Raw genomic sequence first — 57,671 nt, forward strand, 5'->3', positions numbered from 1 at the left:
TATTTGGAGCGGGTAGAGGGAATCGAACCCTCGTAATTAGCTTGGAAGGCTAACACTCTACCATTGAGTTATACCCGCATATTGTAATATAGTAAAATGGTCGGGGTGACAGGGATTGAACCTGCGACCTCATGGTCCCAAACCACGCGCGCTCCCAGCTGCGCTACACCCCGATATACATTAAACATTTATAAAAAAAAATTTTTAATGCCCTAAATTTACTGCATTGCCATAATGATTTAAATTAATGATTTTTTATGACGACATGGATTATTTTACACCATATACATTAATACGTCAACACTTTTTCTAACTTTTCTTTTTTAATATTTAAATAAATTTTACCAAGGTATTTTCTTCTGTCTTAACATAGGTTTAAACTCTAGTTAAAAATTAAAACCTTATCAAATTTGGATCTATGGATTCTCCATTGATATCTATAATGGCAAAACTTGGCGCTCCATCCCTTGGCTCTGCAGCACTACCAGGGTTTATATACCATATTCCTTCTTCATAATCTATTTTTGCAATATGAGTGTGCCCATATAAAACTATATCAGCCCCTGTTTCTAATGCCTTATATTTCAATTTAAATATGCCCTCTTTTACACTATATCTGTGTCCATGAGTTAAAAAAAATTTTTTTCCGCAAATTTCTTCCAATCTATCATTAGGTGTACCTGCAGAAAAATCGCAATTACCTTTCACATTAATTATTCTTCCCTTGTAATACTTCTTTATGACCGCTACGTCATCTACATTATCACCTAAGTGAATCAGAACATCTAATGTCTTTATTTTGCCCGCTAGCACATCTATGCTGCTAGCATGTCTATGCGTATCACTAATAACACCTATGCGCATTTTAAATCACCTCTTCATTAATATAATAATTATGTTTGCTATATTAGTTTTTCAAGTTCACCTTTTAATTTATCTAGCGCCCTTCCCCTATGACTAATTACATTTTTCTCCTTATTACTCATCTGGGCAAACGTTTTGTTGTATTCCGGAAGATAAAATAGTGGATCATATCCAAAACCTTTTTCTCCTCTAAACTCAGCTGTGATTATCCCCTCAACTTCACCTTGCACTTTTACTATTTCATCTTCATTAACTATAAGTACCATGGCGCAAATAAATTTAGCTTTTCGATTCTCTTCTTTTTCACCATCTAAAAGATATAATAATTTTTCGTTATTTGCACTAGTATCTCCATGAACACCTGCAAATCTAGCTGAAAAAACACCTGGAGCGCCATCTAAGAATTCCACCGATAATCCTGAGTCATCTGCAAGTACCATGTCTCCATTGGCTATTTTAAAAATTTCATTAGCCTTTATGTCTGCATTATCCATAAACGTACTTCCTGTTTCCTCTACGTCAATATTAAGACTGGCTTCTTTCAAAGATAAAACTTCAAAAGGAAATTGTGATAGCATTTCCTTTATTTCTTTAATTTTATGATCATTATTACTAGCAACTATTAATTTTTTCATTTTTATCCCCCTCTTTGATTCACTTCTATAATTATATACTAAATAGCTCATCCCTAGTCGGTGGTAAAACATCCTTTTTGATTCCATCTATTACTAGTATACCCCTATCTGTAGTTATCTTTCCTATTACTGTAGCTTCTATTCCTTTACTAATTAATTTTTCTACTAACTTTTCCCCATCAGTGGCCGTTATTAACATACTACCTGAGGATATAAATTTCAAAGGATCAATATTAAGTTTTTCACAAATTTTAATTGTAATTTCACTAATTGGCATTTTATCATAATATACCTCAAATCCTAAATTACTAGCCTGAGCAACCTCCCATAATGCTCCAAGCACTCCCCCTTCAGTTATATCATGCATTGAATTGACCCCAAACTCACCAGCTATACGGCCCTCTAGAGCCACGCTAATGCCATTTACATAGTCTTTAGCTACTTCTATCTCATCATGGGTTAAAACATCTCTTACCCTATCTAAATAATCGTTTACTACAATTGAAGTCCCTTCCATACATAAAAGTTTGGTAACAACAATTTCATCTCCAATTTTTGCTCCTGAAGTTGCCACTGCACTGCCTGCTTTTCCTTTACCTATAGCTGTACAGGAAACCACTATTCTATTAACAGCGGTGGTAACCTCAGTGTGTCCTCCTAATATCTCCACGTTTAGTTTTTTTGTCTCTTCATCAATTTCTTCCATAATCTTTTTTATATCTTCTATTGTACCTGTTGGTGGCACAAGAATTGTAACTAAAATGCCCACAGGCTCAACCCCACAGGAAGCTATATCATTACAGTTTATATTAACTGCTAATTTACCTATATTTTTATCTGCTCCAGTTATTGGGTCTGTAGAAACGACGCACTCATATTCGCCAAAGTTTATGACACTACAGTCTTCTCCTATTCCACTTCTAATTCTGACATCATTCCGAACAACACTTTTATTGTTGTCAATTATTTGTTTTAAATCATCCCAATTTAGTTTTCCAACTTTCATATAAATTCTTCCTTTCTATTTTCATAAAACTAGCACATTTTAACAATTCGAATCATATTATTTATATAAGGATTAATATATGGTGGTGATATTTTGAAATTTATAGGACCTTTTTTAAGAATCAATACGTTAAACCGAAATAACATAAAAAATCAATTCTTCTACTTATCAAAAGAATCATTAAAAGATATAGTTTTTGACTCTAAATGCGGAATATATATTCCCTTAAAAGATTTAAAATCTAAATCTTTTTCTAAGATTGATATTAACACAACTAATTTAAATTCTCCACTTTTATGTGTTTACAAAAAAGCAGACGCTAAATTAAAATCGAAAGAAGGTACACTAACTTGGAATGAGAACAAGGTGAAAAAAGAAATAACCATTAATAGTAATGCTTTCATGACTTTATCCCTATTAGAGCTAGTCGACTATTATAGTAGCTTTAAGAACCTTGATGATTCTAAATATGCACTAAGCTCTTTATATCTTAAGCTATGCAAGGAACAGTTAGAATTTTATGCTTCTTATTTTCGAAATAAAGATGGTCTGTTTGTTGATAAGGTAGATTTAACTGATCCTATGAACCAAGAATTTAACTTTGAAAATAAAAATAACAAATTTAAATTCTCTGATCAAGCACTCATGATGTCTGCTTATTACAAATATTCCTCTTATAATGAGGAAAAACACGAACATGAATATGAAAAGTTCGCACTAGATATCTTAAATATGTTTACTCAATATAAAGAAGAAATTTATAATGTTTCTTTTGAGGAACTAAATAAGATTTGCCTCGCCTTAAATGTTTTTTATAAGTATTCTGGCTTAGATGAATGCAAAAATTTATTGCTAGATTTTTCAGATTTACTTATAGAACAATATAACACTAAACCATCTGTAATCATTAATGCTAAATTAGATTACTCATGTATGCTTTTTATAAATTCTACACTTTTATATGAAAAAACCGGCATGCACAAATTTAAAAGTACAAGTGAGGATTTATATGAAAAGCTTATAACATTATATCAAAGTGATAAAGGCATTTTATTAAAAGAAACTACAGATAAAGAGATAAACTATACTTGTGATGAGCTCATACTATATATGTATAGCCAAATTTTATATTCTGATTTTAATAAGATAGAAGATGACTCTTACATGCTTCAAGATATTTTTAAACATCAAATAATAGACTCTGGTATAGTTTTAAGTTGGCCTGATTCCCCTTCATTAGATAATTCAGAGCATTACAGAGGCTTCTCTCTAAAATCAGAAGACTTGCTCCAAGAAGAAGATTTTAGGATGCCTACTATAGGAACACCAGAAAATAATGAACTAGCTTCTATATTCATTAAAAATGTGACTTACAATAAACGAAAAGAAAGCTTTAAACAAACAAAATCATCCTTCGATAGCAGCAAAAATATGTTTATATTCTTCTTAACAATATTCTTTAGGAATAAATAATATAATGATTTATAATTTTTCTTGGATTATGCTGTAACGCAAAGTATATATTGCTGGAATGCTCTCACTTTGCCAAGTAATTCAAAAATTTATTTTATCTTCAGTTGCTAAAAAATGCAAACTCGCTATCGCTCAAACATTCATTTTCCTTACGCAGCTGCAAATAAAATAAATTTGAATTACTAAGGCTTGTTCGAATGCATTCTACGCAATATATACTTTTGTTAGCATAATCTAAGAAAAAAAGTTTATGTACACTCAATTAATTAAAACACACTCTAAGTTTACTTTAACTTTTAGGCTGTGTTTTTATATATTTATAAATCACTTAGTCCACTTGTTGCCATTATTTTTTTATAGCATGAGTAGGGACGTCCACTTTATTAAATTTAGTGATAACCCAATTATTTTTAACTTTATTTAAAGTAAGTTGACCCAGAACTTCTTCTTCTTTTTCTACCTTTGTATCTACATATGTAAGTTTTAATTTTGCGTTATAAGAATATAGTGTTGAACCATCGGTTTCACTAGTCTGTTTATCTATAGTTATAGATGTTATTTTTGAATTTATATGAAGAGCACATAAATAGTCAATATATATAAGTTTAGTTCTATCTACGATAATTTCTTCCAAGGCACCTTCAGTGGCTATTGTCTTAATTTCGTTGGTATATTGATCTTTAGGATATTCCAAATTAACTTTTTTCATATCTACCGCTTTATAATCTTCCAGTGTATACATCTTAGTTGCAAATTCTTTTACTACAGCCTCGGTGGCAGCTTCCTTATTACTGCTACATCCTACTAATAATAAAGTTGTTACTACAATACATAATAAAAAGTATATACCTTTTCTCATAAAATCACCTTCCTAAATATAATATACTTCAGTTTACTACATTATTATAATCATTAAATATAGTTATATTTATAAAAATACATAAATCCACACAAATAATGGTATAATTTTTACATACCCATCCATAATTCCATAAAAATACGAATCAAATTAGGGGGCATAAAAAATGAATACTGTAGTGATATACAAATCTAAAACAGGTTTTGCAAAGAAATATGCAGAATGGATTGCTAAAGATTTGTCAGCTGATATTTTCGATATTTCAAAGATCACTATAAATAAGCTAAATAAATACGATACTATAATTTATGGTGGAAGTTTATATGCTGTAGGCATAAACGGAGTGAAATTAATAACTAATAATATGGACAAACTTAAAGATAAAAAGGTAATTGTTTTTTCAACAGGGGTATCACCGTTAACTGAAGATGGGCTTAACGATGTTAGAAATAAAAACTTTACTGCAGACCAACAAAAACATATTAAATTCTTTTATTTACGTGGAGGATTTAATTATAGTAAACTTACTCCTTTTGATAAAGTGCTTATGACCCTACTAAAATGGAAAATTAAAATTAAAAAAGAAAAACAATTAACAACTGATGAAAAAGGTATGCTCGCCTTATACCAACATCCAGTTGATTTCACAAAGAAGAAGAATATTGATGAAATAATTAATTATGTCACTTCATAATATTTGTATTTAATATAATATTTCAATAAGGCATTTAAAAATAACACTTAAAGAGGTGACTTTCACATGGATCCTTCAGCATATATCGCTATATACATACCAATATTCATATTGTTTTTTATTATTTTGCCACAACAAAATCAAATACAAAAATTAATAATTCTAAAAAGGAAGAAGAGGAAGGGGTTAATAAAAATGACTAATGAGGTAATCAAAAAATATATAGGAAAAAATTGCAGAATATCCACAGGATCATTTGGTACAAATGTCATAGGAAAAATAATTGATGTAAATGAAAATTGGATTGAAATTCAAACTAAAAAAGGCAACGAGCTTATAAATGCTGAATTTGTACAAAGTATTAAAATAGATCCAAGTAAATAGTGAATACATTTCTAAATAATATTAAATTTGGTACACTATAATAGGGCTTCTTATATTCTGCTAACAAAAGTATATATTGCCCAGAATGCATTTGAACAAGCGTTAATAATTCAAATTTATTTTATTTATAGCTGCGCGAAAAAAAATATATGTTTGAGCATAGCGAGTTTATATTTTTTAGCAGCTAGAAATAAAATAAGTTTAGAATTACTCAGCGCAGTGAATGCATTCCAGCAATATATACTTTTCGTTATAGCAGAATATAAGAAGCCCCGCGTAGCTCCTAATTGAAATCATTTTACTACAATAGTATTGTCTTTATAAGCATAATCAAATATTAAATTGCCCCCCTTAGTGGTATAAATATCTTTAACATTTTCTTTCTTGCAAATAACTGTATTGAGAATGTATATAGGTATGCAAGGCAAGTCTTTTGCTAATATGTCTTGGGCCTCATTATATATTATTATTTTCTTTTTATTATCACTTTCCATAAGTGCCCTTTGGATAGTTTTATCATATTCTAAATTCTTATATCCATAAATATTATAACTTGAATTTGATGTCCATCTTGAAAAAAATTTATACATATCCCCATACTCTTCATCAATTTTTGAATATAGCATATCATAATTACCCTGCTTTAATACCTCTTTGAGCTCATCTTTTTCATAACCCTTACAAACTACCTTTACATTTAAATAATCCACATCATCGAAGTGGCCCTTAATATTTTTAGCTATTTCGTCTAAGTTTTCTTTAATACTTTTAGCTATTTCTTTTACTATTCTATCATCAAGATTTCTGTTTTCATATACTATAATTAATTCTTGTTTTTTTTCATAGCTATTGAGCTTTAAGTATTCTTTTAGATATTTTGTACCTTTATCCTTACTACCAAACACATCAAAGATTACTTTACCACCCTCCCCATTAACCGCATTAGTGGTTGTGTAACTTATTGCTGGTACAGCCAAATCTTTCGAAATACTTTGTATAATAAATTCTTTAGATATTGTTGCACTAATTGCATTTCTAAAATTATTGTTTTTTACTGATGCTTTAGCATTTAAATTGAACGTTAGATAATACATACTTTGTGATGGTACAGCTATAGTTTTCTTCTCCATACTAAGGGAAATCCCCTCGCTTATTGGTGGGCTTACAAATACATCAATTTTTGATGTATTATTAGACTCAGTAGTTTCAAAATCTGCTAGTGTTTTCTCTTCATCCTTTATTGTTGTAAAAAGCATTTCAATGCTAACAATTTCTTTCGCTCTCCAATACTTTTCATTCTTTATTAAATATATTTCGCCCTCCTCATTTATATCTTTTATAATAAATGGTCCACTATATTGAATTTTATCGTAACTTTCTTTCCAGTTTTTCATATTCATACTTGTTTCCCTTAAAGTGAAAACTGGATTACTAAGAATATTTTTAAAATATTCATTTGCACTATTTAGCCTTATCTCTAAAGTTAAATCATCCTTTGCTACAATAGCCACTTTATCAAAACTTACTTTACCTAGGCTAAAATCCTTAGCTCCAAAAATACAATATAATTCCTTAGCATATATATTATCTTTTTCCAATAAAATATTGTGAAAAAGCCTTACAAAATCTATGGCTTTTATAATGGTCCCATCACTATAATGAATATCCGATCTTAATTTAAAGGTATACCCAATCTTATCCGCTGAGACATCATACTTTTCTGCCATAGCAGGCACTATTTGTCCATATTTGTCTTCTCGCAATAATCCTTCAAATAAAACTAGTAACAAATCTTTTTGCCTCACATTATCATCTTTTAACATTAGTAAATCTGATGGTAATTGTCCCAAATTATAAACTAGATATTTTCTAGAATTTGAATGTTTTACTTTTTTTTCAATACATCCACTAGTTAACATCATCATAAATATTAATATTATACATAATAGCTTTTTCATATTTCACCTCCACCATGAGTCTTATTGAAAGTATTAACCTATCATGTGTGAAGTAATCAAATTTATTGTAAAAATATTAAAATCTCATTTTGATTCATGAACTTAAGGTCTGCTACTATAAAAATAATAGTCATTTATAAATTTAATATTTTTTCTTAGATTATGCTAACAAAAGTTTATATTGCATAGAATGCATTTGAATGAGCCTTAGTAATTCTTAACTGATTTTAGTATCTTACAATAATACTTAACGCCACTAACTCATGACTGAAGTCACGAGAGTGCGTGGCGAAATCTTCAATAAAATTAGTTTAGAATTACTTGGCGAAGTGAAAGCATTCCAGCAATACATACTTTTCGGTATAGCATAATCCAAGAAAAAACTCTTAATGAAAATTCTAATTTTTATACTTCCTCAATGTGTTAACTTTTTGTACTATAATTATGCTATAATCTATTTATATGTTTACATTATTTACGTATTTAAAAGGTATATAGGAGGAATTCTTTATGTTAACCTTAACCATTAAAATAATCGCTGTATTTGCCATGATAACTTTTATGTTTATAGGGATATGGGGCTTCATTTTATTAATTAAGATATTTGATCAGTTAAGATATAAAAATTATTTAATGGAAAAACTTGTAGAAAACACCTGCAGATTAAATTTAAATAATGAAACCAAGGAATATAAAAAAGATGATGTTAACCTTGACGAAACCAAAAGCTCTACTGAAAAAGGAATATTAGAACACAACATAAAAAAAGACGCCATTTGACGTCTTTTTCTTTATCCTATATTTAATTGTTATTTATTTTAGCATATTTACTAATTCCTCTTCAGATATAACTTTAATTCCGAGTCCCTCTGCTTTTATAAGCTTACTTCCGGCATTCTCTCCTGCAAGCAGATAATTGGTTTTACTGGAAACAGAGCCCGAAACTTTCCCTCCATGCTTCTCTATCATCACTGTAGCTTCATCTCGCCCCATAGAAGTCAGTGTTCCAGTTACAACGAAAGTTAGTCCATCAAACGCATTATCGGTGTCACCAGAGTTCTCTACGGTCATATTAACACCACACTCTTTTAATCTATCAATTATTTCACGGTTCTTATTATCTTCAAAAAATTTCAATACACATATGGCACTTATTTCACCTATATCAGAAACGTTTTGTAAATCTTCCAAAGATGTATTTTTCAAATCTTCAATAGATTTGTAATGCCTCATTATGCTTTTTGCTGCTACCTTACCAATATTAGGAATTCCAAGTCCCGTCAGAAGCCTTTGCGCTTCATTTTTTTTTGACTTGTCTATAGCCTCTAATAACTTATCTGTATTCTTTTCTTTTCCTATTATGCCTTGCTCTATTAATTCCTCTCGATAATTAAACAGTGAATATACATCCGCAATATCTTTTATATATCCAGTGCGAATAAGTTCCTTAACATATGCACTGCCGAAACCTTTTATGTCCATAGCATTACGACCAACAAAATTAATAATGTGTCGTTCAAGTTGTGCCAAGCAATTAGGATTTATACACTTGATGTCGGCTGTGTCTTTTTCACGTACAGTAGGTGTTCCGCATACTGGGCAAAAGCCTGGAATCTTGAATCTGCTCAATTCGCATGCACGTTTTTCTTTCACTACGGACCTAACCTTTGGAATAATCTCGCCTGACTTGTATACAACAATTATATCTCCAATCCTTATGTCTAAATCATCTATAAAATCTTGGTTGTGAAGGATTGCTCTAGATACAGATGTTCCGCATAACCGAATGGGCTCAAATATTGCTGTAGGAGTAATTCTACCAGTTCTTCCCACCGATACTTCAATATCTATTAACTTTGTTTCTTTTTCTTCTGGGGGAAATTTATAAGCTATAGCCCATTTCGGAACTTTTGAAGTATTTCCAAGTTCTTTTCTATCTTCCAAATTATTAATTTTAATAACAACTCCGTCAATATCGTATTCTAAGTTGCCTCTTTCCTCGGAGATATCCTGCACCGCATTCCACACTTCATCAGCTGTTTTACATTTTACATAATTTTCAATAACTTTTACACCTTGTTTTTTTAACCACTCATAACTTTGTGTATGTGTTTCAAATTCAATTCCTTTGATATCTTGAACATTAAAAATAAATAGAGATAGTTCCCTTTCCTTTGTTATTTTACTATCTAACTGTCTCAGTGTTCCTGCAGCGCAGTTCCTTGGATTGGCAAATATCTTTTTCTCTAATAGTTCTTGCCTCTCATTAACCTTGTCAAAGGCAACAGTTGACATATATACTTCACCACGAATCTCTAGGTACGGAATTGGATCTTTTAGTTTCCGTACTACATCCCTAATTACTTTGGCATTTTCAGTTACATCCTCACCTTGAATGATTCCATCACCTCTAGTAACTGCCACTGTTAAAATACCATCTACATAACGTAGGGACATTGACAATCCATCTATTTTGAGTTCAACAACAAATGTTGGATCATCAAGGTCTTCAATCATTTTATTTACATAAGTATAGACATCTTCTTTTGTAAATACGTCTTGCAAACTGAGCATTGGGACATTATGTTTTACGAGTACTCCAGCTTTTCTTTTTGCATTTCCACCTACTGTTTGAGTTGGGGAATCTAAGGTGATAAGTTCTGGATGTTCACTCTCTATTTCTTTAAGTGTAAGCATTAATTGATCATATTCATAATCTGATATTTCTGCGTTATCTTCATTGTAATATCTATCGCTATGGTATTTAATAATCTTTTTTATTTCGTTAATTCTATCCTCTACATTCACCATAACATTATCCTGGTTTCTTAAATCTAAACATATCTGCCCATTTAAATTTAAAAACCATTATTCACCTCACTTTTTATTTTTAGAATTAATCCCGCAATATATAAACTTTACTTATAAATACCAAATAAAATAACTAGCAAATTCACTAGTTATTTTAAACAATATATTCTATAGCATTTCTAAAGGTGCTTTATCTAATACTAATTTTTTTATTCCCATATTATCAAAGGCTATTGATATCAAGGTGTCCTTATCAGAATTTGAAACTGATACAATTGTACCTACTCCAAATTTACTGTGCCTAACCTTTCTGCCCACTGTAGCCTCACTCTTCATAGTTTGCTGAGCTAAGCCACTTTCCTGCGCCGTAATTGACACGAAATCTTGCGTGGTAGCACTACCTTCTGCACCATTTGAGCTCATCAACCCATGAGGATTATACCTTTGTGGCGCCTTAGTGTGATTTCTTCTAAGTACCTGAACAGTCCTATTCTTATCTCCTCCTATAAGTTCTTTTAAGTCAGGAGATATTTCGCTTATAAAATCAGAAGGTGCATACCCAACAGTTCTTCCAAATATCATTCTACTCTCAGCAGAAGTTATATAAAGTTTCTCTTCTGCTCTTGTTATAGCAACATAGCATAAACGCCTTGATTCTTCCATTTCAGTAGGGTCGCTTAAAGAAGACATCCCTGGGAATATCCCATTTTCCATACCCACCATAAATACTACTGGAAATTCTAATCCTTTTGCACTATGTACCGTCATCATAGCTGATGTATCTATAATTTCTAGTGGATCCTCAGCATTCTCAGTACTTGAACCTAAACTTACTCCTTCGAGGAAGGCCAAAAGTGATTTATCTTCTGAAGTTTTTTCGAATTCTACAGCATCTGATACTAATTCCTTAATATTTTCTACCCTACTCTCATCCTCTGGTTCCTTAGATGTTTCTAATTGCTTCAAATAGCCTGTGTCACTTAAAATAGCCTTAATTAGTTCTGCCACAGTGATCTCTTCTTTTTTAGCCATAAAATTATTCATAAGACTAACAAACTTATTTATGGATGAGGTATTTCTAGTTGTAAGTGATGGTATAAACTCTACATCTAGAATAGCACTATACAAACATTGATCTATACTCGTTGCAAATTCTTGAATCTTTTGAATAGTTGCGTCGCCTATATTTCTTTTAGGCACATTTATAATTCTTTTTAGTGCTATATCATCAAGAGGATTATTCATAAGCTTTAAATATGCCATTATATCCTTTATTTCTTTTCTATCATAGAACTTTAATCCTCCTACTATTTTGTAGGGAATTAAATTTTTTCTAAAGCTTTCCTCAAAAATACGAGATTGAGAATTCATCCTATATAAAATTGCAAAATCCTTATAGCTCTTATTTTCATCTTTCATAATTGTCTTAATCTGATTTGCTACAAAATTAGCCTCATCTCTATCTGAAAACGCTCTGTATAAATTAATTTTATCTCCTAAGTCTTTTTCAGTCCTAAGTGCCTTATCTTTTCTTTGAGAATTGTTTTTTATCACATCATTAGCTGCAGCCAATATATTCCCGTAAGATCTGTAATTTTGCTCAAGCTTAACTACCTTTGCCTTAGGATAATCACTTTCAAAATCTAATATATTTGTAACATCAGCGCCTCTCCAGGCATAAATGCACTGGTCATCATCTCCAACTACGCATATGTTTTCCCTTTCATTTACCAAAAGTTTTACAAGCATATACTGTGCCTTATTAGTATCTTGATACTCATCTACCATAATGTATTTAAACTTATTATGATAAAAATCTAAAACTTCCTTATTATTTTTTAATAGGTCCACAGCTTTAAAAATCAAATCATCAAAATCTAATGCATTATTTGCTTTTAGCTTTTTTTGATAAAGAACATATATATCAGCAACTTTATTCATTCTAAAATCATGTTCATTTTCTTTTTTATACTTTTCTGGGGTAATGAGCTCATTTTTAGCGCCGGATATTTTATTTAAAATTTCTGAATCAGTTAAATCTTTATCATTTATATCAAGTTCCTTCATACACTGTTTTATTAAACTCTTTTGATCATAACTATCATAAATAGTAAAATTTTTATTATATCCCAACTTATCTATTTCCCGACGAAGTATCCTAACACAACTAGAGTGGAATGTAGAAATCCACATATTATCTGCTATATCACCTACAAGCGCACGCACTCTGTCCTTCATTTCACCAGCAGCTTTATTAGTGAAAGTTATAGCTAAAATTTGTGAGGGGTATATATTTAAATCTTGAATCATATGTGCAATCCTATAAGTTAAAACTCTTGTTTTTCCAGAGCCCGCCCCAGCCAATATGAGCAGTGGGCCATCCACTGTTATTGCCGCTTCGCATTGTTCCTCATTTAGTAAATTTTCTAAATCCATAAAAACACTCCTTATATATTATATTAATACTAGTTACATCTAGCATTACTTATATTTCACTTAAGACATCTTTAAACAAATAACAAATCCAAATGCTATTCATTTAACTCTAACAAACATACCTATAATTATATCACAATGTATGCAAACTTAAACAGCTTTAAAAATAGAGACGGTTAATTTATGTTCACTCTTTTAATGTTAGTTAAATTGAGTAAACATATGTTAACCGTCCCTCTGTATCTCACTATATTGTATCTCAATCTATAAGGCACCTAAAAGTAAATATACTTATTCCTTTAATTTCAAACGTCCTAATATAAGTTTATATCCATCACTACCATAATTTAATGCTCTATTTATTCTACTTATTGTGGCAGTACTTGCCCCTGTAGTACTAGCTATATCCAAATATGTCCTTTTTTCTGCTAACATTTTTGCTACTTGAAGTCTTTGTTCAAATGCTTGAATTTCATTTATAGTGCATATATCCTCAAAAAATCTATAGCATTCTTCTCTTGTTTTCAGACTTAACACACCATCAAAAAGAAAATCCATATCTTTACTTTCTAATTTAGAACTATATTCACTCATCATCCTTCACCTCTAATAATCATAGATTACTTTAGACAATTTTATCATTTATAATACATTTATACTATGGAATTTTTGAAAATTATGAAAATTTGTATAATAACACAGGTGTTTTTACTTTATCTATGTAATTTAGTAGTTTTTTAGGAAATAAAAAAATGCAGTTTATTAAATTTTTTTAAATAAACTGCTGCTACAAGATAAAAATATTTATTTCAATATGCCTAATCATCATTTAGATAATATATTATTTAACTATGTTTAACATAACTGTAGATAAAATAAAGCAAACTGCTGAGAATGCTGTAATTCGTGCTAATACTGATTCTGCAGTTTTTGTTTTGTTTTTTGCAAAAAAAGTGTCAGAACTTCCTGATATAAGACCACTTAATCCATTTGATTTACTAGGTTGCATCATAACTGAAACAATTATAATAATTGAAGTTATAACCTGTAAAACTATTAATAAACTATGCATGTGAACACCCCCTATTCATGGAATACATTATTATATTAGCATACTCTAGGGCAGCTTGCAATAAATTATAATTAAACTAAAATATAAGAGTATAGCCTCTAAAGACTATACCCCTATTTAAAACTAATTACCTTTTTATATTATAAAATGCTTTTAAGCCTCTGTACTCAGCCATATCTTCTAATTCTTCTTCTATTCTTAATAACTGATTGTATTTTGCAACTCTTTCAGTTCTTGCTGGTGCACCAGTCTTAATTTGTCCTGCATTCACAGCTACAACAAGATCTGCTATTGATGTATCTTCAGTTTCTCCTGATCTATGAGAAACTACTGCAGTAAATCCTGCTCTTTCAGCCATTTCTATAGCATTTAATGTTTCAGTAAGTGTTCCTATTTGATTTAATTTTATAAGAATTGAATTTGCAACTTTTTTCTCAATTCCCATTTTTAATCTATCAGTGTTAGTTACAAATAAGTCGTCTCCAACTAATTGAACTCTATCTCCTATTTTATCAGTTAAGTATTTCCAGCCTGCCCAATCTTCTTCAGCCATTCCATCTTCAATAGATATAATTGGATATTTGTTAACGAGTTCTACATAATAATCAGCCATTTGCTCTGGAGTTAATATTCTTCCTTCTGATGCTAAATTATATGTTCCATCTTCAAAGAATTCAGAAGCTGCTGGGTCAAGAGCTATATATATATCTTTACCTGGAACATATCCAGCTTTTTCTATAGCTTCAATTATAATTTTTATAGCTTCCTCGTTTGATGATAGATCTGGAGCAAATCCACCCTCATCACCAACACCAGTAGCTAGACCTTTAGATTTTAGTAATGCTTTTAATGAATGATAAACTTCTGCACTCATTCTTAGTGCTTCGCTAAAAGTAGTTGCTCCAACTGGCATAATCATAAACTCTTGCAGATCTACATTATTGTCGGCATGGCTTCCACCATTTATTATGTTCATCATTGGAACTGGTAAAACTTTAGCATTTACTCCACCAATATATTGATATAATCCTAGTCCTAATGACTCAGCAGCAGCTCGTGCACAAGCTAGGGATACTCCAAGTGTTGCATTAGCGCCAAGTTTGCTCTTATTATGTGTTCCATCAAGAGCTATCATTGTATTGTCTATAGCTATTTGGTCATATACATTCATTCCAATTAGCTCTTCAGCTATTAGATTATTTACATTGTCAACGGCTTTTAAAACACCTTTTCCGTTGTATATGTCTTTGTCTCCATCTCTAAGTTCTACAGCTTCGAACATACCAGTAGAAGCACCTGATGGTACTGCAGCTCTTGCTACTGTTCCATCTTCCAGTGTTACTTCAACTTCAACTGTTGGAAATGCTCTTGAATCTAAAATCTGTCTTGCATAAACGTCAATAATTTCAATAAAGTTCTTCATATCTTCTTACCTCCAAAATTTTTTTCTATATTATTGTTTCCTAAGTAAATTATATAATCCTATTTTTATAGAAAATTAATTTATCTCAGATAATATAGTAATTCCACTTAGTTTTATATTAATTAAACCATAATTATAGTTTTATAAATTTAAAGTGTGATTAATGATTTCCCAGTCATTTCCTTAGGTGCAGTAAGACCCATAACTTGGAGCATAGTAGGTGCTATGTCTGCCAATATACCACTGTCTCTTAACTCATTACGATGATTTGAAACGCAAGTAAATGGAACTAAGTTTGTAGTATGTGCTGTCATAGGCTTTCCTGTAGAGTAGTCAATCATTTGCTCGGAATTTCCATGGTCTGCAGTTATAAATATTGTACCATCAAGATCCAGAACACTTTTAACAACTTTACCAAGACATTCATCCACTGCCTCTATAGCCTTTTTAGCAGCTTCAAAATCACCTGTATGTCCTACCATATCTGGATTAGCAAAGTTAAGGATAATCATATCATATTCATCCATTTCAAGTCTTTTTAATAATTCCTCGGTAACCTCATAAGCACTCATTTCCGGTTTTAAATCATAAGTAGCTACTTTAGGTGATGGAATTAATGCTCTATCTTCACCTGTATTTGGAGCTTCCATTCCACCATTGAAGAAGAATGTAACATGAGCATATTTTTCAGTTTCAGCTATTCTTAACTGCTTTTTACCCATTTTACTAACATATTCTCCCAAGGTATTACTATAACTTTCTGGTGTATATGCCACATCAACGTTTTGCAGTGATATATCATATTGAGTAGTACATACATAGTTTAAGTCTAGTGTTTCTCTTTCAAATCCAAGGAATTCCTTGTCATTTATTGCTCTAGTAATTTCACGAGCTCTGTCTGGTCTAAAATTAAAGAATATTACACTATCCTTATTTTTTATAGCAGCTACTGGCTTATTATTCTCCATTATAACAGTTGGAAGGACAAACTCATCTGTCTTGTTATCATGAAAAGCACGTTTAACTGCCTCTATTGCTGAAGTATTTTCTTCACCCCTAGACAAAACCATTGCATTATATGAAAGCTTAACTCTTTCCCATCTAGTGTCTCTATCCATAGCATAATATCTACCACTTACAGTAGCTATTTTTCCTACACCAATTTCCTTCATATAATCTTCAATCTCTGCTATATAATCTAGTGCTGAACCTGGTTGAACATCCCTACCATCTAAAAAAGCATGAACGTAAACTTTTTTAGCACCTTTATCTCTCGCAAGCTTTAATAATGCTTTTAAATGATCAATATGGGAATGAACTCCTCCATCAGACAATAATCCTAAAAGATGTAGCGAAGAATTATTCTCAATAGCTTTATCTATAGCACTATTAAAAGCAGGATTTTTAAAGAAGTTTCCTTCTTTAATTTCCTTTGTTATTCTTGTAAGTTCCTGATATATAATTCTACCAGCACCTATATTTAAATGACCTACTTCTGAATTTCCCATTTGGCCCTCTGGTAGTCCTACGTAAGGTCCACATGCATTTAATTTTGTACCAGGATATTTCTTTATAATCCTATCATAGTTTGGTTTATTTGCTGATAATACTGCATTCCCATCTATATGATTTGTTAATCCAAATCCATCTAAAATCATCAGCATTACTGGTTTCTTTGACATTTTTGTTCCTCCCACCCGTTGTTTCTAAAAATGAATACATATAGCCTTCTATATATTTACATATTTATATTTTAATAGTTTACTATTCCTGCAAAATCTTCTGCTTTAAGACTAGCTCCACCGATTAATCCACCATCTATATCCGATTTACCCATTTGTTCGCTTATAGTTGATGGCTTAACTGAACCACCATATTGAATTCTAAGTTTTTCTGAAACATCTGATCCAAACATAGCGGAAACAGTCTTTCTTATAAATCCAATTGTTTCATTAGCTTCATCTGCAGTTGCAGTTTTGCCTGTACCTATAGCCCATATTGGTTCATAAGCTATAACTAATTTTTCCACTTGTGCTTTTGTAAGTCCTTGCATGCCTAATTTTATTTGATTATCTAAAACTTTTTCTGTAATATTCGATTCTCTTTGTTCAAGAGTTTCTCCCATACATAGTATAGGTAAAATATTATGATCATAAGCAGCTTTAAGCTTCTTATTAACAGTTTCATCTGTCTCATTGAAATACTGTCTTCTCTCACTATGACCAATTATAACATAATCAATCCCTATATCTTTTAACATGCTTGGTGAAACTTCACCTGTAAACGCACCCTTTTCTTCATAATGCATGTTTTGTGCTCCTACTTTTATATTTGATCCCTTAACTCCTTTTATTACTGCATCTAAACATAAAAATGTAGGGCAAACTACAACTTCACATTGTGCATCTTTAACTAATGGCTTTATTTTCTCGATTAAATTTACTGCTTCAGCTACCGTTATATTCATTTTCCAATTTCCTGCAATTATACCTTTTCTCATAAAAAAAAACCCTCCTAATATTACTTTGTGATAAATTTCAACCGTCAATTGTTATCTTCCTCATATGTTTCAAAAAAACATTGTTTGGAAGATAACAACTAATATTTATTAGTAAATTGACAACAAACAATTTCATTCAACTATTTGTCTGTAAGAGCTTCAATTCCTGGTAACAACTTACCCTCTAAAAATTCAAGTGATGCTCCACCACCTGTAGATATGTGAGTCATTTTATCTCCGAATCCTAATTGGTTAACTGCTGCTGCACTATCTCCACCACCTATTACGGTAGTTCCATCCACGTCTGACATTGCTTTCGCAACTGCTATAGTTCCCTTTGCAAAATTTGCAAATTCGAATACTCCCATTGGTCCGTTCCAAATTATAGTTTTACCTATACTTATAGCTGCACTATACATAGCTGCAGTCTTAGGTCCAATATCAAGTCCCATATATCCATCTGGAATATTTTGATTTTCAGTAACTACAGGTTCTGCATCAGCTGAAAATTTATCTGCTACAATATGATCCACTGGTAATAAGAATTTAACTCCTTTAGCCTGTGCTCTTTGCATCATATCCTTAGCATATTCTACCTTATCTTCTTCAACTAGTGAACTTCCAATAGAATAACCACCAGCTTTTAAGAATGTATAAGCCATTCCTCCACCTATTATAAGTGTGTCTACTTTTTCAAGTAAATTAGCAATAACATCTATTTTGTCTGTTACCTTAGCTCCACCTAAAATTGCAACAAAAGGTCTAACTGGATTTTCTACTGCTTCTCCTAGGAATTTTAATTCCTTTTGAATTAAATATCCACATACAGAAGTCTCAAGGAACTGTGTAACTCCAACTGTAGAGCAATGAGCTCTATGAGCTGTTCCAAAGGCATCATTTACAAATATGTCTGCAAGAGATGCTAATTCTTTTGAAAAGTTCTCACTGTTTTTAGTTTCTTCTTTTCTATACCTTGTATTTTCTAATAGAATAATATCTCCGTTTTGCATTTCTGATACGGCTAATCTTACTTTATCACTAACTACGTTTGGATCCGCTGCAAAAACTACTACTTCCCCCAGCATCTCACTTAATTTCTTAGCAACAGGTGCCAGTGACAGTTCAGGTTTTGCTTCTCCACTTGGTTTTCCAAGATGTGAGCATAAAATAACCTTTGCTCCTTTTTTAACCAAATAATTTATTGTTGGCATTGCACCAGAAAGCCTATTTGTATCTGTAATTTCTCCATCTTTTAATGGTACGTTAAAATCACATCTTACTAAAACTTTTTTACCTTTAACCTCAATATCTTCTACGGTTTTTTTATTAAATTTCATACACATTCTCCTCCCATATTGTTTATTATACAAAACTCTTTTAACTTGTAGTAATTGTACTAAAATCAATTACAACTAGCGCCAAATTTTAGCGTGTTATACTTATATCTTAAAAATTGTATTAATAAAAAGGCTTGATTTCATAGATTAACTATAAAACCAAACCTTAATATTATGCACACTGCATGCCTACAGTTAGCTTACAGTTAGTTTATAGTTTTATTGTAAACTTATTTTTATAATTTGTCTGCAACAAATTTAGTTAAGTCTGCGAGTCTATTTGAATATCCTGCTTCATTATCATACCAAGAAACGACTTTAACCATGTTTCCTTCGATAACCATTGTTGACATTGCATCAACTATTGAAGATCTTTCGTCACCTTTGAAATCAATTGAAACTAGTGGTTCTTCGCAGAATCCAAGAATTCCCTTCATTTCATTTTCAGATGCTTTTTTGAATGCTGCATTTACTTCTTCTACAGTAACATCTCTAGAAACTTCACATACTAAATCTGTACATGAAACTGTTGGAGTTGGAACTCTTAAAGAGAAACCATTTAATTTTCCTTTTAATTGTGGTAAAACGAGTGCTACTGCTTTAGCAGCTCCTGTTGTAGTTGGAATCATTGATAGTGTAGCAGCTCTTGCACGTCTCATATCACTATGTGGAGCATCTAATAATCTTTGATCTCCAGTGTATGAATGAATTGTAGTCATTAAACCTTTAACTATTGTAAATTCTGCATCTAAAATTTTAGCAAATGGTGCTAAACAGTTTGTTGTACAAGATGCATTTGATATTATGTTATGTTTTTTAGCATCATATTTTTCTTCGTTAACTCCCATAACTATTGTTATATCTTCATTTTTAGCTGGTGCAGATATAAGAACTTTTTTAACTGATCCACCTAAATGAGCATTTGCTTTAGTAGCATCTGTAAAGAATCCTGTAGATTCTAGTATTATTTCTGCTCCGAGTGAATTCCAATCTATATTCTTTGGTTCTCTTTCTGCAAATATTTTAATTTCTTTTCCGTTAACAACTATTGAATTTTCTTTAGCTTCAACAGTTCCGTTAAATTTTCCGTAAAGTGAATCATATTTTAAAAGATGAGCAAGTGTTGCAGCATCTGTTAAATCATTGATTCCTACTACTTCTAATTCTGATGAATAATTTTTAACTAGTGCATTAAATACATTTCTTCCTATTCTTCCAAATCCATTAATTCCTACTTTTATCATTTTGACAAAACCTCCTAAATTTTTAAAACTAATTATATGTAAATACATAATCCTTCTTTTAATAAAAGCATTATATAGTTTACTCTTTTTTCTCTATAATATTTACAATTTCTTTTGCAGCTGCTTCATCAATTATTAAAACAGTGCTTGAACGGTTAATTTCGGTAGCTATGATAGCCCTAGCTTTATTTTTTCCAGCTGCTACTGCAATTAATGTTTTAATATTTATAACATCTTCATTTTTCACCCCAATAGTAGGTGTAGAATGAACTATTTTTCCGGATTCATTGTAGTAATGACCAAAAGTCTCTCCTACCGCACCAAGGCTCTGTAAGTTCTTTATCTCATCATCAGTTAGTCCTCTTTTCTTAGCCATATCACTGGCGATACCTATTCCATAAATAAGAACTTCTGCTCTTCTAATTTTATCGATTATATTTTTTATCTCTTTTTCATTTAATATAGTTTCCAAAGCCACATCACTTAAATTATCAGGTGCATGAAGTAATTCATAATCTCCACCAATTTTCTCTGCAAGTCTAGAAACTAAGGTATTAGCTTGAATATCTACATTTCTCGCCATACCACCTCTAGCAGGAAGTATTAAAATATTATTATATTTTTTGCTTCTAGGAAAACCTTCTACAACCTCTTTAACTGTTGATCCACCTGTTAGCGCTATTATACTATTATCTTTAATAATATCCATAGCATAACTCGCAGCTATCTTACCAAGTTCTTTAAGTACGCTTTTATCTATGTCAACATCTCCAGGAACAACTATTACTTGCTGAAGCTTCAAATGTTTCTCAATAGACTTCTCAATTTTTGATAACCCTTTAATTTCATGAATATATTCTTTTAATCTATTCACGATTTCTTCTCCATCATTTGTTATAAACATACCTGATGCATTTACCTCAATTAAATTCTGAGATTTCAAGAAATTTATTTCATTTCTTACTATTCTCTCACTTATGCACATATCATTTGCTAGTATTCTTCGTCCTATAGGCCCATTATAATATATTATCCTTAGTATATCATATCTCTTTTGGAGAAGTTCAATTAACTCAGGCACTATCTTTTGTTGTAATTTCAATATATTCTGCACTTGAACACCTCTCTGGACTTCTAAAGTCCCAGCATATATTTTTTGCTCCCACTAACATTATAGATTAAATACTAACATTTTTAAAGTTAGTATTTGAGAAATATTGTTAACATTTTGTTAACAGCAAGATTTAAAGTAATAATAACCTTAAAACCTTTTTCGTTTACTTGAACTTTTAATTTGTAGGTCTTCTCTATATTTTGCTACAGTTCTTCTAGAAATATTCATCCCTTCGATATTTAATCGGTTACAAATAATTTGGTCAGACAGTGGCTTCTTTTGCTCTTCATTATCTACCATTTCTTTGATAGCTTTTTTAATATTAATTGTAGATATATCCTCTCCACCTACAACTGAAGCAATGCCGTTAGTAAATAAATCTTTTATTTTAATGACTTTCCCATTATTCACACTAACATATTTTTCTCTAATTGCACGGCTTATAGTAGATTCATGCATTTCTAAGTTAATAGCAATCTTTTTAAGTGTCATTGGTTTTAAATATTGGGGGCCATTATCAAAATATTCTCTTTGAACTACCAAAATATCTTCTAAAACTCTATACACAGTATTCTTTCTTTGTTCAATACTTCTAATAAGAAACATGGCACTATTAATTTTTTCTTTTACATATTCTACTGCTTCTTCGTCTTTTCCATTATTAATGATTTCCTTATACAATGAATTTATATTCAATTTTGGAAGTACATCTTCATTCATGGAAATAAAATATTGATTTTGAATTTTATTAATATAAGCATCTGGAACTATAAATTTAACAGTCTCCCCAGTAAAAAATCCTCTTGATGGCTTAGGCTCTAAATTCTTTATTATATCTACATATCTTTGAACCTCAGAAATTGTAAGTTTTAATTCTTTAGCTATTACATTATATTTATTTTCTGCTAATACTTCTAAATATTCATCAATGATTTTATAGATGTTATCATCATCTAGTGCAAGATTATATAATTGAATCTTTAAGCATTCTTTTAAATCTCTAGCACCAATTCCTTCTGGATCTAAAGATTGAAGAATTTTAAGTGCAGTTTCAGCTTTTTCACTAGATATTGTAAGTTCCTTACATATATCAGGTAATTCTACAGATAGATACCCTTTAGCATCTATACACTCTACCATGTATTTGCATACCTCTAGAATTTCATGGTTTTCAGTTAATTCACCTATTTGCTCCACAAGATAATCTTTAAGGGATTTTTCCTGAGCAATATAATAAAAAGGAGAAACTTCTTCGTTTTCAGCTTTCACAGCATAATTCTTTACTTTAAAATCATCCTTCTCCAGGTATTTAATTATTTCTTTATAATCCTTTGCATCATTGTTGTTATTTTTAGAATTATGTAGATCTTTTTCCTCTAGTACCGGATTCTCTTGCATCTCTTTACTTACATATTGCCCTAGCTCATATGCGGACATTTGAAGGAGTTTAACAGACATCTGCATCTCTTGCGTCATTATTAATTTTTGTTCTTGGATTAAATTCAACCCAAAATTAATGTTCATTTTCCCTATCACCTCATCTTGTCAATTATAAATATTATAACATAGCCTAAGATATAAATATAGATTGTGAATTAATGCAAAGAAGAAAGTATATATTACGCGTATTGCAATACGATTAATGCAGTCACTTTGCTAAGAACTACTAATTTTATTTTTAATTAATCTGCTAAAAAATATAAACTCGCTTTCGCTCAAACATATATTTTTCTTAACGCATCTCAATTAAAAATAAAATAAGAAGTTCTAAAGCTCGCTTCAATGCATTATACGTAATATATACTTTCTTTACCGTGTAAAGACGAATTCTACCTATGGTTGAGTACAAATGTTAGCCACAGCCACTTCCGCAAGCTGTTTCCTATATAATAAAAAAAACCTCAGCGAAAACTGAGGTTTTTTTTAAAATATTATCTTGATCCTTTATCATACGGCTTACCACTAGCTATAGGTCCAGTTGTTTTTCCAACAAATCCTGCAAGTGCCAGCATAGTGAGTACATATGGAATAACCGTGTATACTTCCGAAGGTAAATTCCAACTAAGTCCTTGCGCGAAAATATTAAATGCAGAACCAAAAGCAAATAATATACTAGCGCCAAAGGCTCCAAAAGGCTTCCAATTACCAAAAATAACAGCAGCTAAGGCAATAAATCCACGTCCTGCAACCATTCCTTCTCTGTAAAGTGGAGTTATCCCAAGAGATAATGCAGCTCCACCAAGACCTGCAAGCATCCCTGATAAAATAACACATAAATATCTTATTTTATATACATTTATCCCTAGTGTATCAGCAGCCTTTGGATGTTCTCCTACAGCTCTAATTCGGAGTCCTAAAGGTGTTTTATATAGTATATAGTGTGATACAAATACTAAAATAATAGCTATAATAACAAACCAGTTTAGCCCAGATATAAACGGTCCTACCAGCGGTATATTTTTAATCCAATCTGGTATGTTATAGGAAAGTCCTTTTACTATATCCGTTTGACCACCCTTACCATTAAACAACTTAAATATTAAGAAGCTAGCAAGTGCCGTAGAAAAAAGGTTTATGGCTGTACCTGAAATTACTTGATCCGCACGCAAATGTATACTGAGCACTGCATGTATTAACCCTAGTACTCCTCCAGCTGCAACACCGAAAAATATACCAACTACTGGGTTTCCAGTAACATAGCTTCCGTATACTCCAAAGAAAGCACCTATTACCATCATACCTTCGAGTCCTATATTAACTACACCTGATTTTTCAGAAAATATGCCGCCTAGTGCTGCAAAAATTAGAGGCGTTGCTATTCTTAAAGTCTGTGTTAACAAATTTATTAAAATAACACTACTCATTTGTAATCGCCTCCTTCTTTTTCTTTTCAGAGAAGTATTTAACAATATAATCTGTAGCTACAAATATAATAATTATAGCTTGGATTAAATAAACTATGTCTTTTGGTATTCCATTTAATTGAAGAGTTCTAGCGCTACTATTTAAAGTTCCAAATAACAGTGCTGAAGCTATACATCCAATAGGATTACTCTTGGCAAGTAGTGCAACTGCAATGCCATCAAACCCGTAAGTGGGAAGTACCATAAAATCTTTTACATTATGAAGAACACCTGCAACCTGGGTTGCTCCACCAATTCCTGCTATTGCACCAGAAAGCACCATAGCTAGAATAGTGTTTTTTGCTACATTAATTCCACCATATTCTGCAGCATGTGGATTTATGCCAACTGCTCTTATTTCATAGCCAATAGTAGTTTTCCACAATAACCAGAATATAAATATAGCTACTGCTATAGCAAGGAATATACTAATATTAGCTGCACTACCAGACACAAACCTATGAAGTTGTGCACTGTCTTGTATAGTTTCAGTACTTGCCTTACCAGCCACACCAAAACTAGTTCTTAATATAAGAAAATTAGCCAGAGCCATAGATATATAATTCATCATTATTGTATTAATAACTTCATGAGTACCTACTTTGGCCTTTAAATATCCTGGGATTGCTCCCCATAATCCCCCGGCAACAAGGCCTGAAAAAATCATTAAAATCGTATGAACTATAGGATTTAGTCCTGGCAACGTTCCTACAAAAGCCGCTGCGAGCATTCCAAGTATAAATTGGCCAGCAACACCAATGTTAAATAATCCACATTTAAATGCTACTGCATTTGCAACTCCTGTAAATATTAACGGAGTAACTTCTGAAATAGTAACAAATGTTACTCTTTCATTACCAAACCCACCCTTATATATAAGTCCAAATAAATCACCCAGAGCTGAAAAATACTGTAATATAGAATATCCTTTTGCCCACATTACAAATAATACTGCAACAAACATGGAAACTATTATAGACAATAGTGGAAATGCAATTGTTCTAATGGGTTTTTTAACAATATCAACAAATTTACTGTTCTTATTTTGAACTTTATTCATTATCTTTAACTCCTTCCGGCGCTACCGCAAGAGTACCACCAGCCATAAGTATACCAAGTTTTTTCTCTGTGGCATCTTCTCTATCTAGTATATCTACTATTTTCCCGTCATACATTACAGCTATTCTATCTGATAATGCAAGAATTTCATCAAGTTCTAAAGATACTAAAAGTACTGCCTTACCCTTATCACGTTCCATAACTAATCTTTTGTGAATATATTCAATTGCTCCAACGTCAAGACCTCTTGTAGGCTGTGCTGCTATTAGTAATTCTGGATCTTTAGAAATTTCTCTGGCAGCTATAAGCTTTTGTTGATTACCACCTGATAGTGACTGCGCATTTACATCAGCATTTGGTGTTCTAACATCAAATTCGCGAATAAGCTCATCACAATGTTTTCTAATTTCACCGTAATTCATAACTATACCACTACTAAAAGGTTGATTCCTATGAATTCCAAGCACTGAGTTTTCAAATAGAGAATAATCTAATATAAGTCCTCTCTTTTGTCTATCCTCTGGTATATGGCCGACACCTGAGGAGGTAATAGCTCTTGGTGACTTACCATATATACTTTTACCGTTAAGTGTAACACTTCCACTCTTAGGCTTTCTAAGCCCTGTTAGAACCTCTATAAATTCAGATTGGCCATTACCATCCACACCAGCTATACCAAGAATTTCTCCACCGTATACTGTCAAGTTTAAATTATCTACCGCTGGTAATTTTCTTTGATCATTGGCACAAAGATTTTCAATTTTTAATATTTCTCCTTTAATCACAGCAGGCAGCTTGTCTACAGTTAAGTTAACTTTTCTACCCACCATAAGTTCGGCTAATTCATCTATACTTGTTTCTTTAGTTTTTACTGTACCAGTTACTTTTCCTCGCCTTATTATAGTAACTCTATCGCTCATACTCATAACTTCTTTTAATTTATGAGTTATAAGTATTACTGATTTTCCTTCTTTTTCAAGATTTCTAATTATAGTCCCCAATTCCTCAATTTCTTGAGGTGTTAAAACTGCTGTAGGCTCATCTAGTATTAAAATTTCAGCGCCTCTATACAGTGCCTTCAATATTTCTACCCTTTGCTGCTGCCCTACAGAAATATCTTCTATAACAGCATTTGGATCTATAGCAAAACCATATTTTTCTGAAATCTCTTTAACATCTTTGATTGCCTTGATCATATCAATTTTAAGACCTTTTTTAGGTTCAATACCTAACACTATATTTTGTGTAACTGTGAAATTATGTACAAGCATAAAATGCTGATGAACCATTCCTATGCCAAGTTTTATAGCATCATTGGGAGTAGATATGTTCACTAGGTTACCGCTTACATAAACTTCTCCTTTTTCTTGTTTATATAACCCATAAAGGATATTCATAAGAGTTGTTTTCCCTGCACCATTTTCGCCAAGAAGAACGTGTGTTTCTCCTCTTAATAGCTCAAAATCTACATTGTCATTGGCAATGGTTCCTGGAAAAACCTTGGTTATACCTTTCATTTCGATTACTTTTTCCATTTGCTTTCCTCCTTAAAAAGATTAATCAGCACCTATGCAGCTTCCATCACCTGTAGAGGTTCAACTAAGATTATTCTTAGAAAGAGCTAGATGTAAAACATCTAGCTCTTATTTAATAAAATAAATCAATAACCAATAAATTAAAAATTATTTTACTTTAAAATCCATTGCTCCTTTTCTATCTGCTGGAACAACTATTTCTCCAGCTATAACTTTATCTTGATATGTTTTAACTAAAGTTAAAATATCTGCAGGTACGTTTTTACTAGATGTTTCAGCTATACCTACACCTTCTTCTTTTAAACCAAGATTAATAGTTGTATTACCTTTAAATTCGTTTTTAACTTGAGCTTTTGATTCATTATAAGTTGCAGTATCAACTCTTTTTATCATACTTGAAAGTATAACATCAGCATATTCTGGAACTGTTAGTGATTGATCCATATCTACACCTATAGCCCAAACTGCTTTTCCACTATCTTTTAATTCTTTAGCTGCTTTGAATAAACCAATACCAACACCGCCTGCTGCATGATAAACTACATCGCAACCACCTTGATATAATGATTTAGCTAGTTCATATCCTTTTGCTGAATCATCGAAACTATCTGCATATTTTACAGTTGTTCCTGGAGTCTTTCCATCTGCACTTAATAGACCTTTAGCAGCTTCTGGATTAACTGATTTAACACCAGCTGCAAAACCAGCTTCAAATTTATTTATTAAAGCAAAATCTTTTCCACCAATAAATCCAATTTTATTAGTTTTAGTCATTTTACCAGCAATTACTCCCATTAAGAAAGAACCTTCTTGCTCTTTAAACATAATTGATACTACGTTAGGTAATTTAACCTCTGAATCTATGATTGCAAAATTTTTGTCAGTATGGTTTTTAGCAACCTCTGTCATCGCATCTGCCATTTGGAATCCAATAGCAAATGTTAAATTTGAACCATTTTCTATTAATGCTTCTAAATTAGCTGTATAATCTTCTTTCTTTTTAGATTCAATAGCATTGTATGTGAATCCATCTTCACCTTTAGCTTTATTAACTCCCTCATTTGCTGATTGATTAAATGACTTATCATTTAATCCACCTTCATCAGTAGAAAGCCCAATAGTCATAGGTGCTTTAGCCGCCTCTGTTGTTTTTGCTGTTGTTGTTTTTGTTTCTTCTACCTTCTTTGTTCCACAACCCACAAATAATGTTGCAACTACAGCTACAACTGTAAGTATTGCAACTACCTTTTTCTTGTTCATAATAATTCCCTCCCCATAAGTAATTAATTGATAAAACCATTCTGTCGTTCAACATATTAGTATTCTATAAAAATTAAAAAAATCCTTTTAAAATAAAAAATTCTTTTATTTTTACATACATGTTAACGGTTACTTAATTGTCAAATAACATTCCTATATAATTTATATGCTAGATATATTTTATATAGGATACAATTTAGATTATATATGAATTTTTTATTAATAGCAACTAATTTTGTGTATAATAATGGATTATATTTTCCTCATGCTTTTTTTATAAAATAAAAGCGAAACTCTCATTAAACTATTTATGAGAGTTTCGCTTTTGATTTAAGTATATCTTAATTCATAAATTCAGCTTTTTTAAGAATTTCAATAGCCTTGTCTGATTCATCTTCTGGAACTAAAACTACTGGTCCAGTACATCCCATTCCACTTTCTGAATATACATCTTGTTTCCATAAACATTTACATGCATCTTCCAGTTCAAGAATGTCTATTCCAAGAATAGGAAATGTAACAACTCTTTTCTTTGGAATTTTTACTTCTTCCTGCGTATCTGATTTTTCTACCTTTTTAATAACCTTGTTTATAGCTTCTGCAAGTCCCGCCTTATTAGCACTAACAAATTCAGCTCTTGCAATGTCCAAAACATTGTTTTCTGCACAACTTGCACAATATTTTAGTGCTTCCGCTATGAGTGGTGCGCCGGAAGACCTTGAAACTATATTTACAAGTTTATCGTAATTTGATCCAATACCAGGACCATATCCAGCACCAATCGTCTCGTAGTTACCACCAGTTGTGAAAGAAGCGAAAGTTTTAACTAAAAGATTACCAGTTAATGAATCACAAACCATAATATCTGGTGTTCCTGCAAGAAGGTCATTCCCTCTCATAACTGCTCCACCGTCTGCTCTTAAAGAGTCTGCAAATGTAAACTCATATCCATTACTTTGTACTTCTTTTAATATTCTTTCAACTTGTCTTGCTCCATCCAAATTAAGTATCCCAACAGTTGGGTTTTTGATACCTATAGCTTTAGCTGTAGCAATACCGGAAATTGCATTAAGTACCATACCTTCCACTCTGTTGGTAGATGTAGTTCCAGTAGTGGTAGCCAGTATCATATCAGTACCCTTTCCTGGTGTTACTATCTTTCCAACTGTAGATACTCCTATTGGAAAATCAAAATGTTGAGTTACACATCCGTTTAAATTACCACATTCTAATAACTCAGTCATCTTTTTATGACCTTCCTCTGCAGTGTCCACTTCTATAATTTCAAAGTCAGACTCTACCTTTGGTCCAATTAAAACAATATCAAAATCATTAAATTTATTTTTAGCTATTTCTGCAGCTTTAACCATTTCTTCTACACCATGTTCTGATCCCAATGTAGTTAATCCTATTCTAACATTGTTTTTAAATTTTCCATTTTGTATACCGCTGGCTATATCACTAAATACTTCAGCAATCATTTTTTTAACTCCATTCTCACTCATACCTACACCCCTTTTCTAAGCGACGAATTAAATCATTATTCATTTATTCATTATTTATTCATTAAATACTCAGCAAAATCTTTCATTGCGTCTCCAACCATAGCTTTAACTTCTTCTTTACTAATTCCTGACTCATCTTCCACTTTACCTGGGTTTTTTTCCACTAAAATAGAAATACCATCAAATAAATTAGTCATTCTTCCAAGAAATAAACTTCCTTTACCAATTACCATAAAGTTCTTTAAAACTCCTGATTTTATATGTTCTATTCCATGTCCAACAATGGGTGCTCCTGATGGTATATGTCCTTGTGTTGGTGCAAATCCTGGATATCCATGTTGTTTTATAAAGCTCGGTAATTCTTTTCTATCTAATTGTCCCTTTTTAACTGCTAGGGCTCCAATCATTTTATAATTTTGTGTAGGTACATCCCCAGCACCAGCAGGTTCTGTTATCTCTGGATTTTGCATTTCTGGTGCATATTTATCCACATCGGTTATTTTCATTCCTGCAGAAGTTAATGGATCAAGTACTAATGCTTCAAGTACTGCTTGGGGAGCAGCGCCATGTCCTATAGTATGTTTTCCTATTACGTCTGTTCGAAGTATCGGACTAACTCCATCATTTTCTGACACAAGAATAGCAAAACCACCTAAACAATCTTCAAATATAGGTAAATCCTTCTTAACATGATCTTTACCATTCATACCGAGTTTTGCAGTAGCTCCACCAGCAATAACAAGTACATTTTTAAATATGCCTGATTTAACTAAAGATGCAGCATTTACTAAAGCATGAGTTGGAGCAGCACAAAATCCTCTTATATCAGCACCAGTAGCGCCAACAAGTCCTACAACTTCACCAATAGATTTAGCTAAATTTCCACCACCTCTTTGGTTCATATCTCCTACAGCCTCTTCAGAACACTCTAATATATACCCAATATCTTCTATTGGTATATCTAAGTTGCTTACTAGGTGTAGCCCTGCAAGAATACCTGAAGCTTTAACAGCTATGTTTTCTAGCATAAAATGAGCTGCAAGGTTTGGGTCAAATTCATGAGCACGTCTTACGCAACCCACTAATTCTGTTCCCTCATATAAACCTTCAGCACCACTATCTTCAACAAGACTTTTTATTTTATCTATTTCCTCACCAACTATTTTTTCCACTTTATCTGCTATTAATGGGTGTTTTAACAATTTTACTTTTACACTTTCTGCAAAAGAATTTTCTAATAGCACAAGGTCAAATACATCTGAAATTTTCATTAAACCATAGAACTCATCTTGTGGCATAATCTCACCGAATTTTCCAAATCTTTCTGAATTATCAAGATTTTTGCCATACCAAGGTCTAGGCATTTCAGCAAGCTGTTCTGGAGTAATATTTCCTATATATGCTTGATTTGGCGCATATGCCACAACCTCTTCAAATCCTCTTAAATGACTCTTCATATCTCTTAGATAAACAGACTCTGGATTTGTTTCTCTTTCTAATGTTTGTGTAGTTCCATTGTGAATTACCATATCTGGGGCATTAACTAAAATATAAGATGCTTTTTTCATAACTGGAAAATTCATAATTATTCATCCTCCTTATTTGCTCTTTCAAATACAAATTTTGATTTAACTTATGTACATTAATTTAACCTCAAAAATTTTAATGCACAATCCACAATATAAATTTTTGGAACATAACCTAAATTATATTCTATATAATTAAGCCAAATTATACATTGTGCATTGTGCACTGTACAAGTACATTGTGCACTGTACAAGTACATTGTGCACTGTACAAGTACATTGTGCACTGTACAGGTACAGTGTGCAAGTACAAATACCTTACATAAACAATTAGGGAACTTAAAAGTTCCCTAATTCATTCAATAATCAGTTAAATATTAGTCTTCAAAAACCCTTTGGCCATCTACAGGAGTCTGTAGAGCCACTAATGCTCTCTCCACTAATTTTCTTCTTAATTTAAACTCATCTTCCCTACTTAGTGCAGGGTTTCCAAGTGGGTGAGGAATAGCAATTGTTGGTATAATTCTATTAGCACCAACAGTTACTGAAACTGGAGTAATAGTACACATATGAACTACTGGAAGTCCAGCTCTTTCTATTTCTTTAACTAACGTTGCACCGCAACGTGTACAAGTTCCTCATGTAGACGTTACTATAACTGCATTAACACCGTCCGCAATTAGTTCTCTAGCAGTATCTTCACCAAATTTCTTAGATGATGCAACTGCTGTACCATTACCTACTGTTGAATAGTAATATCTGTGTAATGATCCTATTTTTCCTTCTTTTTCTAAGACTCTTAATACATCTACAGGAATAACTCTATCTGGATCTTCATTAGCATATACTGGATCGTGTCCACCATGTGCTGTTTCATGAGTAACAGAAGTTAAGTCATCTATTCCTTGTATATCATATTTGCATATCTTAGAAGCACTTGAAGACTCTATATGATCTGGATTTCCTTTTGGAACTATACCACCTGACGTAACTATTGCTATTTTAGCCTTAGTTATATCTGCTATAGGATCATTTGGTTCAACTCTATCAAAAGTAGGCATTTTGAATTCTGTTACAAATTCTTCTCCCTTTAACTTCTTAACAAGCATATCAACTGCTCTTTTAGATCCTCTTTCCTTAGCGAAATAGTTCTTTCTGATACCTCTTTCAATATAATTATCTTCAGCAGGTGTTCCTATATCGTAACCTTTAGCAAGTTTCAATGCTAAGTTCACCATTTTAGGCAATGCATCTTTCATACCAACTGCACTATTTCTAGTTGATACTAAATACACTTGTTTCTTATACATATCAGCACCTGGATTTTCTACATACATTCCAGACATTACTGGTATATTTAATTTTTCTTTTACTGCTGTAGCTACGGCACCACATGCAATACCATATCTTCCTGCGTTAAAAGCTGGTCCAGCTATAAATAAATCAGGACTGTATTTTTTCACCATCTCTATTATTTCAGCTTGAGCTTCGTCTATGTTTTCAGCAAAGTATGAATCACCACAAATTACAGTAGCAACTATTTCTGCTCCACCTTTTTTCAACAAACCATTAAGTCCCAGACCTGGTCCTACAACACCTTCTCTAACCTCTGGTTTAATATTTGCTTTTTCTTCTCCGCCTATTCCAGCATAAAATTGGTTTATATAATGAACTATTTTTAACAAGTATTTCTCCCCCCTTCTAATGGGAATTGACAATTTTCCCTTAGATATCTTAATATAAGATATCTTCTAATTGGCAATCTTATGGTATTTATAATAATGTATATCGTCTACTTTTACTTTATTTCTTTAAACAGTGTATTTAGAGAATTCTTCTCTAATTGGTTTTACTTCTCCGATTATTTCATCTACGTCTAAAACCATTTCCATCATTCCACATTGTTCTTCGTAAACAGCTTCATCACATTGCTGTTTAATTTCTGGTTCAACTATGTGGTATACTGCAAGGCCTAATGCAATTCCTGCTAGAGGGCCAGCATATGTTGGGTCTCCTGCTGCAACTGTTTCTGCTGAAAGTCCTGATGCTTCTGCTTCAGCTCCTCCAATGATTACTACCATGTTCTCAGCGCCAAACTTTTCAGTAAGGTCTTTTACTCTTTGTTGGATCTCCAGATCCATAGCTCCTGCGGCTGTTCAGACAAAGCATTCTGTTGATGCAAATACTACTTCTCCTCCACCAGATATTACGCAAGCTTCTATTGCAGGTCCTGGTATTCCGTCTCTATCTCCAATTGCTATAACTTTTTTCCCTTTTAACATTTTCATCTTCCTCTCATGTTTATATTTTTCATTATATCCTAATAGTTTTAATTTAATTCTATAACTATTTGGATATGAAATAAATTTCTTTTACACTAAAATTAATATCCTTTAGCTGTTAAATTATTAAATCCTACTTCACTAGTTGCACCAGTTATAACTTGAATTTCAGCATAAATGGAACCATCTTCAGAAAGACTGCCCATGTGTCCACCAGCTATTATATCTGCTGCTTCCATATGTCCAATAATTTTCTTCATTGGAGGAAGTTTAATTACTTCATTAGCATTTCCAGCAGTTACAACTGCATCACCATGAGGTGTTGAGTCAGCTAGTGATTGAGAACTACCGTCTTGACCAGCATATTCATCAGTTAAGAGTACAGTTTTAACTCCTTTTGCAGTTATCTTATTACAGTTCATAACAAGATCAGCATCTGGATTACCAAAACCTTCTTCTGAAATTATAGCAGCATCCGCTCCTATGAATTCAACTAATTTTGCCACCATATTTGAAGATCTTTCTTTATCTGCTAGGTATACGTTTTCGTTTGTTATTATACATCCCATAAAGTTTATATCCTTACCATGTCTTTCATATAAATCTTCAATTATTGGATGATTCATATGAACATAGCTTGGGTTTTTGTCACAAGCTGAAACACAGTTACCACTTACTATAGCTCCATCAAATATTTCTGTTGGATACATAAAAGTCGGTATTATTTTTTTAGCATCTACTCCATAAACATAAGTGTCATGTAATAAACCCTGTGTTTGAAGCATATATACATACACTACTTTTGGTAATTCAGGGTATAGTTTAATCTGCTCAAGTAATGGTAATGTTTCAAATGTTTTTACTTCATCAGGCTCAACATTTTTTCCAGCTAGGCCAAGATAAACAGCAGCTTTAAAACCTACCATTCTTACAGCTTCTTCATGATCATGTTGTAGTATTCCCTCTTTTGGTTCGCAAGTAATTACTAAGTTGTTTGTCTTTGAGAAAGGTGTAAATTTAGCTCCTTCTCCACACATATCAACTATTCCTTCTTGGAATCCAACAATCTTACCAGTAGTTATAACAGCTGCTCCTTTAAGAACGTGAGTCCTTCCTGAACCTACTGTATCAACTTTACTAATAAATCCTGGGAATATTCCACCACCACCACTAACTTTAACTCTTGGTTCTATTACGTCTTTTACTGGGATTATTCTAACTTCTTCACCTGGTCTTGCAATATCAAAATTTATACTATCTAATCTTTCATCTCCAGAAACTTCTTTTAATAATTCCTCTTGATTGACATAGAGAACTCCACCCTGAACCTTTGTTTCTGGTCCAAACTGAATATCTTTAATAAATATGTTTCCTATTTCTAGACGCAAAACATTCACCTCCTATGATATATAAAAATATATCTAATAGCTTACAGCTTTATAACTATAAGCTTTAGTACCAAATTATAATGTATTATGGTAATCTTTTATAAAGTTTTCTACATCATCTAATGAAGAAATTTTATCAGGTGTTATTGTAGCAACTTTTTCTCCACCCTTATATAAAATCATTGTTGGAAGACCTAAAACCCTTTGGGCAATAGCTGTTCTTCTTGCTCCACCAATGTTTAAAGAAGCAAATTTAATTTTATCTGAATATTTTTCTTCAAGAGCATGTACTCCTGGCATAAGTTCTATACATATTTCACATTTATCGCCCCAAAAATCAACGAAAACTGGCATTTCTGATTTTAATACTTCTGCTTCAAAATTTTCTTTATTTAATTCTACCATTACAAATACCTCCTAAATTTTAGTTATAGTTATTTCATTTATATTACAATGCAATAACGTGTTATATATATATATAATCAAAAGCATTATTCCTTTATTTAAAAGGATAGTACCTTTAAATATAAACTAGTTAAATTTGTCCTCAATGTAATGTTCAGCATGAGTAGCTGCTATTGCACCATCTGCAGCTGCTGTAATTACTTGTCTTAATAATTTTTCTCTTATATCTCCTGCAGCATATACTCCTGGTATGTTAGTTCTCATCTCTTCATCAGTTATGACGTCGCCTCTATCGTTCATAGTAATCATTCCTTTGAATAATTCTGAAATTGGAAGATATCCTACAAATACAAAACATCCATCTACCTTTAAATCAGTAAGTTCATTAGTTTTAACATTTTTTACAACTAAGCCTTCTAAAATTTCTTCGCCCTTAGCTTCTACAACTACTGCATCCCAAATAAATTTTATCTTAGGATTTTTAAAAGCTTTTTCTTGAAGAGACTTAGCAGCTCGAAGTTCATCTCTTCTGTGTATTACTGTAACAGTTTCACCAAATTTAGCTAAATATATAGCTTCAGATATAGCTGAATCTCCGCCACCTAGTACCGCAATGTCGAGATCTGTAAAGAAATCAGCATCGCAGGTTGCACAATAAGAAACACCTTTTCCTCTTAATTCTATTTCATTTTTAAACCCACCAAGTCTTGGGTAAGCTCCTGTAGCAATTATGATTGTTTTAGCTTTATAAAGTTCTTTTTTACATTTAATTGACTTAATGTCACCTTGAAGTTCAACTTCAATAACTTCTTCTTTAACAAATTTTGTTCCAAATTCTTCTGCTTGTTGTTTCATTCTTTTGCTTAGTGTTGTTCCTGTACACTCCTCAATGGACCCTGGGTAATTATCTAATTCATCTGTTGTAGTCGCTTGTCCACCAAACTTTGCTCTCTCAATTATTAAAGTATCCATTCTTGATCTTGATGCATAAAGTCCAGCAGATAATCCCGCAGGACCCCCGCCAATAATTATAGTATCGTAAATATGTTCCATAATTGCATCCTCCTCATTTTTTCATAACTCTTTTTTTTCATATGCTTAATTTATAGCATGATCTATTAAATCAAAATCTATAAGTTGAAAATCTAGCAATATCTTTTCATTCCACTGTGGTGTATTGAAATCTTTTAAAAATTTTTCTGTAGTCATAATGCTCTCTTCTATTATAGATAACGATTGCAAGTCAACTTTTAATAATCTCTCTTTTGATATGCAAATAGTTCTATAAGGTGTCTCATTTGGTTTTATACTGCTCATTAAAGGGTGAGTTAGCAATTTATGACCTACATGAATATTATCCCTAACTTTTTTCAAAATATCCATCATAGTTCCTTCAATAAAAACCACCTTATACTTGCTTTCAAATTGCTTCTTTGACATTGGATTATTGGTAACAATAATTAAAGGTTCTATCAACTAATTCCTCCTTACTGTTCTCTAGAAAACAAATCAATTACTTTATTACTTTACTTATATACACCTAAGACAGATTTGGGAACACAAAAAAAACAGATATAAAAGCCCCTTGTGCCCTTATACTCTGTCTTTTAACCTGAGAGGTTTACTCCGTCGGTGCTATTCGCTTTCCAGAGGTATGTCCATTTTTGGTACTTTTGCCTGAGAGATTCATGTTGCATAGGCTGCAATACTTACTCCTTCGGCTATCTTAAAAAGGTTAAATCTTTACACTTTACATATATAAGATTTATCCCATTATAATTTAAGATCATCTCCCTAAAATATCATCCACTTCAATATTTAGTTTTTGTTTGTTTTTTATTTATCTTTTATTATTTATCGACTATTTATCTATCATTTATTTACAGTATACACTGTTTTTTTTGTTAAAACCACAATATTTCGAATATTACCTATTCAAATTATCTATAGAAGGGATTTATATATCAAATAGTTTGTTATTTTTTTATCATTTACGAATAACATTAATTTTTTTTACAAAAATCGAAAAATTATTTACTCCTATAATTGCATTATAAATAATATATACTTTATTACATACTTAATCCTTATTTGAATATTTTCTAATACTCTTCAACATAAAAAACACCACAGGCACCTTCACCAGCATGTGTTCCCACAACACAACCAACCTCACATTCTATAAAATCCATTTCTCGCTGAATCATATGGGTTCTAAAACTCTCTAAAATACCTTATCTACCCCATCCATATAAGTCTCATTCTCTATGTTCACCAGTAGCGGAAAAACTTCTATATTATACTTATCAATAACTTCACTGTTTAAATCACAAGTGCTATCTGTTATAATTTTAATCTTGTCCATTTTATTCCTCCTCGCTTACCTATGGGGGGATATCAGAATTATTAATTCCTTATTTCATCTCTGGAAACCCTATTTGTTTAAGAGCTTCATATGCTGTAATAGCAACAGTATTGGAAAGATTAAGTGACCTAGTTGTTGTACTTATCATAGGTACTCTTATACATCTCTCAGGGTCACTATCTCGAACACTATCTGGAAGTCCTGAGGACTCACGCCCGAAGATTATAAAATCACCTTTTTTATATTTTACTTCTGAATATAAGTTTGAAGCCTTTGTTGTAGAAAAGTAGAATGTTGCATCTTTATATTGTTCTCTAAGCGCCTCATAAGACTCGTGTATCTCAAGTTCTAAAAAAGGCCAATAATCCAGTCCTGCTCTTTTAAGTTGCTTCTCCTCTAAACTAAATCCTAAAGGTTTAATAAGATGAAGTTTACAATCGGTAAGCACACAAGTCCTTCCTATATTACCAGTATTTTGTGGAATCTCAGGTTGAAATAAAACTATATTTAAATTCATAAATTCTCCTCCTTGCCCTTATAGGCAGTAAAAAATATTGTTAATCATTTTGCTCAAATTATTTAAGTACATAGTGTCATATTACCTTAATTTATGTAAGTAGTAAAGATATAGCGAATCAATATCCCATTAACATGCCCTTAAACTATAATAACTTCTCAATGATTTCCGCTCTTTTATAAGCTCTATCTGTTATTTCTTTTGGATAACACATGTACTCTAAAAGTTTAATGGCATTTCTTGTTTGAGAAATTCCTTTTTTAATCTTATAATCAAAGCTTAACCCCTTATGCGTATCAACCTTTTCACTAAAGTAATAAAACTCATAATTTTCTTTTAAAATATCCACAAGTTCTCTATCATGAGTAGCTACAATAGAAATACTTTTACCTTGGTTTATATAATTTAATATCTCTGCAGACATAGAAATTCTCTCTATAGGATTTGTACCCCTAAATATCTCATCTATAGGGCAGAATACAGGCACATCTTTTTCTAGTGCTTTAATTATCCTAAGAATTGATTCTACCTCAGCCATAAAGAAACTTTTCCCCTTTGTTAAATCATCATTAGGACTAATTGATGAAACTATATTGAAAAAAGGAGCCTTGTACTCTTTAGCTAAAACAAAATAGAAACTTTGAGCCAAAATTATATTTACTCCCAGCATTCTTAAGAAAGTAGACTTCCCAGCCATATTTGTACCTGTAAGTACAATACCACCTTTTTCTATACTAATTGAATTTCCAACAGCATCTTCTATAAGCGGATGTATTCCTTCCTTTATAAACAATGTAACTTCACTTATAAACTCAGGTTTTACATAAGCTTCTCTAAGTTCATGTTCGTATCCTGAAATAGAAATTAGTGCCTCTAATTCCCCAACTATGTAGTAAAGGTCCATCAAAACCTCTTTTTCTTCTTTTATTTTATCAGATATAGAATAATATGCAGTTTCTTCTAGAAGAAATAGTACGGAAAGCGGTTCAAATAATCCTGCCCACATATTTATAAATCCTATTAATCTTGTGCCTCTGTCTATGCCCTTTATGGATTTAAGCATAGTGTTTATTTTATCTTTATAATAAATAATATCTTTATTATTTATACTTACAATTTTTTTAGCTGCAATAATATTTTTTCTTAAATAAAATATACCATTAGTCTTAATAGCTTTTACTTCCCTAGAGTTAATATTAATATTAATATAACTTAATACAAACAGTGCTATCATAAATTTCACATTTACAAAAATTGAAAGAAGGATAATAGTTAATGGTACTATTTTACCCATAAAAGTATAAATATAATATTTTGTTTTATTTATGGTAAGATTATTTTCTATCATATCTAAAAATCCATTTTTAAAATCATTATTCAAATTAAATAAAATGCACTGAAGACTCTCCCTTAACTTACTGTTTTCATTTAATAATCCAATTAATCTTCCTCTTTTTTTTAACTTCTCTTCTTCCATTAACGGATTTCTGAGCATTGAGTATAGTGCTGCTTCTCCTGAACTGCTATAGACCCTATCTAATTTCTCATATACCTTATTCATATCTAAATCTGACCATGTTTGATCATCTATGGTATATTCATCTTTTTCTCTCATATCGTAAAATTTTCTAATCTTCTCAAAGTTTCTTGCCTTATCCATACCTTTGTTATTATCATTTCTTATTAATCCTAAAATTTTTTTATTTTTTATTTCCCCTAGGACATTCAAAACTCTTTTTCCTATATTCAAGTTTAATTTCCCCCTTTGTACCCATCTTCACATTTGCTATTATAATTGTATCATAATATGGAGTTTTAGCACAAAAAAATATTGATGTCTAACAAACAACTGATCGCGTATTTGCCAATACAACACTGTCTGCAAAGCTGCTGTAGGATAATTAAATGGTATCCAATGAATACTAAGTAATGTTAACAAAATAAAACTAATTATTGCAATAAATATAAATCTTTTCAAATTCATTCTCTCACTCATATTGAGGATCTCCTTTGTTTACCCCACAATAGGATACTATATAGTTGCTATTACTATTTATATTCTATATATTGTTTGCTTCTACTTATTGGCCTTATCGTGTAATTTATTAATTGAAATAATATTGGATATGCTACTACGTATGAATACTGTATATTATATATAATTACTATAATTCCAAACACACTCATACACATTGAATTTATAATTGAAATATACAGCTGAAGTCTTAAGAATTCATGTTTATTTACAATTATGAACTTATCACTTCTATTGTAAATATTAACTTTATTTTTAAACATAATAGATTCAATCAGAAACCCTACCCCTACAACAATAATTGCCAACCCAAGTGTATTCAACTCGATTCCCCCTTATTTGCACCTCAATAATCTTGTTCTTTGATATAATCTTAGTTTTTTAGTAACTTCAAACAAACGGATTTTAGAATACTCGTCAATTTTAGTGCATGTGGTAGTATGAAATTTATCCGGAGTGACTTGCAATAAGAGACGAAAGGAACATTGAAATTCTATTTAGAGAATTTTATATTTGCAAAATATTAGAATTTATTAATATAATTTCTGGTCCCGAGCTCGTTTGCAAGACACGCAGGATAAATTTTATACTTGCTTATACCTCTAGCACAAACTTCTGAATAACCTTTGCTACTCCATCGCAATTATTACTATCAGTAATATACTCTGCAGCCTCTTTCACAAGCTCACTCCCATTTTCCATAGCAACTCCAAGCCCCGCAAATTTAATCATAGATAAATCATTCTCACTATCCCCTATGCAAATAATCTGCTCACTTTTTATGCCATAATAATCTCCTAAAATTTTAACCGCACTTCCCTTTGATACACCCTTATTCATTACTTCGAAATTATCAAAACGGGAACTTACCACTTCAAAATCATCCATACCTTTCAACTTATTTTTAGCACACTGCAATTTATCTAAATCATCATCTACTGCTATGCCCTTAAAAATTTCTCTTTCATATTTTTCAAATATTTCATTCCAATCTTTAACCAGCATTATTTTAACCTGATTATCTTTTGGTAGTGTTTTATTAACTTCCTCATAAAAACGGGAAGAATATATTAATTTTTCCGTAAAAACTATATTGCTAGTATAAAAGTGTGGATATAAACTGTACTGCCTAAAAACTTCTAAAAGTTTCTTACATTTTTCCACTCCAAGTGTTGACTTGTAAACTACTTCATCTCTATCTTTTTCCCTAATATAAGCACCATTAGAAGCTATTACTGGTGACTTAACCCCCAAAATCTCAGAGAAAAAGTCAGCAGAAGTAAAAATTCTTCCCGTACACACTGCAATCCTTACACCTTTTTCACTAGCTAACCTTATAGCTTTAAGATTTTTATCACTAATAACTTTCTTATCATTTAATAAAGTGCCATCCATATCAATACATATTAATTTATATTCCATGCTTTTTGCCTTCCTTCTTATGTTTTTTATTAAATAGTCTTAAGTACATAGAAAATAGACCAAGCTATTATTAATAGTGTATCCTATAAAACATATTTTATATAGCCTAGCCTAATGAATCTTATTTATATATGCCTAAGTATTTCTTCAATAAATATTGAACCCTTCCTTGATAATCTTTCAAATACTTCTCCAGAAATACATAGTACTCACTATTATTTAGAATCATCGCTGAGTGTTTACCATAAAACTCTTCATATGCCCCTGTAACTAAAATTTTCATTCTTTCTTTAAGCTCAGAATTTGTTATGCCCTCCGCAAATTCCAAATCTCCTTGATATTCTGGCTTAACTATCTGTACCACAGCTAATCTACAAAGGTAGTAATTATATAGTGGTGCTACTTTTTCAGACTTTAATAGTTTATTCCGCCTTATCAATACTTTTAGAATTCTCATAAGTATAAATAATATGACTACAGTTAATATAAGTATCGTCCTAAGTTGCACATCTGAAAGTAATCCCACCTTACCTCCTGCTGCTTTCTCTGCAGGCTCAATATCCCCTATAATATTTTGTGGCTTCCGAATCATGTTTATATCAACTTCACCGTTATTTCCACTATTTTTCTGCTCTTCTTCAAACTCTTTTAGTTTTCTTTGAATCTCCTCTGAGGCAGTAGGGGATGCATCTGCTATTGTCCACATATTTGAATATTCCAAGGCCCCAAGTAAAACTTCACACCAAGCATGAGCATCAGAATTAGAAACACTATATAATCCACTAGCATCTTTTTTATCAGGTGTTTTAAACCCTTCTGCATATCTTGCAGGTACTCCCGCAATCCTACACATTACAGTCATTGCTGTATTAAAATAAGTACAATACCCTCTTTTTTCCACGAATAAAAAATAATCAATAAATTCAATATTCTCAGGTATCACTGAAACCTGTAGATCATACACATAATTTTTTGTTAAATACTTTTTTATTTGCAATACCTTTTCTATGCTAGAATTAGAATTTTTTGTGATGTCCTGGACTAAATCGTATGTCCTTTTAGAAATATTTCCTGGTACCTGAAGATACTCCCCATAATTTTTTACTATTTCTAAATCCTCACTGTATTTATATGAATATCTATCTTCAATGGCAGAATTTTTATTAATTAATGTATTTATATCCTTATATTTAGGTTGCAACAAATAATCCATAGGCAAATAATATTCATCATTTAATGTATAATCAATTTTATTTAAAATCCTTTGTCTGGAATCGCTTATATTCTCAATAGTGTCAATTACATCTGTATATCTATAAAAATCTACTTTATAGGGTTTTGTAACTGCATCCTCACTTAAGACTGAAGGCGCCTTATCGTAAAACAAAGTTCCCTCCACATCCACATTAAATGTATAGTTAGGTACGAATATTGTATTAGTTTTAAATTTTTTACCAGGATATATAGTTAATGAATTTCTAATGTCAATTGAACTTTTTCCATATTTTAAAATTTCCATATAACTACTGTCTATTTTTTTATAATAATTTTCATTAGCTTTGGTCCACTTATTCCCATCATAAAGATCCTTAACATTGCTCTTTAAATAATAAGGTTTATCACTTTTAACCTTAAAAACTTCTTGGTAATTTAATGTAATTGGTCCACCCAATTTTTTATCATTACTAGCATACCCAGAACTAGATAAACTATATCTATCTTTATTTGCTGAAGAGGTTTCAGAAGTTTTTGATGCAAATTTATTCTCAAAATAATTTCCAAAACGACTTAGGTCTCGCCCCTTATATTCCTGTGGTAGAATAAGAGCTATTTGAGATATTGCTAAAGATATTATAACTCCATAGATTAAAATGGGAGCAAAGTTAAAATATACGTTTACTCCTTCATTTTTATATTGCTGAATCCTTTTTATATAACTCATAATAAGAAAAGTAAATAAAGAAATAAATAGATATAAAAACAAATACTCCTTAACCACGGCATAAGAATTAGAAAACCATAAAGTAATTACCACACCAAGAGAAAATATCAATATAAATTTCTTCATAAACCTAAATGTTATCCATAAAATTAGTGCAGTAATTAAAGGAATACCTATAATTAATACAATTTTGTATTGATAAAAGTAAGTAATAGCGCCTTCATATATAAGGTCATTTAGACTGATAATATTTTTTAAAATATACTGATTTACTATATCATTAACAAATTTAGCTTTTTTAAGATAAAGGGCACCACCCACACTAAATATAAATAATGTAAACAAGACCCTATATTTTCCTTTTTTCAGGACGTAATCATAAAACCAATAAATTAAAAAACCAATTAAACCTAATAAACTTGTAAATCCATAATTGAAATTTTTAATGTATATGCCTTTTTCTAAAAGTCTTAAACTAAAGTTCAAGTTTATAATAATTAGAACTATATATATGAGTTTTCCCCTTATCCACTGCATTGCTTCACCTCTCTATGAGTTCCTTAAAATTAATGCATTCTATTCCTAAATTCTTAAGAAGGGTAATATTTTTATGAAGATCGATATTTTTAACAATATTATTGTTTTTAAATTCATGTGTGGACTTTGCATAGTAAAACACACTAACTCTATATCGCATTTCTTTTAAATTGATAAGGAGATCCCTTAATGTATCGTCAACAGATATACTTACAATTCCTATCCAATTACCTTTAGCTATATGCTTTAAATTTGACTTTATAAAGCTAGTAAATTCTAAGGTCCCATCACTTTTAGTCTTTAAGAACAATTCCATTACCCCAAGAAAATCTTCCTTGCACTCCACGTGCATTTCCTTTTGCTCCTTTGCATTTATAAACAAGGTAGTTTTAATTTTAGTATTCATCATATATTTAGTTAAAGATAATGAGAAATCCACCATATCTTCCTCAATAATTTCACTCAACCCATTTTGCAGGTTATCAATATGCATATCCATAAATAAATTGCATTCTTTTCCAGAAATCGAATCAAAATTCTTCACATACAATTCTCCATGCTTGGCACTTAATTTCCAATGTACTTTTTTAAGATTATCGCCTGTATTATACTTTCTTATGTCTTTGATCAATGTAAAATCATCAATTCCACTTTTGCTATTAATAAGATTTTCATAACTATCTTGCCCACACAATTTTATATCAAATAGATCATATATCTTAGGATATACTCTAATATCAAGTTTGTTGTGGATATTTATTATTGATGTAAAAATACAAAACAGGTCACTTACTTCCAAATGAATATCTCCAAAATCATAAATTCCCCTTTTTTTAAAAAATATTTTATTAACGATCCATTTACTCTTGTCTATACCAATAAAAATAAAATCTCCACAGTATCCTTCTATTAATGAACCTAATATTTTACTTTCTACGTAAACATAGGGTGTGGGTATTATCCCTGAATTTCCTACTATTATTGTTATATTAGCGCTGTCTCCCACATTATAAGATTTACTGTCATATCTTAATTTGGCGCTCAAACTCTTTTTAGATATAAACATATAAATTATTCCTAAAATTATGGTAACTGCAAACACATAAAATATTGAATAGGGTAGATTACCTCCTGAAATATAAGCGAAAATAAGTACTATTATACTCAGAACTATTATTTTTTTATTAACCCTTATCATCTTATTTCACCTTAGGAACTTGAATTTTTTTTAAAATATCTACAATTACCTGCTGCGTAGTATAATTATTAGCTCTAGCTGATGAAGTCAAGGTTATTCTATGACTTAAGACAATCATTACATTTACCCGTATGTCCTCAGGTATAATATAATCTCGTCCATTTATAAGCGCAGTGGCTTGTGCAACTCTTTGAAGTGCTAAGGATGCTCTTATGCTTGCCCCTAGCAATATAAAGCTATTATGCCTAGTGGCATTAACTATCTTAACTATATATTCATTTAACTCTTTTTCTACATGTACATCCCTGACTTTTTTCTGCAAATATAAAATATCGTCCTCCGTGGCAACAGGTTTTAGCTCTTCAAAAGGATTACTTTGCCTATATAAATCTAATATATTAACTTCGGAATCTGTTTCAGGGTAACCTATTTTCACCTTAATCATAAATCTATCTAGTTGCGCCTCCGGTAATGAAAAGGTCCCCTCGTATTCTATAGGATTTTCAGTTGCTAAAACTAAAAACGGCTCTTTTAGTTTATATGTAACTCCATTTTCAGAAATTTGTTTTTCTTCCATTGCTTCAAGTAGTGCAGACTGTGTTTTAGGAGATGTCCTATTTATCTCATCGGCCAATATAATATTAGAAAAAATAGGTCCCATTTTATATTCAAACTCCATGGTTTTTTGGCTATATATAGAAACCCCAATAATATCTGAAGGTAAAAGATCTGGCGTAAATTGGATTCTATTATATGACAGATTTAATGACTTAGCCAAAGCTTTAATAAGTGTGGTTTTTCCTACCCCCGGAACATCTTCAATTAAAATATGACCATTGGCTAATATTCCTTTTAATATATTGTAAATTTCAAGTCTCTTTCCCAATATAACCTTTCCAATGTTATCTGCAATCCTTTGTACTAATTCCACATCATTTGTCATAATTTATCCTCCTCACCATGCTTTAGGATATAAAACCTATAATATTATAGTAATTATATAATATCATCATTTTCATGATATATCCATTAATTCAATTATTAAACTTAGATTTAATTCTGAATTTTCAATTTATATTATGCTAACAAAATTATATTTCACGCACCTTTTGTAGGAACACTATAGGTAGTTTCTCCTAAGTGACTTGCAATAAGAGACGACCAAACTATAAAAATTGATTTAGAAATTCTTCTTATGCGAATATAATATTTTAATAAACCTGACAAGACTACTAACTATTAGGACTAGTTACACATTTATAAAATAACATATATTTCGTAAATGGTGAGTTTTTTCTTATATTATGCTAACAAAAGTATATATTGCTAAGAATGTATTTGAACAAGCCTAGTAATTCTTAATTTATTTTATTTATAGCTGCGTATAGAAAAATGCATGTTTGAGTGTCAGCGAGTTTGCATTTTTTAGCAGGTGCAGATAAAATAAATTTTAGAATTACTTGGCGATGTGAATGCATTCTAGCAATATATACTTTTAGTTAAAGCATAATATAAGAAAAAACATAGCGTTATCTAACTCGCTATGTTTTCATAAATATCTATTATTGAGGTGTCACAACCGGAGGTACCACTGGTGGTACTGCTGGTGGCACTACTGGTGGTACTACTGGAACTATTGTGGTCTTCTTTTTAGTACCAACTTTTACAATACCATTGATAACATTAAATGTATCTTTATTTATAACCGTAGTATCAATTAGCTTACCATTTTCATAGGTTTTTCTAGATACTTTAACTATATAACCATTATAACCTGTTTTAACAATTTCACTTTCATCTTCATACTTAGTTGAATCTTTTATTACCTCAGTAGTTGGTTGAGTAACTTCCAATATTTCACTTACTATTTCATAAGATTTTTTAGTTAATGTAGAATTAGAATAAACATTAAAATATACATTCCTGTCTGATACAAAGCCTTCAATATATACTGGGTACTTAAAAGTATTCTTAAATTTATAATCAAGATTACCATAATCAACCGTGGCATCTTGCCCTTTTGGGATATACCCTGAAGAAATTGTATGATGAGTTCTTTCTACAGAATCAAGTCCAGTACCCAGAATTGCATTATATAGAGTAGATGAAACCTGGCATATTCCTCCACCTAGACCTTGCTCTATTTTATCTCCAATAATTACTCCAGCACTTTGATATCCTCTTTCTGAGGTTCTCTCCCCTACTGTACCATTAAAACTAAAGACATCACCAGGCATAAGTAACGTACCACTAATGCTTCTAGTAGATAGTCCTATATTAGTTGACCTGCCTTCTGCTGAACTTGAAAAGTTCGTAGAATAACTAGATATTTTAGTGTTTATTGCCTTTAAAGCAGTAGCTGTTACTTTAGGCTTTAATTGTGTTACTGGAGCCACAATGCTTACAGCATCTTCTGAAATGACACCGTTGATTTTGCTTTTAATGTCTTTTTTTAATTTATCCTCTTCGAGTTTCCTTCCAATAGTTTCATTAGTGACATTAAACTTACCACTACTCGCCATAGTTAGAGTTGCGTTTACAGCCTTTTTATTTGTATCTTTAGCTATATCTCCTAACATTTGATCAACGATTTTATCATTGTATTCAAATGTTAGCTTTATTGACTTCTGTGTAGGAAAAGTTGTAGCTTTATATTTTTGAAACATATTCATGTCTCTTCCATAACTATATGCCTTATCTATTGCCTGATTGATATCATACTTAGCATCTAACATTGCATAGTCTAAGGTGTATTTTTTCTCATCAGTTTTTATTTCTATTTTTTTCTTTACTACCTGACTTGAATACTTGTCCATCATTATCTTTTGGGCTTCTTCCTTAGTCTTACCTGTTAAATCTTCATTTTCTATTTTAACTGTAGGTAAAATTAGCGAATCCCAATGTTTTACTTTAACATAAGAATAGCTTGTAAAAATAATAATACCTACCAAAATTAAAATTCCAGTCATTATAATTGTTTTTTTCTTCATATAAAATCTCCTTTTCCACTCCTTGATAGTATACTACAAAGATACTAATAAGCCTATACACTTTTATTATTCTTATATCTGATATTTTTACATCTATTTATTATTTCCGGCTAAATCTTTGGGTTTAAATTTAACATTTTTTATGATAATATTATGCCAATACTAATTTCATATCGAAGGAGTGATAATATGAGTTATAACGAAGATAAGATTAAATACTATTTGAAGAGCATTTTATCAATATCTAGCCCTTCAGGTTACACTGATAAAATCATGGACTACATAAAAGAAGAGCTTGACACTTTAAACATACCGCATTTCACCACTAATAAAGGTGCGGTTGTGGCTACCTTAAAAGGTAAAAACAATGATTATCAAAGAACTCTTTCTGCTCATGTAGATACCCTTGGAGCAATGGTTAAAAAAATCAATTCCACCGGTTCATTGGCATTGGATCCTATAGGTGGGTACATGATGAATTCAATAGAAGGTGAAAACTGTACCATAGAAACTGTCCTTGGCAAAATTTTCACTGGTACTATTCAAAGCACAAAACCTTCAGTACATATTAGCGGTAATGATGCTCGTGAGCTTAAAAGAGATTCTGAAAATATGGAGGTTATTCTTGATGAAAAAATTTCTTCAAAAGAAGAAGTTGAAAAATTAGAAATCAGTGTTGGCGATTTCATTTGCTTTAGTGCGAGAACACTATTTACTGAAAAAGGCTTTATAAAATCTAGACACTTAGATGACAAAGCTTCAGTTGCTATTCTACTTTATGCCATCAAATACATAGTAGATAATAAGATTGAACTCCCATATACAACCAATATATTCATTAGCAATTATGAAGAGGTTGGGCATGGTGCTTCTGCCTCATTACCAGAAAATACTAAGGAGTTTTTATCTGTAGACATGGGTTGTCCAGGACTTGATCAAAATTCTTCTGAATATAGTGTATGCATCTGTGCTAAAGACTCTAGTGGCCCTTATGATTTAGGACTTAGAAAAAAGTTAACAGAAATTTGTAAAAAAGAAAATATAGATTATAAAATAGACGTTTATCCACACTATGGTTCCGATGCTTCAGCCGCTCTAAGAGCTGGCTATGACATAAAAACAGCACTAATTGGAGCTGGAATTTTTGCATCACACGGCTATGAGAGAACTCATATGGATTCCATATTATGTACTTTAAAATTAATAATTTCATACTGTTCACAAGAATAGTGGATAAAAAATTGGTAGTAGAAAAATTCCTACTACCAATTTCATATTCTAATTACTTATTTAATTCAACCTTAATAAGCTCAAATATTTTTAAATCATTGTTTTTCCTAATAACATATATTTCTTTATTATTAGAAGACCAAACACTCTCGAAGTAGCTGTATTTACTAGTTACTTTAAGATCGGTAGTAACACTGCCATTTTTTACAGCATTCGCCCAAGATTGAATGTTTTTATTATTGATGTTTACTTCATTATCTGTTAAACTATGTGTTTTTTCAGTTGCTAAATCAAAAACCCATAAACTTGAAAATGTCTTTTGAATATAAAGATCTTTTTTACCAGTACTGGAATCATAGTTCTGAGTTTCTTTACCTTCTTTTACATAACTTATTGTGTTACCATCATCAGAAAATGCAGGTTCTTTACCATCATCTACAAACCTTTTATTTTTCGATGCTAAATTTAAAATATATATTTTACCTTCAATTTCATATACTAAATTCACACCATCTTTAGATATCATAGGATTTTTTCCATCTACAATTTTACTAGACTCTTGCCCATTTTTGTCAGTTAAATAGATTGCACCATTTTTTGCTACACTGTCTCCATTCTCTGTAGTTACCTTTTCTGCTTTATAATAAATTATTTCATTATTTGGTGTGAAATTAGGTTTTTCAACTATTTGAGTCTTCTCATTATAATCGATTAATTTTTTTTCTTTTGAAGATTCTATATCCTTCACATATATAGCGCCTTCTTTAACATTAACTAAGCTCTTTTCACCAAGTGAATAACTTGAGTCATAGATTTTCAAACTAGAAGTTACATCATCTTTTACGTTCTCCATTTTTGGTACATTAGTTGCATTAGATCCATTAGATGCCTTTATAGAAACCATAACCTCTGTTAAAACTCCATCATCTTTACCAGTGTTATCTACACTATCAGGTATTACAGGATCCTTGTCTACGGAATTCACTTTATCATTTTCTTTTTTTATTGTAGCATCATTTGCTTTGGTATCCTTTTCCAATGTTTTATCAACAGCACTACTTTTACTATCCTTTACTATAACTGGTATCGTATTCACTTTATTTTTACTTGCTAACGCATCTTTAGGTTTCAACACGTTTGTTTTTTCACCCTCAACTTTAGTTGAAATTTTCCCAGTCGCTATTGGCGTAATAACATCGGGAGTTAATTTGTTCTTTGTAAATATACTCATGCTTGGAACATCTATAGCCTTAAATATTGTCCCACTTACAACTACGCAAATTACAAAGCCTGAAGCAATTTTGAAATACTTGTTTTTCTTAAATCTATCTTTACATTTAGGCAGTTGTGTAACGTTGCTGTATTTATCACCAAACATTATCCTATTTTTTAGATCACATTTGAATTCCTCATCAATAACAATCTTTGTTGCATCCTTACACAATAACTTTTCTACATAAAAATCATTGCTAACCACTTATATCACCTCTTAAACTATGTTCATAATTTTTTTTAATTTTCTTTATAGCTCTTGAAATAGTTGACTTAACAGTATTTTCTGTTATATTTACTACTTCTGCAATTTCTCTGAATTTTAGACCACCATAAAATCTTAAATAAAGCATTTTTTTAGTATCTTCTGGTAATACATCAATTATTTTGCTTACTCCATTAAACTCATCTCTGATAACAATATCTTCATATCCAAAATCTTCGTCACCTATATCCAAAAAGTTTTCAATAGGGATTACTTTACTGTTTTTTCTATAAAAATCTATAATAGTATTATGAGCTATACGAAAAATCCAATTTTTACTTTCTTCTACCTCAGTGATTTTATCCTTGTTTTCAAATATTTTAGTAAATACAGTAGCGATTATATCTTCTGCATTCCATTTGTTTTTTACTGAAACAAAAATATATCTGTAAACACAATCATAGTACATATCATAAAGCTGTTCGAACTTACTTTGCATTAAGCGGTACCCCCATTATAATTTGTTATTTTAATACCACTGATTATTAAAAAAACATTTCGATTAATATACGTGGTTTTTTATATTTAGTTGCATATTTTACTAAATTTTATGGATTTTTTTTGAAATATATAGAAATATTATACCATATTTTGAATAATACTAACTATATTTCCAAAATATTTTTTTATTATAAAATAATACACATTGTTTTCCGCAAGCTGTACCCTATATAATAATTATAAAAATTCATAAAAAAGCTAGTGGTAATTTTCAATAGAAAATTACCACTAGCTTTTTTATATAAATATTACAATAATGCGCATCACATTTTACTTTAGATATTTTTAACTAGCTACAAAATCTATGCTTACCAATTATTTTTATAAGTGGTCGTGACCATATCCACTTATTAGTGCTTGTTGCTGGATTAAAATAAAATACTGCTCCGCCGGAAGGGTCCCATCCATTTATTGCATCCCTGGCAGCTCTTATAGAGTCCGCTTCAATTTTTGCATTTATTTGTCCATCTACTATAGCAGTAAATGCCCCTGGTTGATAAATCACTCCTGCTATTGTAGATGGAAATCTAGCATCTGTAGTTCTATTTAAAATTACTGCGCCAACTGCCACTTGCCCTTCATAAGGTTCTCCTCTAGCCTCACCATTTATAAGTCTAGCTATTAGATCCACATCCTTATTGTTAGTTACGTTATTGCTAGAAGTTGTTCCACTAGAATTTGCTGTACTAGTATTAATCCCTATAGCTGCTAGTGTTTGGCTTCCTGCCACTCCATCTGCCTTAAATCCATTGCTTGTTTGAAACGACTTAACAGAAAGGTAGGTATTGTAACCATATATTCCATCAACACCATTATTATAATATCCCCATTTCTTTAATTTTGTTTGAATTTGTTTAACCTGATCACCTTTCGACCCATATTTGTAAACCTGCGATACAACTGCCTTACTAGAAATATTAAAATAAGATTCACTTGCAAAATATGCAATTAAAATAATCATGGCTACACCAATGCATTTTTTGAGTATATGTTTATTAATCTTCAAAGGTATTCCTCCTCAAAATTAAGTAGTATCAAGTAAATAGCACCTTAGTATACTATTTATTTTATATACCTAATATCTACACTTTATTAATAGCATTAGTTTGCGCCAAATTCCAAAAAAAATACACTGCGCTACTTTAATCTAATTTAGTAACACAATGTATTATTATATGATCTTTTTAAGCTTTCTTTTCCATCTAGGAGACAATAGTTCTTCAATTATATCGTTCATAATTACTATTCCACATAACTTTTCGTCCATGTCCACTACGGGTAAAGATATTAAATCATATTTTAATGCCACTTCAACAGCATCCTCAATATCTTGGCAATCTTTAATTTTAATAACTTTTTCATCCATAATGTCTTTTAATTTCTGCGCTGGAGCTGAAAGTACTAGGTCCCTGAGTGAAATGGACCCTTGAAGTTTTTCATCCTCATCTATAATATAAATATAATGTATTACTTCATCATCAGGTTGAAGTTCCCTTAAAATTTCTATAGTTTCACTAGCTGTAATATTTACATTAAAAGATATAAAATCTTTATTCATTATGCTTCCAACAACTTCATCTGGATACTCCATAAGATTTCTGATTTCTTCTTCATCCTCTTTGCTAAAATTCAGAAGAATTTTTTCTGCATCTACTTCCTTCATTTCATCTAAAATATCCGCAATTTCATCATTGGGCATCTCATCTAAAATCTCTTGTGCACGTATGTTGTTTATAGTGCTTAAAATATCTGCTTGAACTTCTGGTTGTAATGCCTCTAGTGTATCTGCTGCCAAATCTTTGTCTAAGCTTTCAAAAATATTATTTCGAGCCTCAGTATCCAGTCCCTCTAAAATGTCTGCAAGATCTGCTGGATGGAGCTTAGTTAATTTTCCATAGGGCTGGGTTAATTTTAGCGAATCTGCTACCATTTCTAAAGATTGAACACTTTCCCAGGTTATACTATTTTCCCTGGGCTTTTTACCCAATATATCATATAAAAATCTAATTATCCCATCTAATTTATATTTTCTCGTAGCTGCGATAATACCGGATTCTACGGTGACAACCCTTATTTCTCCACCAATCTTATTCATAGTTAAATCATTTACTTTAACCACCTTCTTGCCGTTAACATCAACTATTTGTTTGTTCAACAAATTTTTAGATAAAAGGTAAGAAAATTTTCTAGGAATTATATCTTTAACTCCTCTTACTCTTAAATTTATTCCCTTTTCTTCTTTATATATTTCAACATTCCTAAATTCATAATTATAAATTTCTCTACCTTTTTTAATTTTATATCCTATAACTCTTGGATATCCCTGTTCAGTAGTAACATAAATATCATATAACTTGCCAATATTATCATCAAATTCATCATACACATTTTGATTTAGTACTTTACTTAAAAAAAACACAGAAATCTTTTCCATTTAGCTTCACCACCTATAAAATTTTCATATATATATATGTACATTTTTACATGTTAATTTAAATTAAAAAAATATTATCTCTATATAATTATATTATATATACTTCAAAATGCAACTAAAAAAGAGAAATCCATTTAAAGTTGTCCATTATACTCTTTTAAATGCTCCTAGTGTGTTATCTATCATTCTCTCTCATCATTACTTCAAAATCCATGTATTCTTTTAATATTTTATATTTGACAATCAAATTTTATAATCACATTTATTATTTATAAACTTTTATAGTTCATATTTTTCAGTAGTTATGTTAATATTATTATATACAATGAACTTAAGTTCACCTAATTTGTTGGGAGGATTATATGACAATGATATTAAACAAGCAATTTTTACCTATTAGCATGAGCGATTTAAAAGAAAGAAATATATCTCAATTAGATTTTATAATAATTACAGGGGATGCATATATTGATCATCCATCCTTTGGAACTGCTATAATAGGAAGAACCTTAGAAAATCAAGGATTTTCTGTAGGTATTATAGCCCAGCCTAATTGGGAAAGTGTAGATGATTTTAGAAAACTTGGAAAACCTAAATATGGGTTTCTTATAAATTCTGGTAATATAGATTCTATGGTTAATCACTATACTGCAGCAAAGAAAAAGAGGCACACTGACCTTTATTCCCCAGGTGGTGAATCAGGTCATAGACCAGATAGAGCAGTAATTGTATATTGTAATAGAGCTAGGGAGGCTTTTAAAAATGTTCCCATTATAATTGGTGGCATAGAAGCAAGTCTTAGACGTTTTGCTCATTACGATTATTGGGACAATAAAGTGAGACGAAGTCTATTAATTGATGCTAAAGCAGATTTACTAATATATGGTATGGGAGAGAAAACTGTAGTTGAAATTGCTAATCTTTTTAGGTATGGCATGACCATAGATAAAATGACTTCTATAAGAGGTACAGTTTATGCTTCAAAAGAAATTGGAGAACTTAAAGATTTCATAGAAGTACCATCTTTTGAAGCTGTTAAAACTGACAAAGATGCTTATGGAGAAAGCTACAAATTACAATCATTAGAGCAAGATGATATAAGAGGAAAGATTGTGGTTCAAAAGCATAACGATAGATATGTGGTGCAAAACCCTCCTCAAATTTCGCTAACCCAAAATGAAATGGATATAACTTATGATCTACCTTACACTAGAACCTATCACCCTATATATGAAGAAAAAGGTGGTATTCCTGCAATAACTGAAGTTGAATTTTCTATAACCAGCCATAGAGGTTGTTTTGGTAGTTGTTCATTTTGCGCACTAACCTTTCATCAAGGTAGAGTTATTCAAAATAGAAGCCAAACTTCCATTATAGAAGAAGCAAAGCTCTTAACTACCCTAAAGAATTTCAAAGGATACATTCATGACATCGGTGGTCCTACAGCCAATTTTAGACATAGGGCTTGTAAGCTTCAAGAAAAAGTAGGTGTGTGCAGAGATAGACAATGTATGTACCCCAATCCTTGTAAAAATCTTATTATCGATCACACGGAATATCTGGATTTATTAAGAAAGGTTAGAGTTTTACCTAATATTAAAAAAGTCTTCATTCGTTCCGGAATAAGATACGATTATTTGATTTTCGATAAAAATACTACGTTTTTTGAAGAACTATGCGAGCACCATATTAGTGGACAATTAAAAGTAGCACCTGAACATATTAGCGATAAGGTACTCACTCAAATGGGAAAAACGAAAAAAGAAGTTTATGACCGTTTCGTTAAAAAATATTTTGAAATAGATAAAAAATTGAATAAAAATCAATTTTTGGTTCCCTACCTCATGTCAAGCCACCCTGGAAGTGACTTAACGGAATCAATAAAACTATCAGAATATATAAAAGAAATGGGCTACACTCCAGAACAGGTGCAGGATTTTTACCCAACACCAGGTAGTTTATCTACTACAATCTACTACACAGGAATTAATCCTTTTACTAATGAGAAAGTTTATGTTCCAACTGAGCAAAAGGAAAAAAATATGCAAAGGGCATTGCTTCAATTTAAAAATCCTGAAAACTACAACATTGTAAAAGAAGCTCTAATAAAAGCTAATAGAGAAGATTTAATTGGTTTCGATAAAAAATCCCTGATACCACCAAGACCTCTAAAGGCAACTAGTAATATTAAATTTTCAAGGAATAAAAAAAGATAAAAAAATGTATATATTACGCGTATTGCAATACGAGTAATGCATTCATTTCGCTAAGAACTTCTAATTTTATTTTTAATTAAGATGCTAAAAAACATAAACTCGCTTCGCTCAAACATATGTTTTTCTGAGCGTAGCTTAATTAAAAATAAAATAAGAAATTCTAAAGCTTATTCAAATGCATTCTACGTAATATATACTTTTTTTACGCGTAAAAAAATGTAAGATTTCACCTTTTAAACTTTGAAAGACCATAATCCATAGTTGCAAGCCAAGAAATATCACCTAATAATAGCCATGGAAAATCAGAATTTATTGAAGTTAGAATTACTGATAATAAAGTTATACTAGCAGATATTATAATTAATACAGCACCAGGCTTACTAGAATAAATTACACTATATAGCTTTATACCCTTAATGGCAAAGATTAAATTTATTATAAGTAGGATAATATAACAATATGACTCTAATTGTAATTTCATGGTGTAGCCACAATAATTTGATATATTAATATTTACAGTAGATTTATATATCACTATGAAGTAGGCTACAAATAAAATAATACACCAAAGGAAAAGCCTTTTAAGTTTAATTTTGTTATTCCTAGAAAAGATAAAAACTGAAAGAATACCACATACTGGTATGCAAATTAAATTTGTAAACACCAGTGGCTTTAATAAATATAAATAGTTTTGGTTTTTTATAATAAAAAGAATCATTAGAGCTATCCATCTAAAGGTCATTAAAACTAAAGCCAAAATACTTATTATCTTTATTTTTCTAGGCGAATAAAACAAAGTAGAAATTATGCCTTTGTATAATAAAAGAGCCATAACTAACAGTAATAAAAAATATACATTCACTCATATACTCTCCCTAAAATTGCTACTGTTAATATTTATTAATTTATTTCTAAAAATATGCACAAGACAAATTAAAATAAATTACAAGCAACTATATTTCAGCTCCTAATATGGATATGCCGCCTTTTTCACATTCTATAAGTAGTGGGAAATCCGGACCCCGTTCCCCGTCTATATCTGTAACAATATCTTCAAAGCATTCTATTTCTAAT

49 protein-coding genes, 2 tRNA genes, 1 pseudogene and 1 riboswitch (1 of these 53 running past the window's edge) are annotated in these 57,671 nt (G+C 31.1%); of the genes and pseudogenes, 6 read left to right on the forward strand and 46 right to left on the reverse strand.

Going from position 1 to position 57,671, the window contains the following annotated elements; genetic code table 11:
• Nucleotides 1-4: 4 nt before the first annotated feature.
• The 5 genes from KPL51_RS16165 to KPL51_RS16185 form a co-directional block, all read right to left on the reverse strand.
• Nucleotides 5-78: transfer RNA gene (locus tag KPL51_RS16165), tRNA-Gly, on the reverse strand.
• Between the two features lie 19 nt (nt 79-97).
• Nucleotides 98-173: transfer RNA gene (locus tag KPL51_RS16170), tRNA-Pro, on the reverse strand.
• A gap of 220 nt (nt 174-393) precedes the next feature.
• A complete protein-coding gene (locus KPL51_RS16175; RefSeq protein ID WP_216163617.1) occupies nt 394-864 on the reverse strand; it encodes a metallophosphoesterase in 471 nt (156 codons plus the stop codon).
• 38 nt (nt 865-902) lie between these two features.
• Nucleotides 903-1,499 carry an XTP/dITP diphosphatase gene (locus KPL51_RS16180; protein ID WP_216163619.1) on the reverse strand — a complete coding sequence of 199 codons (597 nt, stop codon included), beginning with the start codon at nt 1,497-1,499 and terminating at the stop codon, nt 903-905.
• A 31-nt stretch (nt 1,500-1,530) separates the two neighbouring features.
• The gene (locus tag KPL51_RS16185) at nt 1,531-2,505 is read right to left on the reverse strand and encodes an AIR synthase family protein (RefSeq protein WP_216163621.1); all 975 of its coding nucleotides are present in this window, start codon (nt 2,503-2,505) and stop codon (nt 1,531-1,533) included.
• Between the two features lie 93 nt (nt 2,506-2,598).
• On the opposite strand from KPL51_RS16185, the gene KPL51_RS16190 reads away from it, so the two are divergent.
• On the forward strand, nt 2,599-3,978 hold the full coding sequence (locus KPL51_RS16190; protein WP_224854369.1) for a hypothetical protein: 1,380 nt from the start codon (nt 2,599-2,601) through the stop codon (nt 3,976-3,978).
• Nucleotides 3,979-4,324: 346 nt separating this feature from the next.
• Here the strand turns inward: KPL51_RS16190 and KPL51_RS16195 are convergent, their stop codons facing one another.
• Nucleotides 4,325-4,837 (reverse strand): hypothetical protein, encoded by a 513-nt coding sequence (locus KPL51_RS16195; RefSeq protein WP_216163623.1) that lies wholly within the window; start codon nt 4,835-4,837, stop codon nt 4,325-4,327.
• Between the two features lie 166 nt (nt 4,838-5,003).
• Here KPL51_RS16195 and KPL51_RS16200 point away from each other — a divergent pair, with 166 nt between their 5' ends.
• Entirely contained in the window at nt 5,004-5,531 is a 528-nt protein-coding gene (locus KPL51_RS16200) for a flavodoxin domain-containing protein (protein WP_216163625.1), read from the forward strand.
• Nucleotides 5,532-5,726: 195 nt separating this feature from the next.
• The gene (locus tag KPL51_RS16205) at nt 5,727-5,915 is read left to right on the forward strand and encodes a DUF6897 domain-containing protein (protein WP_216163627.1); all 189 of its coding nucleotides are present in this window, start codon (nt 5,727-5,729) and stop codon (nt 5,913-5,915) included.
• 293 nt (nt 5,916-6,208) lie between these two features.
• Here the strand turns inward: KPL51_RS16205 and KPL51_RS16210 are convergent, their stop codons facing one another.
• Nucleotides 6,209-7,873 carry a peptide ABC transporter substrate-binding protein gene (locus KPL51_RS16210; RefSeq protein WP_216163628.1) on the reverse strand — a complete coding sequence of 555 codons (1,665 nt, stop codon included), beginning with the start codon at nt 7,871-7,873 and terminating at the stop codon, nt 6,209-6,211.
• Between the two features lie 510 nt (nt 7,874-8,383).
• Here KPL51_RS16210 and KPL51_RS16215 point away from each other — a divergent pair.
• Nucleotides 8,384-8,653: a hypothetical protein gene (locus KPL51_RS16215; protein ID WP_216163630.1), complete on the forward strand. Its 270-nt coding sequence runs from the start codon at nt 8,384-8,386 to the stop codon at nt 8,651-8,653.
• A 33-nt stretch (nt 8,654-8,686) separates the two neighbouring features.
• On the opposite strand, the gene ligA is transcribed toward KPL51_RS16215, so the two are convergent.
• The 33 genes and pseudogenes from ligA to KPL51_RS16380 form a co-directional block, all read right to left on the reverse strand.
• Nucleotides 8,687-10,681: an NAD-dependent DNA ligase LigA gene (gene ligA, locus KPL51_RS16220; RefSeq protein WP_216163745.1), complete on the reverse strand. Its 1,995-nt coding sequence runs from the start codon at nt 10,679-10,681 to the stop codon at nt 8,687-8,689.
• Between the two features lie 171 nt (nt 10,682-10,852).
• On the reverse strand, nt 10,853-13,120 hold the full coding sequence (gene pcrA, locus KPL51_RS16225) for a DNA helicase PcrA (protein ID WP_216163632.1): 2,268 nt from the start codon (nt 13,118-13,120) through the stop codon (nt 10,853-10,855).
• Nucleotides 13,121-13,411: 291 nt separating this feature from the next.
• Nucleotides 13,412-13,714 carry a YerC/YecD family TrpR-related protein gene (locus KPL51_RS16230; RefSeq protein ID WP_216163634.1) on the reverse strand — a complete coding sequence of 101 codons (303 nt, stop codon included), beginning with the start codon at nt 13,712-13,714 and terminating at the stop codon, nt 13,412-13,414.
• Nucleotides 13,715-13,961: 247 nt separating this feature from the next.
• The gene (gene secG / locus KPL51_RS16235; protein WP_216163636.1) at nt 13,962-14,192 is read right to left on the reverse strand and encodes a preprotein translocase subunit SecG; all 231 of its coding nucleotides are present in this window, start codon (nt 14,190-14,192) and stop codon (nt 13,962-13,964) included.
• Between the two features lie 127 nt (nt 14,193-14,319).
• Nucleotides 14,320-15,615, reverse strand: a complete 1,296-nt coding sequence (gene eno / locus KPL51_RS16240; RefSeq protein WP_216163638.1) for a phosphopyruvate hydratase — start codon at nt 15,613-15,615, stop codon at nt 14,320-14,322.
• 149 nt (nt 15,616-15,764) lie between these two features.
• Nucleotides 15,765-17,297 (reverse strand): 2,3-bisphosphoglycerate-independent phosphoglycerate mutase, encoded by a 1,533-nt coding sequence (gpmI, locus tag KPL51_RS16245; protein WP_216163640.1) that lies wholly within the window; start codon nt 17,295-17,297, stop codon nt 15,765-15,767.
• Between the two features lie 71 nt (nt 17,298-17,368).
• On the reverse strand, nt 17,369-18,115 hold the full coding sequence (gene tpiA, locus KPL51_RS16250; RefSeq protein ID WP_216163642.1) for a triose-phosphate isomerase: 747 nt from the start codon (nt 18,113-18,115) through the stop codon (nt 17,369-17,371).
• 140 nt (nt 18,116-18,255) lie between these two features.
• On the reverse strand, nt 18,256-19,452 hold the full coding sequence (locus tag KPL51_RS16255; protein ID WP_216163644.1) for a phosphoglycerate kinase: 1,197 nt from the start codon (nt 19,450-19,452) through the stop codon (nt 18,256-18,258).
• A 236-nt stretch (nt 19,453-19,688) separates the two neighbouring features.
• Nucleotides 19,689-20,696, reverse strand: coding sequence for a type I glyceraldehyde-3-phosphate dehydrogenase (gene gap, locus KPL51_RS16260; RefSeq protein ID WP_216163646.1), 1,008 nt, complete (start codon nt 20,694-20,696; stop codon nt 19,689-19,691).
• A 79-nt stretch (nt 20,697-20,775) separates the two neighbouring features.
• Entirely contained in the window at nt 20,776-21,810 is a 1,035-nt protein-coding gene (locus tag KPL51_RS16265) for a sugar-binding transcriptional regulator (protein ID WP_216163648.1), read from the reverse strand.
• Between the two features lie 147 nt (nt 21,811-21,957).
• A complete protein-coding gene (rpoN, locus tag KPL51_RS16270; RefSeq protein WP_216163748.1) occupies nt 21,958-23,328 on the reverse strand; it encodes an RNA polymerase factor sigma-54 in 1,371 nt (456 codons plus the stop codon).
• A gap of 413 nt (nt 23,329-23,741) precedes the next feature.
• Nucleotides 23,742-24,674: an ABC transporter permease gene (locus tag KPL51_RS16275; protein ID WP_216163650.1), complete on the reverse strand. Its 933-nt coding sequence runs from the start codon at nt 24,672-24,674 to the stop codon at nt 23,742-23,744.
• Nucleotides 24,667-25,773, reverse strand: a complete 1,107-nt coding sequence (locus tag KPL51_RS16280; RefSeq protein ID WP_216163652.1) for an ABC transporter permease — start codon at nt 25,771-25,773, stop codon at nt 24,667-24,669. Before KPL51_RS16280 ends, KPL51_RS16275 begins: the two co-directional genes overlap by 8 nt.
• Nucleotides 25,766-27,307, reverse strand: coding sequence for an ABC transporter ATP-binding protein (locus KPL51_RS16285; protein ID WP_216163654.1), 1,542 nt, complete (start codon nt 27,305-27,307; stop codon nt 25,766-25,768). The genes KPL51_RS16280 and KPL51_RS16285 overlap by 8 nt, the downstream gene beginning before the upstream one ends.
• Before the next feature lie 147 nt (nt 27,308-27,454).
• On the reverse strand, nt 27,455-28,567 hold the full coding sequence (locus KPL51_RS16290) for a BMP family lipoprotein (protein WP_216163656.1): 1,113 nt from the start codon (nt 28,565-28,567) through the stop codon (nt 27,455-27,457).
• A gap of 341 nt (nt 28,568-28,908) precedes the next feature.
• Complete coding sequence (gene grdD / locus KPL51_RS16295; RefSeq protein WP_216163658.1) at nt 28,909-30,072, reverse strand: glycine/sarcosine/betaine reductase complex component C subunit alpha; 1,164 nt, start codon at nt 30,070-30,072, stop codon at nt 28,909-28,911.
• A gap of 50 nt (nt 30,073-30,122) precedes the next feature.
• Nucleotides 30,123-31,655 (reverse strand): glycine/sarcosine/betaine reductase complex component C subunit beta, encoded by a 1,533-nt coding sequence (gene grdC, locus KPL51_RS16300; protein WP_216163660.1) that lies wholly within the window; start codon nt 31,653-31,655, stop codon nt 30,123-30,125.
• Between the two features lie 320 nt (nt 31,656-31,975).
• A complete protein-coding gene (grdB, locus tag KPL51_RS16305) occupies nt 31,976-33,283 on the reverse strand; it encodes a glycine reductase complex selenoprotein B (protein ID WP_216163662.1) in 1,308 nt (435 codons plus the stop codon).
• A 126-nt stretch (nt 33,284-33,409) separates the two neighbouring features.
• Entirely contained in the window at nt 33,410-33,886 is a 477-nt protein-coding gene (gene grdA, locus KPL51_RS16310) for a glycine/sarcosine/betaine reductase complex selenoprotein A (RefSeq protein ID WP_216163664.1), read from the reverse strand.
• Between the two features lie 95 nt (nt 33,887-33,981).
• Complete coding sequence (locus KPL51_RS16315; RefSeq protein WP_216163666.1) at nt 33,982-35,268, reverse strand: glycine/sarcosine/betaine reductase component B subunit; 1,287 nt, start codon at nt 35,266-35,268, stop codon at nt 33,982-33,984.
• Between the two features lie 75 nt (nt 35,269-35,343).
• Nucleotides 35,344-35,673 (reverse strand): thioredoxin family protein, encoded by a 330-nt coding sequence (locus KPL51_RS16320; RefSeq protein ID WP_216163668.1) that lies wholly within the window; start codon nt 35,671-35,673, stop codon nt 35,344-35,346.
• A gap of 126 nt (nt 35,674-35,799) precedes the next feature.
• On the reverse strand, nt 35,800-36,726 hold the full coding sequence (trxB, locus tag KPL51_RS16325) for a thioredoxin-disulfide reductase (protein WP_216163670.1): 927 nt from the start codon (nt 36,724-36,726) through the stop codon (nt 35,800-35,802).
• A 45-nt stretch (nt 36,727-36,771) separates the two neighbouring features.
• Complete coding sequence (locus KPL51_RS16330) at nt 36,772-37,149, reverse strand: GrdX family protein (RefSeq protein WP_216163672.1); 378 nt, start codon at nt 37,147-37,149, stop codon at nt 36,772-36,774.
• A gap of 179 nt (nt 37,150-37,328) precedes the next feature.
• A riboswitch (glycine riboswitch) is annotated at nt 37,329-37,479 on the reverse strand.
• 296 nt (nt 37,480-37,775) lie between these two features.
• Nucleotides 37,776-37,880: a DegV family protein gene (locus KPL51_RS16335; RefSeq protein ID WP_216163674.1), complete on the reverse strand. Its 105-nt coding sequence runs from the start codon at nt 37,878-37,880 to the stop codon at nt 37,776-37,778.
• A 29-nt stretch (nt 37,881-37,909) separates the two neighbouring features.
• Nucleotides 37,910-38,038: pseudogene (locus KPL51_RS16340) on the reverse strand (DegV family protein); the annotation flags it as partial.
• A gap of 49 nt (nt 38,039-38,087) precedes the next feature.
• On the reverse strand, nt 38,088-38,555 hold the full coding sequence (locus KPL51_RS16345) for a tRNA (cytidine(34)-2'-O)-methyltransferase (protein WP_216163678.1): 468 nt from the start codon (nt 38,553-38,555) through the stop codon (nt 38,088-38,090).
• A gap of 145 nt (nt 38,556-38,700) precedes the next feature.
• Complete coding sequence (locus KPL51_RS16350) at nt 38,701-40,215, reverse strand: MutS-related protein (protein ID WP_216163751.1); 1,515 nt, start codon at nt 40,213-40,215, stop codon at nt 38,701-38,703.
• 389 nt (nt 40,216-40,604) lie between these two features.
• Nucleotides 40,605-40,913: a hypothetical protein gene (locus KPL51_RS16355; protein ID WP_216163680.1), complete on the reverse strand. Its 309-nt coding sequence runs from the start codon at nt 40,911-40,913 to the stop codon at nt 40,605-40,607.
• Nucleotides 40,914-41,184: 271 nt separating this feature from the next.
• Nucleotides 41,185-42,012: a Cof-type HAD-IIB family hydrolase gene (locus KPL51_RS16360; protein WP_216163682.1), complete on the reverse strand. Its 828-nt coding sequence runs from the start codon at nt 42,010-42,012 to the stop codon at nt 41,185-41,187.
• Nucleotides 42,013-42,133: 121 nt separating this feature from the next.
• Nucleotides 42,134-44,491: a transglutaminase domain-containing protein gene (locus KPL51_RS16365; protein ID WP_216163684.1), complete on the reverse strand. Its 2,358-nt coding sequence runs from the start codon at nt 44,489-44,491 to the stop codon at nt 42,134-42,136.
• 4 nt (nt 44,492-44,495) lie between these two features.
• Nucleotides 44,496-45,689, reverse strand: a complete 1,194-nt coding sequence (locus tag KPL51_RS16370) for a DUF58 domain-containing protein (RefSeq protein WP_216163686.1) — start codon at nt 45,687-45,689, stop codon at nt 44,496-44,498.
• 1 nt (nt 45,690) lies between these two features.
• Nucleotides 45,691-46,632 carry an AAA family ATPase gene (locus KPL51_RS16375; protein WP_216163688.1) on the reverse strand — a complete coding sequence of 314 codons (942 nt, stop codon included), beginning with the start codon at nt 46,630-46,632 and terminating at the stop codon, nt 45,691-45,693.
• Nucleotides 46,633-47,251: 619 nt separating this feature from the next.
• Nucleotides 47,252-48,679, reverse strand: a complete 1,428-nt coding sequence (locus KPL51_RS16380; protein ID WP_216163689.1) for a VanW family protein — start codon at nt 48,677-48,679, stop codon at nt 47,252-47,254.
• A 189-nt stretch (nt 48,680-48,868) separates the two neighbouring features.
• Between KPL51_RS16380 and KPL51_RS16385 the strand changes: the two genes are divergently transcribed.
• A complete protein-coding gene (locus KPL51_RS16385; RefSeq protein WP_216163691.1) occupies nt 48,869-49,909 on the forward strand; it encodes a M42 family metallopeptidase in 1,041 nt (346 codons plus the stop codon).
• A gap of 52 nt (nt 49,910-49,961) precedes the next feature.
• On the opposite strand, the gene KPL51_RS16390 is transcribed toward KPL51_RS16385, so the two are convergent.
• From KPL51_RS16390 to KPL51_RS16405, 4 genes are all read right to left on the reverse strand, one after another.
• Nucleotides 49,962-51,386, reverse strand: coding sequence for a TolB family protein (locus KPL51_RS16390; RefSeq protein ID WP_216163693.1), 1,425 nt, complete (start codon nt 51,384-51,386; stop codon nt 49,962-49,964).
• The gene (locus tag KPL51_RS16395; protein ID WP_216163695.1) at nt 51,379-51,885 is read right to left on the reverse strand and encodes an RNA polymerase sigma factor; all 507 of its coding nucleotides are present in this window, start codon (nt 51,883-51,885) and stop codon (nt 51,379-51,381) included. The genes KPL51_RS16390 and KPL51_RS16395 overlap by 8 nt, the downstream gene beginning before the upstream one ends.
• A 351-nt stretch (nt 51,886-52,236) precedes the next feature.
• Nucleotides 52,237-52,947, reverse strand: coding sequence for a spore cortex-lytic enzyme (sleB, locus tag KPL51_RS16400; RefSeq protein WP_376770097.1), 711 nt, complete (start codon nt 52,945-52,947; stop codon nt 52,237-52,239).
• Nucleotides 52,948-53,118: 171 nt separating this feature from the next.
• Nucleotides 53,119-54,381 (reverse strand): magnesium transporter, encoded by a 1,263-nt coding sequence (locus KPL51_RS16405; protein WP_216163697.1) that lies wholly within the window; start codon nt 54,379-54,381, stop codon nt 53,119-53,121.
• Nucleotides 54,382-54,749: 368 nt separating this feature from the next.
• Between KPL51_RS16405 and KPL51_RS16410 the strand changes: the two genes are divergently transcribed.
• A complete protein-coding gene (locus KPL51_RS16410) occupies nt 54,750-56,597 on the forward strand; it encodes a YgiQ family radical SAM protein (RefSeq protein WP_216163755.1) in 1,848 nt (615 codons plus the stop codon).
• 226 nt (nt 56,598-56,823) lie between these two features.
• Here KPL51_RS16410 and KPL51_RS16415 read toward each other — a convergent pair whose 3' ends face one another.
• Nucleotides 56,824-57,459, reverse strand: coding sequence for a hypothetical protein (locus KPL51_RS16415; protein WP_216163699.1), 636 nt, complete (start codon nt 57,457-57,459; stop codon nt 56,824-56,826).
• Between the two features lie 91 nt (nt 57,460-57,550).
• On the reverse strand, nt 57,551-57,671 hold the final stretch of the coding sequence (locus KPL51_RS16420; RefSeq protein WP_216163707.1) for a YegS/Rv2252/BmrU family lipid kinase. 764 nt of this gene lie beyond the right edge of the window; 121 of the gene's 885 nt are visible here — the last part of the coding sequence; its start codon lies off the right edge, out of view; its stop codon occupies nt 57,551-57,553.

It is taken from the genome of Clostridium bowmanii, from assembly GCF_018861315.1.
GTDB classification, from domain to species: Bacteria; Bacillota; Clostridia; order Clostridiales; family Clostridiaceae; genus Clostridium_AD; species Clostridium_AD bowmanii.

What these genes read in the sequence shown, in the direction of transcription:
- KPL51_RS16175 (WP_216163617.1), bottom strand. Translation starts at nt 864, where the DNA reads ATGCGCATAGGTGTTATTAGTGATACGCATAGACATGCTAGCAGCATA.
- KPL51_RS16180 (WP_216163619.1), bottom strand. Translation starts at nt 1,499, where the DNA reads ATGAAAAAATTAATAGTTGCTAGTAATAATGATCATAAAATTAAAGAA.
- KPL51_RS16185 (WP_216163621.1), bottom strand. Translation starts at nt 2,505, where the DNA reads ATGAAAGTTGGAAAACTAAATTGGGATGATTTAAAACAAATAATTGAC.
- KPL51_RS16195 (WP_216163623.1), bottom strand. Translation starts at nt 4,837, where the DNA reads ATGAGAAAAGGTATATACTTTTTATTATGTATTGTAGTAACAACTTTA.
- KPL51_RS16200 (WP_216163625.1), top strand. Translation starts at nt 5,004, where the DNA reads ATGAATACTGTAGTGATATACAAATCTAAAACAGGTTTTGCAAAGAAA.
- KPL51_RS16205 (WP_216163627.1), top strand. Translation starts at nt 5,727, where the DNA reads ATGACTAATGAGGTAATCAAAAAATATATAGGAAAAAATTGCAGAATA.
- KPL51_RS16210 (WP_216163628.1), bottom strand. Translation starts at nt 7,873, where the DNA reads ATGAAAAAGCTATTATGTATAATATTAATATTTATGATGATGTTAACT.
- KPL51_RS16215 (WP_216163630.1), top strand. Translation starts at nt 8,384, where the DNA reads ATGTTAACCTTAACCATTAAAATAATCGCTGTATTTGCCATGATAACT.
- pcrA (WP_216163632.1), bottom strand. Translation starts at nt 13,120, where the DNA reads ATGGATTTAGAAAATTTACTAAATGAGGAACAATGCGAAGCGGCAATA.
- KPL51_RS16230 (WP_216163634.1), bottom strand. Translation starts at nt 13,714, where the DNA reads ATGAGTGAATATAGTTCTAAATTAGAAAGTAAAGATATGGATTTTCTT.
- secG (WP_216163636.1), bottom strand. Translation starts at nt 14,192, where the DNA reads ATGCATAGTTTATTAATAGTTTTACAGGTTATAACTTCAATTATTATA.
- eno (WP_216163638.1), bottom strand. Translation starts at nt 15,615, where the DNA reads ATGAAGAACTTTATTGAAATTATTGACGTTTATGCAAGACAGATTTTA.
- gpmI (WP_216163640.1), bottom strand. Translation starts at nt 17,297, where the DNA reads ATGTCAAAGAAACCAGTAATGCTGATGATTTTAGATGGATTTGGATTA.
- tpiA (WP_216163642.1), bottom strand. Translation starts at nt 18,115, where the DNA reads ATGAGAAAAGGTATAATTGCAGGAAATTGGAAAATGAATATAACGGTA.
- KPL51_RS16255 (WP_216163644.1), bottom strand. Translation starts at nt 19,452, where the DNA reads ATGAAATTTAATAAAAAAACCGTAGAAGATATTGAGGTTAAAGGTAAA.
- gap (WP_216163646.1), bottom strand. Translation starts at nt 20,696, where the DNA reads ATGATAAAAGTAGGAATTAATGGATTTGGAAGAATAGGAAGAAATGTA.
- KPL51_RS16275 (WP_216163650.1), bottom strand. Translation starts at nt 24,674, where the DNA reads ATGAGTAGTGTTATTTTAATAAATTTGTTAACACAGACTTTAAGAATA.
- KPL51_RS16280 (WP_216163652.1), bottom strand. Translation starts at nt 25,773, where the DNA reads ATGAATAAAGTTCAAAATAAGAACAGTAAATTTGTTGATATTGTTAAA.
- KPL51_RS16285 (WP_216163654.1), bottom strand. Translation starts at nt 27,307, where the DNA reads ATGGAAAAAGTAATCGAAATGAAAGGTATAACCAAGGTTTTTCCAGGA.
- KPL51_RS16290 (WP_216163656.1), bottom strand. Translation starts at nt 28,567, where the DNA reads ATGAACAAGAAAAAGGTAGTTGCAATACTTACAGTTGTAGCTGTAGTT.
- grdD (WP_216163658.1), bottom strand. Translation starts at nt 30,072, where the DNA reads ATGAGTGAGAATGGAGTTAAAAAAATGATTGCTGAAGTATTTAGTGAT.
- grdC (WP_216163660.1), bottom strand. Translation starts at nt 31,655, where the DNA reads ATGAATTTTCCAGTTATGAAAAAAGCATCTTATATTTTAGTTAATGCC.
- KPL51_RS16320 (WP_216163668.1), bottom strand. Translation starts at nt 35,673, where the DNA reads ATGGTAGAATTAAATAAAGAAAATTTTGAAGCAGAAGTATTAAAATCA.
- trxB (WP_216163670.1), bottom strand. Translation starts at nt 36,726, where the DNA reads ATGGAACATATTTACGATACTATAATTATTGGCGGGGGTCCTGCGGGA.
- KPL51_RS16335 (WP_216163674.1), bottom strand. Translation starts at nt 37,880, where the DNA reads ATGATTCAGCGAGAAATGGATTTTATAGAATGTGAGGTTGGTTGTGTT.
- KPL51_RS16345 (WP_216163678.1), bottom strand. Translation starts at nt 38,555, where the DNA reads ATGAATTTAAATATAGTTTTATTTCAACCTGAGATTCCACAAAATACT.
- KPL51_RS16350 (WP_216163751.1), bottom strand. Translation starts at nt 40,215, where the DNA reads ATGGATAAGGCAAGAAACTTTGAGAAGATTAGAAAATTTTACGATATG.
- KPL51_RS16360 (WP_216163682.1), bottom strand. Translation starts at nt 42,012, where the DNA reads ATGGAATATAAATTAATATGTATTGATATGGATGGCACTTTATTAAAT.
- KPL51_RS16365 (WP_216163684.1), bottom strand. Translation starts at nt 44,491, where the DNA reads ATGCAGTGGATAAGGGGAAAACTCATATATATAGTTCTAATTATTATA.
- KPL51_RS16370 (WP_216163686.1), bottom strand. Translation starts at nt 45,689, where the DNA reads ATGATAAGGGTTAATAAAAAAATAATAGTTCTGAGTATAATAGTACTT.
- KPL51_RS16375 (WP_216163688.1), bottom strand. Translation starts at nt 46,632, where the DNA reads ATGACAAATGATGTGGAATTAGTACAAAGGATTGCAGATAACATTGGA.
- KPL51_RS16380 (WP_216163689.1), bottom strand. Translation starts at nt 48,679, where the DNA reads ATGAAGAAAAAAACAATTATAATGACTGGAATTTTAATTTTGGTAGGT.
- KPL51_RS16385 (WP_216163691.1), top strand. Translation starts at nt 48,869, where the DNA reads ATGAGTTATAACGAAGATAAGATTAAATACTATTTGAAGAGCATTTTA.
- KPL51_RS16395 (WP_216163695.1), bottom strand. Translation starts at nt 51,885, where the DNA reads ATGCAAAGTAAGTTCGAACAGCTTTATGATATGTACTATGATTGTGTT.
- KPL51_RS16405 (WP_216163697.1), bottom strand. Translation starts at nt 54,381, where the DNA reads ATGGAAAAGATTTCTGTGTTTTTTTTAAGTAAAGTACTAAATCAAAAT.
- KPL51_RS16410 (WP_216163755.1), top strand. Translation starts at nt 54,750, where the DNA reads ATGATATTAAACAAGCAATTTTTACCTATTAGCATGAGCGATTTAAAA.